Source organism: Sphaerotilus sulfidivorans (assembly GCF_013426975.1).
GTDB classification, from domain to species: domain Bacteria; phylum Pseudomonadota; class Gammaproteobacteria; order Burkholderiales; family Burkholderiaceae_C; genus Sphaerotilus; species Sphaerotilus sulfidivorans.
The window spans coordinates 1-57,671 of the sequence record NZ_JACCPY010000023.1; the positions used below are offsets into that span (position 1 = coordinate 1).

At 71.3% G+C, this 57,671-nt stretch carries 46 protein-coding genes (1 of these 46 running past the window's edge); 18 read left to right on the plus strand and 28 right to left on the minus strand.

Going from position 1 to position 57,671, the window contains the following annotated elements; translation table 11 throughout:
* Positions 1-124: 124 nt before the first annotated feature.
* The 6 genes from HZU84_RS13525 to HZU84_RS13550 all read right to left on the minus strand — a co-directional run bounded on the left by HZU84_RS13525 (position 125) and on the right by HZU84_RS13550 (position 7,733).
* Complete coding sequence (locus tag HZU84_RS13525) at positions 125-2,683, minus strand: SUMF1/EgtB/PvdO family nonheme iron enzyme (protein ID WP_149503341.1); 2,559 nt, start codon at positions 2,681-2,683, stop codon at positions 125-127.
* A 165-nt stretch (positions 2,684-2,848) separates the two neighbouring features.
* On the minus strand, positions 2,849-4,051 hold the full coding sequence (locus tag HZU84_RS13530) for an ABC transporter permease (RefSeq protein ID WP_149503340.1): 1,203 nt from the start codon (positions 4,049-4,051) through the stop codon (positions 2,849-2,851).
* 29 nt (positions 4,052-4,080) lie between these two features.
* Positions 4,081-5,289 carry an ABC transporter permease gene (locus HZU84_RS13535; protein WP_149503339.1) on the minus strand — a complete coding sequence of 403 codons (1,209 nt, stop codon included), beginning with the start codon at positions 5,287-5,289 and terminating at the stop codon, positions 4,081-4,083.
* 14 nt (positions 5,290-5,303) lie between these two features.
* Positions 5,304-5,999 (minus strand): ABC transporter ATP-binding protein, encoded by a 696-nt coding sequence (locus HZU84_RS13540; RefSeq protein WP_149503338.1) that lies wholly within the window; start codon positions 5,997-5,999, stop codon positions 5,304-5,306.
* A complete protein-coding gene (locus HZU84_RS13545; RefSeq protein WP_149503337.1) occupies positions 5,996-7,183 on the minus strand; it encodes an efflux RND transporter periplasmic adaptor subunit in 1,188 nt (395 codons plus the stop codon). Before HZU84_RS13545 ends, HZU84_RS13540 begins: the two co-directional genes overlap by 4 nt.
* Before the next feature lie 121 nt (positions 7,184-7,304).
* Positions 7,305-7,733, minus strand: coding sequence for a hypothetical protein (locus HZU84_RS13550; protein WP_149503336.1), 429 nt, complete (start codon positions 7,731-7,733; stop codon positions 7,305-7,307).
* Between the two features lie 157 nt (positions 7,734-7,890).
* On the opposite strand from HZU84_RS13550, the gene HZU84_RS13555 reads away from it, so the two are divergent.
* From HZU84_RS13555 to HZU84_RS13605, 11 genes are all read left to right on the plus strand, one after another.
* Complete coding sequence (locus HZU84_RS13555) at positions 7,891-8,961, plus strand: LacI family DNA-binding transcriptional regulator (RefSeq protein WP_244954465.1); 1,071 nt, start codon at positions 7,891-7,893, stop codon at positions 8,959-8,961.
* Between the two features lie 69 nt (positions 8,962-9,030).
* Positions 9,031-10,185 carry an ABC transporter ATP-binding protein gene (locus tag HZU84_RS13560; protein ID WP_149503335.1) on the plus strand — a complete coding sequence of 385 codons (1,155 nt, stop codon included), beginning with the start codon at positions 9,031-9,033 and terminating at the stop codon, positions 10,183-10,185.
* A gap of 42 nt (positions 10,186-10,227) precedes the next feature.
* Entirely contained in the window at positions 10,228-12,222 is a 1,995-nt protein-coding gene (locus tag HZU84_RS13565) for a beta-galactosidase (RefSeq protein ID WP_149503334.1), read from the plus strand.
* Between the two features lie 120 nt (positions 12,223-12,342).
* On the plus strand, positions 12,343-13,578 hold the full coding sequence (locus HZU84_RS13570) for an ABC transporter substrate-binding protein (RefSeq protein ID WP_149503333.1): 1,236 nt from the start codon (positions 12,343-12,345) through the stop codon (positions 13,576-13,578).
* A gap of 51 nt (positions 13,579-13,629) precedes the next feature.
* The gene (locus HZU84_RS13575) at positions 13,630-14,538 is read left to right on the plus strand and encodes a carbohydrate ABC transporter permease (RefSeq protein WP_149505204.1); all 909 of its coding nucleotides are present in this window, start codon (positions 13,630-13,632) and stop codon (positions 14,536-14,538) included.
* On the plus strand, positions 14,538-15,389 hold the full coding sequence (locus tag HZU84_RS13580; protein ID WP_149503332.1) for a carbohydrate ABC transporter permease: 852 nt from the start codon (positions 14,538-14,540) through the stop codon (positions 15,387-15,389). Before HZU84_RS13575 ends, HZU84_RS13580 begins: the two co-directional genes overlap by 1 nt.
* A 10-nt stretch (positions 15,390-15,399) precedes the next feature.
* Entirely contained in the window at positions 15,400-17,559 is a 2,160-nt protein-coding gene (locus HZU84_RS13585; RefSeq protein ID WP_149503331.1) for an alpha-galactosidase, read from the plus strand.
* Complete coding sequence (locus tag HZU84_RS13590) at positions 17,552-18,628, plus strand: UDP-glucose--hexose-1-phosphate uridylyltransferase (RefSeq protein WP_244954464.1); 1,077 nt, start codon at positions 17,552-17,554, stop codon at positions 18,626-18,628. Before HZU84_RS13585 ends, HZU84_RS13590 begins: the two co-directional genes overlap by 8 nt.
* The gene (galK, locus tag HZU84_RS13595) at positions 18,625-19,815 is read left to right on the plus strand and encodes a galactokinase (protein WP_244954463.1); all 1,191 of its coding nucleotides are present in this window, start codon (positions 18,625-18,627) and stop codon (positions 19,813-19,815) included. Before HZU84_RS13590 ends, galK begins: the two co-directional genes overlap by 4 nt.
* Positions 19,812-20,807, plus strand: coding sequence for a galactose-1-epimerase (locus tag HZU84_RS13600; protein ID WP_149503330.1), 996 nt, complete (start codon positions 19,812-19,814; stop codon positions 20,805-20,807). The genes galK and HZU84_RS13600 overlap by 4 nt, the downstream gene beginning before the upstream one ends.
* A 32-nt stretch (positions 20,808-20,839) precedes the next feature.
* Positions 20,840-21,703 carry a metallophosphoesterase gene (locus tag HZU84_RS13605; protein ID WP_149503329.1) on the plus strand — a complete coding sequence of 288 codons (864 nt, stop codon included), beginning with the start codon at positions 20,840-20,842 and terminating at the stop codon, positions 21,701-21,703.
* Here the strand turns inward: HZU84_RS13605 and HZU84_RS13610 are convergent.
* From HZU84_RS13610 to HZU84_RS13630, 5 genes are all read right to left on the minus strand, one after another.
* The gene (locus HZU84_RS13610) at positions 21,627-25,136 is read right to left on the minus strand and encodes an ATP-binding protein (RefSeq protein ID WP_149503328.1); all 3,510 of its coding nucleotides are present in this window, start codon (positions 25,134-25,136) and stop codon (positions 21,627-21,629) included. The genes HZU84_RS13605 and HZU84_RS13610 overlap by 77 nt on opposite strands.
* Positions 25,137-25,143: 7 nt before the next feature.
* On the minus strand, positions 25,144-26,442 hold the full coding sequence (locus HZU84_RS13615) for a DNA repair exonuclease (protein WP_149503327.1): 1,299 nt from the start codon (positions 26,440-26,442) through the stop codon (positions 25,144-25,146).
* Positions 26,443-26,492: 50 nt separating this feature from the next.
* Complete coding sequence (locus HZU84_RS13620; protein WP_149503326.1) at positions 26,493-26,855, minus strand: H-NS histone family protein; 363 nt, start codon at positions 26,853-26,855, stop codon at positions 26,493-26,495.
* Between the two features lie 171 nt (positions 26,856-27,026).
* Positions 27,027-28,052 carry a tRNA dihydrouridine(20/20a) synthase DusA gene (dusA, locus tag HZU84_RS13625; protein WP_149503325.1) on the minus strand — a complete coding sequence of 342 codons (1,026 nt, stop codon included), beginning with the start codon at positions 28,050-28,052 and terminating at the stop codon, positions 27,027-27,029.
* Positions 28,053-28,124: 72 nt separating this feature from the next.
* Positions 28,125-29,399: a hypothetical protein gene (locus tag HZU84_RS13630; RefSeq protein ID WP_180692959.1), complete on the minus strand. Its 1,275-nt coding sequence runs from the start codon at positions 29,397-29,399 to the stop codon at positions 28,125-28,127.
* Between the two features lie 64 nt (positions 29,400-29,463).
* Between HZU84_RS13630 and HZU84_RS13635 the strand changes: the two genes are divergently transcribed.
* A complete protein-coding gene (locus tag HZU84_RS13635) occupies positions 29,464-30,486 on the plus strand; it encodes a DUF1839 family protein (protein WP_149503323.1) in 1,023 nt (340 codons plus the stop codon).
* 33 nt (positions 30,487-30,519) lie between these two features.
* Here the strand turns inward: HZU84_RS13635 and HZU84_RS13640 are convergent, their stop codons facing one another.
* The 8 genes from HZU84_RS13640 to HZU84_RS13675 form a co-directional block, all read right to left on the minus strand.
* Positions 30,520-31,440, minus strand: coding sequence for a DMT family transporter (locus tag HZU84_RS13640; protein ID WP_149503322.1), 921 nt, complete (start codon positions 31,438-31,440; stop codon positions 30,520-30,522).
* 14 nt (positions 31,441-31,454) lie between these two features.
* The gene (typA, locus tag HZU84_RS13645) at positions 31,455-33,290 is read right to left on the minus strand and encodes a translational GTPase TypA (RefSeq protein ID WP_149503321.1); all 1,836 of its coding nucleotides are present in this window, start codon (positions 33,288-33,290) and stop codon (positions 31,455-31,457) included.
* 70 nt (positions 33,291-33,360) lie between these two features.
* Complete coding sequence (truB, locus tag HZU84_RS13650; protein WP_244954511.1) at positions 33,361-34,251, minus strand: tRNA pseudouridine(55) synthase TruB; 891 nt, start codon at positions 34,249-34,251, stop codon at positions 33,361-33,363.
* A 100-nt stretch (positions 34,252-34,351) separates the two neighbouring features.
* On the minus strand, positions 34,352-34,729 hold the full coding sequence (gene rbfA / locus HZU84_RS13655; RefSeq protein ID WP_149503319.1) for a 30S ribosome-binding factor RbfA: 378 nt from the start codon (positions 34,727-34,729) through the stop codon (positions 34,352-34,354).
* An 87-nt stretch (positions 34,730-34,816) separates the two neighbouring features.
* Entirely contained in the window at positions 34,817-38,137 is a 3,321-nt protein-coding gene (gene infB, locus HZU84_RS13660) for a translation initiation factor IF-2 (RefSeq protein WP_149503318.1), read from the minus strand.
* 89 nt (positions 38,138-38,226) lie between these two features.
* Positions 38,227-39,711 (minus strand): transcription termination factor NusA, encoded by a 1,485-nt coding sequence (nusA, locus tag HZU84_RS13665; RefSeq protein WP_149503317.1) that lies wholly within the window; start codon positions 39,709-39,711, stop codon positions 38,227-38,229.
* A complete protein-coding gene (gene rimP, locus HZU84_RS13670) occupies positions 39,708-40,277 on the minus strand; it encodes a ribosome maturation factor RimP (protein ID WP_149503316.1) in 570 nt (189 codons plus the stop codon). Before rimP ends, nusA begins: the two co-directional genes overlap by 4 nt.
* A 260-nt stretch (positions 40,278-40,537) precedes the next feature.
* On the minus strand, positions 40,538-41,371 hold the full coding sequence (locus HZU84_RS13675) for a hypothetical protein (RefSeq protein ID WP_149503315.1): 834 nt from the start codon (positions 41,369-41,371) through the stop codon (positions 40,538-40,540).
* A 383-nt stretch (positions 41,372-41,754) separates the two neighbouring features.
* Between HZU84_RS13675 and HZU84_RS13680 the strand changes: the two genes are divergently transcribed.
* Positions 41,755-41,970, plus strand: coding sequence for a hypothetical protein (locus HZU84_RS13680; protein ID WP_149503314.1), 216 nt, complete (start codon positions 41,755-41,757; stop codon positions 41,968-41,970).
* Here HZU84_RS13680 and HZU84_RS13685 read toward each other — a convergent pair.
* Genes HZU84_RS13685 through HZU84_RS13695 form a run of 3 tightly spaced genes read right to left on the minus strand, consistent with a single transcriptional unit; the run spans position 41,901 to position 44,767 of the window.
* Positions 41,901-43,424, minus strand: a complete 1,524-nt coding sequence (locus tag HZU84_RS13685) for a HAMP domain-containing sensor histidine kinase (protein WP_244954462.1) — start codon at positions 43,422-43,424, stop codon at positions 41,901-41,903. The genes HZU84_RS13680 and HZU84_RS13685 overlap by 70 nt on opposite strands.
* Positions 43,421-44,137 carry a response regulator transcription factor gene (locus tag HZU84_RS13690; protein ID WP_149503313.1) on the minus strand — a complete coding sequence of 239 codons (717 nt, stop codon included), beginning with the start codon at positions 44,135-44,137 and terminating at the stop codon, positions 43,421-43,423. Before HZU84_RS13690 ends, HZU84_RS13685 begins: the two co-directional genes overlap by 4 nt.
* Before the next feature lie 39 nt (positions 44,138-44,176).
* Positions 44,177-44,767, minus strand: a complete 591-nt coding sequence (locus HZU84_RS13695) for a Spy/CpxP family protein refolding chaperone (protein WP_149503312.1) — start codon at positions 44,765-44,767, stop codon at positions 44,177-44,179.
* Between the two features lie 469 nt (positions 44,768-45,236).
* On the opposite strand from HZU84_RS13695, the gene HZU84_RS13700 reads away from it, so the two are divergent.
* From HZU84_RS13700 to HZU84_RS13710, 3 genes are all read left to right on the plus strand, one after another.
* On the plus strand, positions 45,237-46,220 hold the full coding sequence (locus tag HZU84_RS13700) for a polysaccharide deacetylase family protein (protein ID WP_149503311.1): 984 nt from the start codon (positions 45,237-45,239) through the stop codon (positions 46,218-46,220).
* Between the two features lie 126 nt (positions 46,221-46,346).
* Positions 46,347-47,891 (plus strand): lipopolysaccharide biosynthesis protein, encoded by a 1,545-nt coding sequence (locus HZU84_RS13705; protein ID WP_149503310.1) that lies wholly within the window; start codon positions 46,347-46,349, stop codon positions 47,889-47,891.
* Between the two features lie 147 nt (positions 47,892-48,038).
* Positions 48,039-49,127, plus strand: coding sequence for a glycosyltransferase family 2 protein (locus tag HZU84_RS13710; protein WP_149503309.1), 1,089 nt, complete (start codon positions 48,039-48,041; stop codon positions 49,125-49,127).
* 25 nt (positions 49,128-49,152) lie between these two features.
* Here HZU84_RS13710 and HZU84_RS13715 read toward each other — a convergent pair whose 3' ends face one another.
* The 6 genes from HZU84_RS13715 to HZU84_RS13740 form a co-directional block, all read right to left on the minus strand.
* Positions 49,153-50,352, minus strand: coding sequence for a GNAT family N-acetyltransferase (locus tag HZU84_RS13715; RefSeq protein WP_149503308.1), 1,200 nt, complete (start codon positions 50,350-50,352; stop codon positions 49,153-49,155).
* A 53-nt stretch (positions 50,353-50,405) separates the two neighbouring features.
* Positions 50,406-51,323 carry an arginase gene (gene rocF / locus HZU84_RS13720; RefSeq protein WP_149505200.1) on the minus strand — a complete coding sequence of 306 codons (918 nt, stop codon included), beginning with the start codon at positions 51,321-51,323 and terminating at the stop codon, positions 50,406-50,408.
* Positions 51,324-51,331: 8 nt separating this feature from the next.
* The gene (locus tag HZU84_RS13725; protein ID WP_180692960.1) at positions 51,332-52,237 is read right to left on the minus strand and encodes an LOG family protein; all 906 of its coding nucleotides are present in this window, start codon (positions 52,235-52,237) and stop codon (positions 51,332-51,334) included.
* A 33-nt stretch (positions 52,238-52,270) separates the two neighbouring features.
* A complete protein-coding gene (locus HZU84_RS13730) occupies positions 52,271-53,023 on the minus strand; it encodes a HesA/MoeB/ThiF family protein (RefSeq protein WP_149503306.1) in 753 nt (250 codons plus the stop codon).
* Between the two features lie 13 nt (positions 53,024-53,036).
* Positions 53,037-54,482 (minus strand): S41 family peptidase, encoded by a 1,446-nt coding sequence (locus HZU84_RS13735; RefSeq protein WP_149503305.1) that lies wholly within the window; start codon positions 54,480-54,482, stop codon positions 53,037-53,039.
* 114 nt (positions 54,483-54,596) lie between these two features.
* Positions 54,597-55,682 (minus strand): ABC transporter ATP-binding protein, encoded by a 1,086-nt coding sequence (locus tag HZU84_RS13740; protein ID WP_149503304.1) that lies wholly within the window; start codon positions 55,680-55,682, stop codon positions 54,597-54,599.
* Between the two features lie 103 nt (positions 55,683-55,785).
* Here HZU84_RS13740 and HZU84_RS13745 point away from each other — a divergent pair, with 103 nt between their 5' ends.
* Entirely contained in the window at positions 55,786-57,450 is a 1,665-nt protein-coding gene (locus HZU84_RS13745; RefSeq protein ID WP_149503303.1) for an ABC transporter permease, read from the plus strand.
* 167 nt (positions 57,451-57,617) lie between these two features.
* Positions 57,618-57,671: the beginning of a glycosyltransferase gene (locus HZU84_RS13750; RefSeq protein ID WP_149503302.1), read on the plus strand. The gene runs 1,131 nt beyond the window's last position; the window shows 54 of its 1,185 coding nt (coding positions 1-54); the start codon lies at positions 57,618-57,620; its stop codon lies off the right edge, out of view.

Genomic DNA, 57,671 nt, shown 5'->3' on the forward strand with positions numbered 1-57,671 from the left:
AACCCGACTGCACTCGACGCTGGCCTACGTCAGCCCGATGCAGTTCGAAGAAAACTGGCTCGCCGGCCAAGCTCGGCAAGCCAGCGCGTAGTCTGGCTATGGGATACGGAATACAGGGGCAAGGTCAGTCCGATTCCGTGAGGTTGTTGTAGCTGGCAATGGTGCCCTCGCAGTCCTGCCGCAACCGAGTAAACAGACCGCGGTACAGCTCGATCTGCGCCTCGTTCCGAATGCCCTCCCGCAACCACTGGCGCGCCAGATCACCGTCCCACCAGCGCTCATCCTTGTAGCCCCCCGCGTCGATGAAACAGCGGTACTCCGCGTTCGTCACCGGAGCGAACGCCATCTCGAACGCGGCCAGCGTCACCGACGTTTCCGGCCCCTCGTCAGCCGGCCCGTTGTTGTGGCCGATGGTGTAGCGCCCGGCCGGCACGCGCACCCACTGCTTCGGCCACAGATACCGCCCATGCGGCCCGATGCACTCCTCAAAGCGCGGATCGCCCAGCTCACCCAGCACGAGCCCCGCCTCGATCCGCAGCCGCACATCCACCGCCGGATCCCGGCTGCGCGCCAGCAGCGCCTGGCGCAGCCCGTCGAACACCGCCGCACCGTGCAGCCGCTCCGCCTTCTCCCGACACGCCACCGCCGCCCGCCCCGCCAGCGGCAGGTTCACCGCCTCCAGCGCCCGCACCCACGCCAGCGGATCGCGCACCAGTTGCACCGCCAGCTTCACCGGCTCCTCCCAGTGCGACGGATCCGGCCCGGGCAACGGCTCCTGAACACCCAGCTTGCCCAGCACCTCGTCCAGCGGCGCCAGCGCGGGCGGGCGCAGGTCCGGCAGCCGATCCGCGCCCTGCCCCGGCAGAAAACGCAGCCCGCGGGCGGCAAAGAACTCCTGCCAGAGCTGGTGGGTGCAGCGCAGCAGCGGGTCGGTCGAATACTCGTCGCTGCCGCCTTCGCCGATCAGTTGCAGGCTGCGCACCGCGTACAGCCACTGCGCCGGCGTCGCCCACTCGGCGCGCGCGGCCAGCCCGCCCAGCAGTTCCTCGCGCGACACGCTGACCTGCCGACCCAGCCGGTGCAGCCGCTGCATCGCCTCGTCGAGCCACGGCACCAGACAGCCCTGCTGGTCCGGCAGCGCCCGCAGCTTCTCCTTCCACTTGCCGTTGGCGATCAGTTGCCGGTCTTCGTCTCCCAGCAGCCCCGCCACCTTCAGCGGCCCGTCATGCACCCGCCGCACCAGCATCTGCCAGAACAGCCCGCCCATCAGCTCCGCCCGGTCGCTGGCCGCCCGACCCAGCGCGCTGAACAACTCGCACTGCGCCCACAGGTTGAACGGCAGCTCCGAGAGTTCCAGCAGGTGGCGGTCTGCCTCGATCCGCGGCCACAGCGCATTGCCCTCGCCCAGCGTGTGGGCGCAGTAGTCGCGGATCTGGTCCCGGCTCCAGCGCGCCACGACGATCTGGCGCACCTCGAAATCGCCAGCACCGAGCGGACTCTGGTCGAGCGTGCGCACGCTGAAGATCGGCGCGAGCACGTGGTCCGCCTGGTGCGCCTGCTGCGCGGCCCAGGCGGTCCAGCGGTCGATCGCTTCGAGCTGGCGGCGGCGGTCGGGCGCCTTGATCTCGTTGAGGCCGTCGAGCAGAAAACGCACCCGCGCCACGCCGGGCAGCGCCGACAACGCCGGCAGGTCACGCGGCCAGCGCGCCGCCAGCCACTCAGCGGGCGGCGCGCTGTCGTGGCTGTACTCCGACAGCCGCTGCCAGACGCAGACCTCGGGCGGCGCGTCCACCTCGCTCGCCAGCGCCGCGGCTGCGGTCGTGAGTTCATGGTGCTGCAGGATGGTCGATTTCCCCGACCCCGGATCCCCCACCAGCACCCACGCGCCCACGTCCGGCCGCTCGGCCAGCAAGGCGCTCAGCCGGTCGTAGCGGCCCTGCGCTTCGTGGCGCGGCCCGTTGTGGGTCAGGCCGTGGTCGACCATCAAGGTCAGGTTGACGAAGCGGCGGTCGAGGCGGCCCGCGGCGCCAGTACACCAATATTCGCTGCGGCGGCCCAGGTAGGCGCGCAGATCGGACGGCGCCGGGTCGGCGTCGGCACCACCACCGCGGATGTACCGCGACGACAACCACTGGCGCAGACCGTGGCGTAACTTGCCGGCCAGGTCATCCAGATCGGAAAACGGATTGAAGCCCTCGCGCATCGGCGCGCCGGGTGGGTTGTGGCGCTCGATGTATTCGCTGACGGCCAGCGACTCGCGCTTGGCCTTGGCGCCCGTGGCGGTCAGGGGCCGCTGGTCGTGGAAGACCCAGACCGCACGCCGCGCGATCAGCCCTTGCTCGACTTCCCACTCGGAGCAGTGCCAAGGCTCTTCGCGCTCCGCAGGAACCGGGAACCGCTCCGTCGGCAGCGTCCCGCCCATCGTGTGCGCAAAGATCCCGATGACCAGATCGCACTCACCCGGAGATCCGACCTGCTGCACGATGTCCTGCTGCGGATTCCCCGCCCGGTCGCAGACCACCGGCCGCGCCGGATCGTCCCAGCGGCGCAGGTCCAGCCGCACATGCGGCGCGTACTGCGGATCGGCGCCAATCTCGCTGACCACCTGCGCCACACGGGCACGCGCCTCCAGCGTGTCCGCGCTCGGCGACGCCAGAAAGATCCGAACCACCCGCTCCGCCATGCCCCATCTCCCGCCTTGTTCTGACAAAACCCCGCAAGGATGCCAGAGGGCGCGGCGGGGGTGGATCCTCGCCTTCGCGAGGATGACGGGGACATGGGCGAGGAAACGCGCCGAAACGCGCCGTCAGGCCCGCGCAGGCGGGCACCCACGCCGGACACCCCGCGCCTACTCCGCCCGCAGCGCCTCCACCGGATCGAGCCGTGCCGCCGCGCGCGCGGGCATCACGCCGGCGAGCAGGCCCACCGCCGCCGACAGGCCCAGCGCCAGCAGCACGAAGGGCAGCGGCGTGCTGACCGGCAGCGCGGGCAGCAGCAGGTGCGCGCCCTGGGCGATGCCGATGCCGATCGCCAGGCCCAGCAGGCCGCCCAGCGCCGACAGCACCACCGCTTCGCCCAGGAACAGCGCCATCACCGTGCGCCGGCGCGCGCCCAGCGAGATCAGCAGGCCGATCTCCGCGGTGCGCTCGGTCACCGCGATCGTCATGATGGTGACGATGCCCACGCCGCCCACCAGCAGCGAGATGCCGCCCAGCGCGCCCACCGCCATCGTGACGATGTTCAGGATGTTGGAGAGCGTGCCCAGCATGTCGGCCTGGGTGACGAGGGTGAAGTCCTCGCGGCCGTGGCGGGCGATCAGCAGCGCGCGGGCCTGCGCGACCACCGCCGCGGGCGACATGCGCTCGTCGTAGGTCAGATGGATCTCCATCAGGCCGGGGCGGTTGAACAGCTCCAGCGCGCGCGCCGACGGGATGTAGGCGACATCGTCCAGATCGACGCCGAGGAACTGCCCGCGCGGCGCCAGCACGCCGATGACGCGGAACTGCTGGCTGCCGATGCGCACCCGCTGGCCCAGCGGCGAGCTGCTGCCGAAAAGCTCGCGGCGCAGCGTCGAGCCCAGCACGACGAAGTCGCGCGCCTGGCCGACCCCCTCCTCGGGCAGGAAGCGGCCGGTCGCCACCGTCAGGTGAAAGGCCGGCACCAGCGCGGCGCTGGTGCCGTAGACCAGCGCGCGGCGCAGCCGCCCGCCGGCCTGCATCTCGGCGTTGCCGGTCACGCCCGGCGTCACGCCGGTGAGCTGCGGCAGGTGGCGGCGCAGCGCCTGCGCATCCTCCAGCGTCAGCGGCCGCACCGAGGACGGGAAGCCCGGGTTGGTGCCGCCGGTGGTGGTGCGCCCCGGCGAGAGCGTGACCACGTTCGTGCCGATCTGGCTGAACTCGGCCAGCAGGAAGCGGTGCAGGCCCTCGCCGATCGAGGTCAGCAGGATCACCGCGGCGATGCCCACCGCGATGCCCAGCAGCGTCAGCACGCTGCGCCCGCGCTGCGAGACGATCGCGCGCCAGGCCATCGAGACGGTGTCGGTCCAGCGCATCGGGGCGGTCCTCGTGTGTGCGTGTCCGCTCAGCGCCGCGACAGCGCCGCGACCGGCTCGAGCCGGGCCGCGCGCCGCGCCGGCATCACCCCGAACAGCAGCCCGGTGCCGATGGCGGTGCCCAGCGCCGCCACCACCGCCCACAGCGGCGGCCAGGCCGGAAACTGCGGATAGAGCAGCCGGATCCCCCAGGCGCCCGCATGCCCGGCCGCATAGCCCAGCAGCGCGCCGGCCAGCGACAGCAGCGCCGCCTCGGTCAGGAAGACCGCACGGATGGTCGCCGCCGGCGCGCCCAGCGCCTTGAGCAGGCCGATCTCGCCGGTGCGCTGCGCCACCGCCACCAGCATCACGTTCATCACCAGGATGCCGGCCACCGCCAGGCTGATCGCTGCGATCGCCGCCACCACCGCGGTCAGCGCCAGCAGCACCCGGTCGAAGGTGGCCAGCACCGCGTCCTGGGTGATGACGGTCACGTCCTCCTCGCCGTCATGGCGGGCCTTGAGCAGCGCGGTGGCCTGGCGCCGGGCCGCGGCGATGGCATCGCGGCTGCGCGCCTCGATCAGCACCCGGAACAGCGTGTTCGAGTCGAACATCGCCTGCGCCAGCGCCACCGGCACGATCGCGACCTCGTCGGCATTCATGCCCAGGCCCTGGCCGGCCGGCGCCATCACGCCGATGACCCGCAGCCGCCGCCCGCCGATGCGCACCGTCTGGCCCAGCGCCGAGCCCTGGCCGAAGAGCTCGCGCGCCAGTGCCGCGCCCAGCACCGTGACCGCATGGGCGCGGCCCCAGTCGTCATCGGGCAGGAACTGTCCCTGCGCCAGCGCCAGCCGGCGCACCGCGAGGTAGCTGCGGGTGGTGCCCAGCACCATCGCCTCGCGCAGCCGCCCGGCCACCGCCACCTCCGACAGCCCCACCGCCAGCGGCGCGACCTGCGCGACCGCCGCCAGCCGGGTGAGCGCCTGCGCATCGTCGATCGTCAGGTCGCGCGGCGTGGTGCTGACCGCATTGGCCGGGCTGAAGCCGCCGGTCTGCGAGCGCCCGGGCAGCACGATGACCAGATTCGTGCCGATCGACGAGAACTGGTCGACCACATAGCGCCGCGCGCCGTCGCCCAGCGCGGTCAGCACCACCACCGCCGCCACGCCGATGGCCATCGCCAGCGTCATCAGCAGCGTGCGCAGCGGGCTGCCGGTGGCGGCGCGCCGCGCGAAGTCCAGGATGTCCCACCCGCGCATCGGTCCGGGTCCGCTCAGGCCGGCGTGCGCTCGTCGCGCCGCAGCTGGCCGTCTTCCATCATCAGGCGCCGGCGCGCGCGCGCCCCCAGGCCGGCGTCATGGGTGACGACGATCAGCGTGACGCCGCGTGCGTTGAGCTCCTCGAGCAGGCGCACCACCTCGTCGCCGGTGGCGCGGTCGAGGTTGCCGGTGGGCTCGTCGGCCAGCAGCAGCGGCGGCTGCATGATCGTCGCGCGCGCGATGGCCACGCGCTGGCGCTGCCCGCCCGAGAGCTCGCTGGGGCGGTGGTCGGCGCGCGAGGCCAGGCCGTAGTCCTTCAGCGCCTGCGCGACCCGCGCCTGGCGCTCCTTCGGCGCGATGCCGGCCAGCACCATCGGCAGCGCGATGTTCTCGGCCGCGCTCAGCCGCGGCACCAGATGGAAGCTCTGGAAGACGAAGCCGATGCGCCGGCTGCGCACCGCCGCCTGCTCGTCCGGGCTCAGCGTGGTGACATCGCGCCCCTCGAGCAGCAGCCGCCCGCGGCTGGGCTGGTCGAGCAGGCCGAGAATGTTCAGCAGCGTCGACTTGCCCGAGCCGCTCGGGCCCATGACCGCGACGTATTCGCCCGCGTCGATGCGCAGGTCCAGCCCCTGCAGCGCATGCACCTCGCTGTCGCCGAGACGGAAGACCCGCTCGACCTGCTCCAGCCCGATCAGCGCCGGCGCGCTCATGGCTTCGCGCCCGAGGCGGCCGGCTCGACCCGCACGAGCACACCCGGCCTGACGCCCTCGCGCTCGAGCGAGCTGACCACCTGCTCGCCGGCCTCCAGCCCGTCAAGCACCTCGGTATGCTCCCAGTTGGACAGCCCGGTGCGCACCCGCCGCTCGGCCAGCACGCCCTCGGCGCCGATCACCAGCACCCGGCCGCCCTCGCCCACCGCCGCCGCCGGCACCCGCAGCACGTCGCGGTGCACGTCAAGCACCACCTCGACATCGGCGCTGTAGCCCACCCGCAGCGGCCCGGCCGCGGCCAGATCGTCGAAGTCGACATCGATGTCGACGGTGCGCGCCTGCTTCTCCAACGCCGAGACGATCGGCGCGACCCGGCGCACCCGGCCGGGGAAGGTGCGGCCCGGCAGTGCGTCGATGGTGATGCGCACCGGCTGGCCCGGCTGCAGCCGCGGCGCGTCGACCTCGTCCATCGGCGCCTTGACATAGAGGCAGCGGTCGTCGATCAGGTCGATCGCCGGCGGCGTGGGCACGCCCGGCGGCGATGGCGTCGAGTATTCGCCCACCTCGCCGACGATCTTCGCCACCGTGCCGTCGAAGGGGGCGCGCAGCACCATGCGGCCCTGCTCGACCTGCGTCGCCTCCAGGCGCGCCTCGGCGGCGCGGGCATCGGCCTGTGCGGTCTGGCAGGCGGCGCGGCGGGTGCGGGCTTCGCTGAGCGCGCGGTCCTCGGCGGATTCGGAGATGAAGCCCTGCTCGCGCAGGCCGCGCTGGCGCTCGGCCTCGCGCTCGGCGGCCTCGGCGGCCGAGCAGGCCTCGACGATGCGCCGGCGGCTGGTGTCGAGCTGCGCGGCGGCCAGCGCCGCCTGCGCGCGCTGGTCGTCGTTCCACAGCTTCATCAGCAGCTGGCCCTTGCGCACCCGGTCGCCCTCGCGCACCTCGAGCCGCTCGATGCGTCCGCCCAGGATGGTCGACAGCCGGGTGCGCTGGCAGGCCTCGACCGTGCCGGCGCGGGTGTTGGCGATCGTGGCCTCGACCGTGCCGCGCGTCACCTCGACCGCGCTGACCGCCACCGGCTGGGGCCGGCGCAGCCAGGCCACCGTGCCCGCCCCGAGGCCGACGACCAGCAGCGCGACCAGGCCGCGGCGCAGCCAGACGGAAGAAGCTTTCGGGGCAGCGGCGCTCATCGCGATCCTTGTCGGTGCGGCACGCATCCGGCGTGCGTGAATGCACGCATTCTGCCGACCGGCACCGATCATGCGCATGACCGGCGTCAAGCTGACCGGTGGGTCAGCAGCACCGGCACGGTCAGCAGTCGCAGGATTCGCGGAAGACCGCCGCGGCGTCGGACGCCAGTCCCAGCGCCAGCGCGCCGGCCTCGATGCGCAGTGCGGTGCCGTGGATCAGCTGCAACTCCAGCACCAGCGCGCCGTCCAGGCGGCCGGGCAGCGGCAGCGCGTCGAGCACCCGGCCGGCATGCAGCACCCGCGCGGCGCGAATGCCGCCGAAGAACACGTCCGGCCCGCCGCCCTCGCAGCGCGCCTGCGCCAGCCGCAGCTCGACCGGGCGCAGATAGCCGGCCACGCCGTCGGCCGCACGCCGCACCGCCGCGGCCGACAGCCGCAGCACCAGCGCGCCGGGCTCGATGCAGGCCGCGGCGATCTCGCTGCCGGCCAGGCTCAGGCACCAGGGGGCGGACTCAGGAACGGACTCAGGGGGAAAAGCGACGGCGATCATGCCCGCCAGCATAGCCGAGGTCGGGTTATCACCAATTATTAGCAAATCATCACCCGGCATGATCCCGGTGGCGGGGCGAGCGGCCGCCTCGCTACCATCGCGGCCTGCCCGTCGATCTTTCCACCGAACTGCCGTGACCTCCCGCAAGCCTGCCCCGATGCCCGTGCGCCGCCCCACCATGACCGATGTGGCCAAGGCCGCCGGCGTGTCCCAGTCCACCGTGTCGATGGTGCTCAACAACATGACGGGCGCGCGGCTGTCGGCCGAGACGCGCAGCCGCGTGCTCGGCGTGGCGATGGAGCTGGGCTACCGGCTGCCGCGGCGCGAGCAGCCCGCCCCCCAGGCGATCGCCAGCGCCAGCCCGGCACCGGGGCTGCGGCGCAGCCTGATCGGCTATCTGGTCGACGAGATCTCGACCAGCCCGCATCCGGTGGTCAGCGTCGACGGCGCGCGTGACGCCGCCTGGGAGCACGACTGCCTGGTCAGCGTCATCGTCACCCGCAGCAATGCCGACCAGGAGGCCGCGGCGATCGCGGCACTGCGCGCCAACCCGATGCTGCTGGGCATCGTCTACTCGACCATCTTCACCCGGGAGGTGACGCTGCCGGCGGTGCTGACCGACGACGCCGAGCTGCCGGTGGTGCTGCTGAACTGCCATGACGAGCGCCACCGCCTGCCCACCATCGTGCCCGGCGAGATCGGCGGCGGCCATGCGGCCACCGAGCATCTGATCGCGATGGGCCACACCCGCATCGGCTTCATCAACGGCGAGCCGTGGATGGAGGCCGCCAAGGACCGGCTCAAGGGCTACCGCCGCGCGCTGGCCACCGCCGACCTGCCCTTCGACCCGGCGCTGGTGCGCGACGGCGACTGGATGTCGGGCACCGGCTTCGAGGCGACACTGTCGCTGATGCGCGAGGCGCGCCCGCCCACCGCCATCTTCTGCGCCAACGACCTGATGGCGCTGGGCGCGATGGAGGCGCTGGCCCAGCTCGGCCTCAAGGTGCCCGAGCATGTCTCGCTGATGGGCTACGACGACCAGGAGATCTCGCGCCACACCCATCCGCCGCTGACCACGATGGTGCTGCCCAACTACGAGATGGGCCGTGCCGCGGTCGAGGCGCTGCTGGCGGCGGCCGACCTGCCGCCGCCGCAGCGCGCCGCACGCCGCCACCTGATCAAGATCGACTGCCCGCTGGTGGCGCGACAGACGGTGCGCCCGCGCTGAGGCGGACGAGGGTGACTCCCGGGTTTCCACTGATTATTGCTAATAATATTGGCAGCAGAATGCCGCCTCATGGCGAGCATCGAACTTTCATCCGTCTTCAAGGCCTACGGCGACCACGCCCCCGTCATCCGGGACGTGAACCTGCACATCGCGCAGGGCGAGTTCTGCGTCTTCGTCGGGCCTTCGGGCTGCGGCAAGTCGACGCTGCTGCGCATGATCGCGGGGCTGGAGGACATCACCGGCGGCGAGCTGAAGATCGGCGGCCAGCGCATGAACGAGGTGGCGCCGGCGCAGCGCGGCGTGGCGATGGTGTTCCAGTCCTACGCGCTGTTCCCGCACATGACCGTGTACGAGAACATGGCCTTCGGGCTGGGACTGGCCAAGGTCGACAAGGCGGTGATCCGCGAGAAGGTGATGGCCGCGGCCAAGGTGCTGCAGCTCGACCAGCTGCTCGACCGCAAGCCCAAGGCGCTCTCCGGCGGCCAGCGCCAGCGGGTCGCGATCGGGCGGGCCATCGTGCGCGAGCCGGGCGTGTTCCTGTTCGACGAGCCGCTGTCCAACCTGGACGCCGCGCTGCGGGTGCAGACCCGCATCGAGATCGCCAAGCTGCACCGCGACTTCGGCAAGGCCAGCACCGTCTACGTCACCCACGACCAGGTCGAGGCGATGACGCTGGCCGACCGCATCCTGCTGCTCAACAGCGGCGAGGCCGTGGCCCGTGACGGCTCGGTGGCGCAGGTCGGCACCCCGCTGGAGCTGTACCACCGCCCGCGCAACCTGTTCGTGGCCGGCTTCATCGGCTCGCCGAAGATGAATTTCCTGCCCGCCACGCTGGTCAGCGCCGCCACCGACCACGCCGTCGTGCGGCTGAGCAGCGGCGAGACATTGCGCGCCGCGGTCGATGCGCAGCGCCTGTTGCCGGGCGCGAAGGTGACGCTGGGCGTGCGGCCCGAGCACACCGAACTCGGCACCGCGACGCAGCACATCATCCGCCCGCTGCAGTGGCAGGAGCGGCTGGGCGAATCGACCTACCTCTACATGACCGGCGCCAGCGGCAGCACCGAGTCGCTGGTCGCCAAGGCCCCCGGCCACGCCCACGCCAGCACCGGCCACCGCCTGGCGATCGGCCTGCCGGCGGACACACTGCACCTGTTCGACGACCAGGGGCTGGCGCTGGAACGCCGCATCCCCGACCAGAACCAGTCGCTGCCACAAGCCGCCTGAGCGCCTGGTCACCTGACCACCTGACTTCATAGGATCGACGACATGCAACTGGGTGTCTGCTACTACCCCGAACACTGGCCACGCGCGCAATGGGCCGAAGACGCGCGGCGCATGCACGCGATGGGCATCCGCGTCGTGCGGATCGCGGAATTCGCGTGGAGCGTGATCGAGGCCGAGCCGGGTGTCTTCACCTGGGACTGGCTGGATGAAGCGGTCGAGACGCTGCACGCCGCCGGCCTCGGCGTCGTGATGTGCACGCCGACCGCGACGCCGCCGAAGTGGCTGGTGGACCGGATGCCGGACATGGTAGCGATCGACCTGCAGGGCCGCCCGCGCGGCTTCGGCTCGCGGCGGCACTACTGCTTCTCGCACGCCGGCTACCGCGCCGAGTCGCGCCGCATCAGCCGCGCGGTCGCCGAGCGCTACGGCCAGCACCCCGCCGTGGTCGCCTGGCAGACCGACAACGAATACGGCTGCCACGACACCGTGCTGAGCCTGTCCGAGTCGGCGCGGCAGGGGTTCCGGCGCTGGCTGGCCGCGCGCTACACGACGATCGACGCGCTGAACACCGCCTGGGGCACGGTGTTCTGGAGCCAGGTCTACCGCAGCTTCGACGAGATCGACCTGCCCGCGCTGACCGTGACCGAGGCGCACCCGGCGCACCGGCTCGACTGGCGGCGGTTCTCGTCGGACGAGGTGGTGGCGTTCAACCGCGAGCAGGTGGCGATCCTGCGCGAGCTGTCGCCGGGGCGGCCGGTGTCGCACAACTTCATGGGCTTCTTCACCGAGTTCAACCACCACGACGTGGCGGCGGACCTCGACATCGCCACCTGGGACAGCTACCCGCTCGGCGTCACGCAGATGTTCTTCCTCAGCGCCGAGGAAAAGGCGCGCTGGGCACGGACCGGGCACCCGGACATCCCGTCGTTCCACCACGACCTGTACCGCGGCATGTGCCGGGACGGCCGCTGGTGGGTGATGGAGCAGCAGCCTGGCCCGGTGAACTGGGCCCACTGGAACCCGGCGCCGCACGACGGCACGGTGCGGCTGTGGACCTGGCAGGCGTTTGCGCACGGCGCCGAGGTGGTGAGCTATTTCCGCTGGCGCCAGGCGCCCTTCGCGCAGGAGCAGATGCACACCGGCCTGCTGCGCCCCGACGCCAGCGAGGATCAGGGCGCGATCGAGGCCGCGCAGGTCGGCGCCGAGCTGGCCGCGCTCACGCTCGACGAGGCCGGTCCGGTGCGGCTGGCGGTTCAGGCGCCGGTGGCGATGGTGTTCGACTACGCCGCGATCTGGATGCTGCAGATCCAGCCTCAAGGCGCCGACTTCAACCCCCTGGAGCTGCAGTTCCGCGCCTACGAGGGCCTGCGCCGCCTGGGGCTGGATGTGGACCTGGTGCCGGCCGACGCCGATCTCTCCGGCTACCGGCTGATCGTGCTGGCGGCGCAGCCGCAGATCGGCTCGGCGCTGCAGGCCTCGCTGGAGGCGGCCGCGGCGCGCGGTGCGCAGATCGTGCTGGGCCCGCGCGCGGGCTCGAAGTCGGCGCATCTGTCCTTCCCTGCAGGCGACTCGCCCACCGGCCACGGCCTGCCGCCGGGGCCGCTGAGCGCGCTGGCCGGCGTGCAGGTGCGGCGGGTGGCCTCGCTGCCGCCGGGCTGCGCCGAGCCGGTCGTCGTCGGCGGACAGAGCGTGCAGATCACCCGCTGGCGCGAGGACCTGGCCCTGGCCGAAGGCACCGAGGTGCTGGCCGCCTTCGCCGACGGTCATGCGGCCCTGACCCGCCGCGGCCCGGTGCGCTGCGTCGCCGGCTGGCTGGACGCGGACGGCTGGCAGGCGGTGCTCACCGGCGCGGCCGCCGACGCCGGACTCGCCGCGCAGGCGCTGCCCGAGGGCCTGCGCCTGAGCCGCGCGGGCGATCTGCTGCTGGCCTTCAACTTCTCCGACCGGTGCCTCGACGCGCCGGCGCTCCCGACCGCGGCGCCCCTGCTGGGGCAGCGGCCCCTGCCCCCCCGGGGGCTGGCGATCTGGCGCACCTGAGACGAGACGGCTTGTCCCGCCGCACGGCCCGCGCCCTTTTCTCTCACTGTTCTCTCACCTCACCGACCGACAACGACGTCCGACACCCGTTCGACACGACGACACGACAGGAGACAAGCGATGAAGACGATCCAGAAGACGACGATGAAGCTGGCCGTGCTGGCCTGGGCCGCGGCCGCCTGCGCCGCCCAGGCCGGCACGCTGGTCATCAACACCGACGCCTCCGACCCGGCGCCGAAGGCCGCCTGGGAGGCGATGGCCAAGGGCTTCATGGCCGCCAACCCGGATGTGACGGTCAAGATCAACACCTTCGACCACGAAGGCTTCAAGACCTCGATCCGCAACTTCCTGTCGGCCAACCCGCCCGACATCGTGACCTGGTACGCCGGCAACCGGATGGCGCCGTTCGTCAACGCCGGCCTGTTCGAGGATGTCTCCGATGTCTGGGCCAAGGAAGGCCTGAACGACAAGCTGAAGTCCGCCGCCTCGTCGATGACGATCAACGGCAAGCAGTGGGGCATTCCCTACACCTACTACCAGTGGGGCATCTACTACCGCAAGGACATCTTCGCGAAGAACAACATCGCGGTGCCGAAGGACTGGAAGGAGCTGCTGGCCGCCAGCGCCAGGCTCAAGGCCGCGGGCGTCACGCCCTTCGCGATCGGCACCAAGGCGCTGTGGCCCACCGGCGGCTGGTTCGACTACCTGAACATGCGCGTCAACGGCTACGAGTTCCACATGGATCTCACCGCCGGCAAGGTGCCCTACACCGACCGGCGCGTGCAGGCCGTCTTCGACCGCTGGGACGAGCTGACCAAGCCGGGCTATTTCCTGGCCAACCACGCCAGCTATGACTGGCAGGACGCGGTGCCGGCCTTCGTCAAGGGCGAGGCGGCGATGTACCTGATGGGCAACTTCGCGGTCGACCCGTTCAAGAAGGGCGGCCTGACCGAGGCGCAGCTCGGCTTCATGCAGTTCCCGAAGATCAGCAACGTGCCGATGGCCGAGGACGCGCCGACCGACACCATCCACATTCCCGCCAAGGCGAAGAACAAGGAGGACGCCCGGCGCTTCCTGGCCTATGTCGCCAGCGCCAAGGTGCAGACCGAGGTCAACGCGATTCTCGGCCAGCTGCCGGTCAACAAGGACGCCACCCGCCCGAGCGACACCTACCTGAAGGACGGCTTCACGATGCTGTCGAACGCGCACGCGCTGGGCCAGTTCTACGACCGCGACGCACCCGCCGAGATGGCCAAGGCCGGCATGGAAGGCTTCCAGCGCTACATGGTCAAGCCGGAGTCGCGCAAGGAGGTGCTGGAGCGCCTCGAGCAGGTGCGCCAGCGCGTCTACAAGTAAGCCCCGGCCCGCCCGCCCTTGCCTCCGATGTCCGCCCTTGCGTCCCGTCCGATGACCGCCTCGCCCCCTCGCCTGTCCTGGTGGCGCCGCCACCAGCGCCAGCTCGCCCCCTGGCTCTTCCTGATGCCGGCGCTGCTGATGTTCGGCCTCTACGTGATCGCGCCGATCTTCGAGTCGATCGCGATCAGCCTGTACGACTGGGACGGCCTGGGCGAGGCCAGATACATCGGTCTGGCCAACTACATCGAGCTGGCGGGCGATCCGGACTTCCGCGTCGCGCTGAAGAACAACCTGCTGTGGCTGGTGCTCTTCCTGCTGTCGGTGCCGATCGGGCTGGGCCTGGCGCTGTTCCTGAACCAGACGGTGAGCGGCATCCGGCTGGTCAAGTCGATGTTCTTCTTTCCCTTCGTGATCTCGCAGGTCGTCATCGGCCTGGTCTTCACCTGGTTCTACAACCCGACGATCGGACTGCTGCCGCAGCTGCTGGCGCTGGTCGGCCTGCCGGACGTGGCGGTGCTGTCCGACGAGCGGCTGGTGAACTACGGGATCATCGCCGCGGCGCTCTACCCGCAGATCGCCTACTGCATGATCCTCTACCTCACCGGGCTGAACAGCGTGCGCCCGGACCTGATCGAGGCCGCGCGCCTGGAGGGCGCCAAGGGCTGGTCGATGCTCTGGCATGTGGTGCTGCCGCAGCTGCGCCCGGCCACCTTCATCGCGATGGTGGTGACCATCATCGGCTCGCTGCGCAGCTTCGACATGGTCTCGATCATGACCTCCGGCGGTCCCTACGGCTCCTCGCGGGTGCTCGCCTTCTACATGTATGAACAGGCGCTGAGCGAATACGGCTACCGCATGGGCTACGGCACCGCGATCGCCACCGTGCTGTTCTCGATCATGCTCGTCTACATCACCTTCGTGCTGTGGCGCATCTACCAGCAAGAGAAGGACCTGGCCTGATGTTCCCGACCCCGATCGAACGCTGCTCGCCGCTGACGCGCGGGCTCTACAAGGCCGGCCTGCCGCTGGCGCTGATCGTCTGGCTGCTGCCCATCCTGGCGGTGGCGATGACCTCCATCCGCGGCGCCGGCGACATGGCCGCCGGCAACTACTGGGGCCTGCCGACCGAATGGCAGCTGCTGGAGAACTACACCGCGGTGTTCCGCGACACCCCGATCGCGCGCTACATCGGCAACAGCCTGATGGTGGCGATCCCGACGGTGATCGGCGCGATCGCGCTGAGCTGCCTGGCCGGCTTCGCGCTGGGCGTGTACCGCTTCAAGGCCAACCTGGCGGTGTTCTTCCTCTTCGTCGGCGGCAACTTCATTCCGTTCCAGATCCTGATGGTGCCGGTGCGCGACCTGAGTCTGCGCCTGGGCCTGTACGACTCGGTCGGCGCACTGGTGCTGTTCCACATCGCCTTCCAGACCGGCTTCTGCACCTTCTTCATGCGCAACTTCATCCGCGACCTGCCGCACGAGCTGATCGAGGCGGCGCGCATCGAGGGCGCCAGCGAGTGGCAGATCTTCTGGAAGGTCGTGCTGCCGCTGGTGCGCCCGGCGCTGGCGGCGCTGTCGGTGCTGGTCTTCACCTTCATCTGGAACGACTACTTCTGGGCCACCGTGCTGATCCAGGGCGATCACGCGATGCCGGTCACCGGCGGGCTGAAGTCGCTCAACGGCCAGTGGGTGGCGCAGTGGCATCTGGTGTCGGCCGGATCGATCATCGCCGCGCTGCCGCCGGTGGCGATCTTCTTCCTGATGCAGAAGCAGTTCATCGCCGGCCTGACGCTCGGCGCGACCAAGGGCTGAGGACCGAGCCGTGACGACGCCGTCTCCTGAATTCATCACCCTGCACGGCCAGCGCAGCAGCCTCGTGCTGGAACTGGTGCCCGGCGAGGCACCGCTGTGGCGCCACTGGGGCGCACGCCTGCCCGACGGGATCGACCCGGGCGCGGCGCTGCGCGACACCCGCGCGCTGCCGACCTTCGCGCTCGACCAGGACCTGCCGCTGACGGTGGCGCCGGTCTTCGGCACCGGCTGGTTCGGCCAGAGCGCGCTGCTGGCGCACCGCGAGGGCCGCGACTTCGCGCAGGGCTGGACCGGCTGCACGGTCGAGTGGACCGCGCCGGGGCGCGCGCTGACGCTGCACCTGAGCGACGCGGTGGCGCGGCTGCGCCTGGACCTGTCGATCGCGCTGGACGCCGACAGCGACGTGCTGGTGCTGTGCTCGACGCTGCACAACGACGGCGACACCGCGCTCGACCTGCAGTGGCTGGCCGCCGGCACGCTGCCGCTGCCCGGCCGCTGCGACGCGGTGCGCTCCTTCGCCGGCCAGCATGTGCACGAGTTCCTGCCGCAGACCGACCCGCTGACCCGCAGCCTGTGGCGCCGTGAGAGCCGGCGCGGGCGCACCAGCCACGACTGCTTTCCCGGCGCGGTGGTCACCACGCCGGGCGCGACCGCGCAGACCGGACGGGTCTTCGGCGCGCACCTGGCCTGGTCGGGCAACCACCAGCAGACGATCGAATGGCTGCATGACGGCCAGTACCAGTGGCAGTTCGGCGAATGGCTGGCGCCGGGCGAGGGCCGGCTGGCGCCGGGCGCCTCGCTGACGACGCCGGAGCTGGTGGCGAGCTGCTCCGATGAGGGCCTCGACGGCCTGGCGGCCAACTTCCATGCCGAGCTGCGCCGCCGCCTGGACTGGCCGGGCGGTGCGATGCGCCCGCGCCCGGTGCACCTCAACACCTGGGAGGGCGTCTACTTCGACGTGCATCCGGGTCCGGTGAAGGAGATGGCCACCGCGGCCGCCGCGCTGGGCATCGAGCGCTTCGTGCTCGACGACGGCTGGTTCCACGGCCGCCACCATGACCGCGCCGCGCTCGGCGACTGGTGGCCCGATGCGCACAAGTTCCCCGACGGCCTGAGCGGGCTGATCGCGCACGTGAACGCGCTGGGCATGGAGTTCGGCCTGTGGGTCGAGCCGGAAATGGTCAGCCCGGACAGCGAGCTGTTCCGCGCCCATCCCGACTGGGCGCTGCAGATCGCCGGACGGCCGCTGCTGACCGCGCGCAACCAGCTGGTGCTCGACATCGCGCGCCCCGAGGCGAGCGATTACCTGTTCGAGAAGATCGCCGCGCTCCTGGCCGCGCACCCGATCCGCTACCTGAAATGGGACCTGAACCGCGACCTGGCGCCGGCCGGCCTGGGTGACGGACGTGCCGGCTACCGCGCGCAGGTGCTGGCAGCCTATGCGCTGATGGCGCGGCTGCGCACGGCCTTCCCCGAGGTGGAGATCGAGAGCTGCTCGGGCGGCGGCGGACGCATCGACTTCGGCGTGCTGCGCCATGCACACCGTGTGTGGACCAGCGACTGCATCGATGCGCTCTCGCGGGTCGAGATGCAGCACGGCTTCCTGCAGTTCTTCCCGCCGGAGATCATGGGCGCGCATGTCGGTACGGCGCCGGCGCACACCACCGGACGCACGCAGGCGATGGCCTTCCGCGCGGCGGTGGCGCTCGCCGGCCACTTCGGGGTCGAGCTGGACCCGCGGCAGCTCTCGACCGAGGACGCCGACGAGCTGCGCGGCTGGATCGCGCTGCACAAGCGGCTGCGCGACCGGCTGCACCACGGCCGGGTCTGGCGCGGCGAGGCCGGCGACGGCCTGCACTGGCAGTTCCATGCCGACGCGGACACCGCCGACGGCGTGCTGATCGTGCTGCGCACCCGCCCGAGCGACCACCGCCAGCCGCCGGCGCTGCGCCTGCCGATGCTGGACGTGGCCGCCCGCTACCGGGTGCGCGAGCTGCGCCCTGCAGGCTCGCCCCGACGCGAGGGCCGCCACCACACCGCGCCCTTCTTCGATGCGCAGGACAGCGCCGAGGGCGTGACCCTGGCCGGCGCCTGGCTGGCCGAGGTCGGCCTGCCGATGCTGCGCGCCCCGGCCGAAACCGCCTTCATCGCGAGGATCGAGCGTGTCTGAACCGACGAACCTGTTCCCGACCCGCTTCGATCCGGCCGAGCACAGCCACCGCCGCCGCAATCCGCTGACCGGCCAGTGGGTGCTGGTCTCGCCGCACCGGGCGAAGCGCCCGTGGCAGGGCCGGCAGGAGGCGGCCGACGACACGGTGCTGCCTGCGCATGATCCGCACTGCTATCTGTGCGCCGGCAACACCCGGGTCAGCGGCGACATCAATCCGCCCTACACCGGCACCTTCGTCTTCACCAACGACCACGCGGCGCTGATGCCCGAGGTGCCGGCCGCAGCGCCGCAGACCCGCCTCGACCCGCTGTTCCAGGCCGAGGCCGCACGCGGCACCAGCCGTGTCATCTGTTTCTCGCCCGACCACGCGCGCACGCTGCCGGAGCTGCCGCTGCCGGCGATCCGCGGCGTGATCGACACCTGGGCGGCGCAGAGCGAGGAACTCAGCGCGCGCCATCCGTGGGTGCAGGTCTTCGAGAACAAGGGCGCGATCATGGGCTGCTCGCAGCCGCATCCGCACGGCCAGATCTGGGCCTGCGACCACCTGCCCAACGAGGCCGCCACCGAGGATCGCCACCAGAGAGAGTACCTCGCCGCCCACGGCCGGCCGCTGCTGCTGGACTGTGCCGAGCGCGAGGCCGCCGCCGGCGAGCGGGTGGTGGTGCAGACCGCGCACTGGCTGGCGGTGGTGCCGTGGTGGGCGACCTGGCCCTTCGAGACGCTGCTGCTGCCGCGCTTCGCGGTGCAGCGCCTGCCCCAGCTCACGCCCGCGCAGCGCGACGACCTGGCCGAGGCGCTGCGCCGGCTCACCAGCCGCTACGACAACCTGTTCCGGTGCAGCTTTCCCTACTCGATGGGCTGGCACGGCGCCCCCTTCGACGGCACGGCCGGCCTGCACTGGCAGCTGCACGCGCATTTCTATCCCCCGCTGCTGCGCTCGGCCACGGTGCGCAAGTTCATGGTCGGCTTCGAGATGCTGGCCGAGGCGCAGCGCGATCTCACCCCGGAGCAGGCCGCCGCGCAGCTGCGCGCGGTCAGCGACGTCCACTACCGATGCACACCCCCATGAGCGCTCTCCGCGATCCCCTGGCGCGCCGCTGCGACGACGCGATGCTCCAGGCCTTCGGCCAGCGGCCGGACTTCCATGTCCAGGCCCCCGGCCGCGTCAACCTGATCGGCGAGCACACCGACTACAACGACGGCTTCGTGCTGCCCTGCGCGATCGACTACCGCACCGTCATCGCGGTGCGGCGGCGCCCGGACCGGCGGCTGCGGGTCGTCGCCGCCGACCTGCACGGCGAGACCGACGAGATCGACCTCGACGGCGACATCGCGCACCACCCGACGCAGCAGTGGAGCGACTATGTGCGCGGCACGGTGCGCATGCTGCGCGAGCACCTCGCGGCCCACGGCCTGCGGCTGGCGGGCGCGGATCTGGCGATCGCCGGCAATGTGCCGCAGGGCGCCGGACTGTCGTCCTCGGCGGCGCTGGAGGTGGCGGTCGGCCAGGTCTGGCGCCAGCTCGGCGGCCTGGACGATGCGCTGCTGTCGGCGGTCGACCTGGCGGTGCTGGCGCAGCGCGCCGAGAACCGCTTCGTCGGCGTCAACTGCGGGATCATGGACCAGATGATCTCCGCCTGCGGCCAGGCCGGCCACGCGCTGCTGATCGACTGCCGCCATCTGGCGCAGCGCCGTGCGGTGCCGATGCCCGCGGGCGTGGCAGTGATGATCGTGCACTCGCGGGTGCGCCGCGGCCTGGTCGACAGCGAGTACAACACCCGGCGCCAGCAGTGCGAGGCCGCGGCCGCGCACTACCGCGTGCCGGCGCTGCGCGATGTCGACGAGACGCGGCTGACGCAGGACGCCGCCGGGCTGGATCCGCTCGTCTTCCGCCGCGCCCGCCACATCGTCACCGAGAACGCACGCACGCTGGCCGCGGCCCAGGCGCTGCAGGCCGGCGACCTGAAGCGCCTGGGCGAGCTGATGGCCGCCTCGCATGCCTCGATGCGCGACGACTTCGAGATCACCCATCCGGCCATCGACCGGTTGGTCGAGATCGCGCAGGCGGCGATCGGGCCGCGGGGCGGCGCGCGCATGACCGGCGGCGGCTTCGGCGGCTGCATCGTCGCGGTGCTGCCGGACGCGCAGGTGGCTGCGGTGCGCGCCGCGATCGAGGCCGGCTACCGCTCGCCCGAGGGCGAGCCGCCGGCGATCTGGATCAGCCATGCCGCCGACGGCAGCGGAGTGCTGCGATGAAGCCGCTCCTGCTGTGCCTGCACGGCCCCGACGGCCTGGAGATCGCGCTGAGCCCGCTGGGCGCGTCCTGGCTGTCCTGCCGGGTGCCGGTCGACGGCGAGGCGCAGCCGCGCGAGGTGCTCGCCGGCGGCACGGATCCCGAAAATCCGCAGCGCCTGGCCTGCTACGCCGGCGCCACCGTCGGGCGCTGGGCCAACCGCATCGCCGGCGCGGTGCTGCGCCGCGACGGCCGCGTCTGGCCGCTGCTGCCGCACCCCGCCGGCTCGGCCCACCAGCTCCACGGCGGGCCGGACGGCTGGAGCCACCGGCTCTGGCGCGTCGAGGAGCAGGCGCCCGACCTGGCGGTCTTCGCGCTGCATTCGCCCGACGGCGACCAGGGATTTCCCGGCGCGGTCGAGGTGCGGGTGCGCTACCGCCTGCACCCGGGGCGGCGGCTGCGCATCGACTTCGAGGCCTGCGCCGACGCGCCCACGCCGCTGGCGATGACGAACCACGCCTACTTCAACCTCGATGGCGTCGGCACCCCCGGCGACGCGCGTGCGCAGCGCCTGCGCCTGCATGCCGACGCCTGGATGCCGGTGGATGCCGCGCTGATCCCGACCGGCCCGCCGGTGGCGCTGGACGGCGAGATCCGCGCCGACGACCCGATGGATCTGCGCCGGCTCCGCGCTGCCGACGCCCGGCCGTTCGCGACCCATCCGGCCCTGGCGGCGGCCGGCGGCTACGACCACGGCTGGCGGCTGGCCGCCGGCCACGCGCAGGAGGCCGCGCGGCTGGTGTCGGCCGACGGCCGGCTGGCGATGAGCATCGCCACATCGATGCCGGCGCTGCAGTTCTACGACGGCCGCGCGCTGGCGCCGCCCTGCGCCGGCCTGGCGCTCGAGCCCGGCTGGCTGCCCGACAGCCTGGGCCGCGACGACACCGGCCAGCCCGATGCCTGGCTGCGTCCGGGCGTGCCGCGTCACGACTGGATCGAGTACCGCTTCGGCTGACAGGCTTGCAGGCCGGCCGCTAGACTGGCCGGATGCGCCTGCAGATCCTCTCCGACCTTCATCTCGAGACCCAGCCGGACTGGACGGCCGCGCCGGCACCGGACGCCGACCTGCTGGTGCTGGCCGGCGACATCGGCTCCTACCAGCGCGGCTCGCGCCTGCAGGGCGACGATTTCGGCCTGGGCCGCTTCGCGCCGCGCCCCGGCTGGTCGCGGGTGCTGTTCGTGCCGGGCAACCACGAGTACGACGGCCTGGACCATGACGCCACCGGCCCGCGGCTGCAGGCGCTGTGCGCGCGGCTGGGCATCGAGTGGCTGGACCGGCGCATCCGGGTGATCGACGGCGTGCGCTTCATCGGCACGACGCTGTGGAGCGACTTCGCCGCGCTCGGCCATCTGGACAAGGCGCTGCGCGCCGCCGACTGGTACCTCAGCCGCAACACCACGCTGCGCGAGGGCCGGCTGGTGATGGCCGCCGAGCTGCGCGGGATGGCGCTGGACTGCCAGCGCTGGCTGCGCGCGGCGCTGTGCGAGCCGCATGACGGACCGACGGTGGTGGTCAGCCATTTCGCGCCGACGCTCGACAGCGCCGACCCGCGCTACGGCATGGTTCCGGGCACCGCAGGCTTCTGCAACACGCTCGACGAGCTGCTGCCGCTGGCCGACCTGTGGATCCACGGCCACCTGCACTGCCCGGTCGACGTGACGCGCGCGGGCTGCCGCATCGTCTGCAACGCGCTGGGCTATGTGCACAAGAGCGAGCAGGACGGCCACCGGCCCGGCTGGTGCGTCGAGGTGCCCCGGCCTTCGGCCGAGGCGCTCACAGCGCGACGGCGTGCAGCCGCATCGCTCCGAGCGTCCGGCGTGCGGGTTCCAGCAGATGCAGGTGGTGGGTGAAGACGATGATCTGCCCGCCATCGCCCTCGCAGGCCTCGGCCAGCGCCTGAAGCACCCGCAGCGCCCGGCCGTCGTCCGAGGTCATCAGCACATCGTCGAGCACCATCGGCAGCAGCAGGCCGCGCGCGCGCTGCTGCGCCAGCGCCGCCAGCCGCAGCGCCAGGTGAAGCTGGTCGCGCGTGCCTTCGCTCATCGCCTCGACGCCGATGGCGCGGCCGCCGCGCCGGCGGGCCTGCAGCACCGCAGGCGCGTCGTCGTCGCCGGCCTCGGTCTCGAGCCGCTCGAACTCGCCGCCGGTCATCGCCGCGAACAGCGTGGAGGCGGCACCGAGCATCGGCCCCTGGCTGCGCTCGCGAAAGCGCTGCATCGACTGCGCCAGCAGCGCATGCGCCAGCCGCGCGCGCATCCAGTGCGGCAGCTCGGCGCGCACCGTGGCGGCGGCCTGCTCCAGCCCTTCGCGCGCCTGCACCGCGCGGTCGTCGCCGTCGATCGCGTCGAGCGCGCGCCGCGCCAGCTCGTCGGCCGCACGCGCCTGCTCGAGCGCCTCGTCGGCCTCGGCCAGGCGGCGCTCGAGCCGGAGCACCGCCTGGGCAGGATCGGCAGCCCCGGACTCGTCCGCCGGCGATGCGCAGGCCAGACGGGCGCGCAGGCCGGCCTCGTCGTCGCGCGAGGCCTCGGCCAGCATCGCGCCGGTGCGCGCCAGGCGCAGCACGGCCTCGCGCTGCTGCTGCCACTGGGCCTCACGCTGCGGCAGCAGCTCGGGCGAGGCCACGCCGGCGCGCTCGCACAGCCGCCCCAGCTGCGCCTGCACCGCAGCCAGCGCCGCGCTGTCGGCCGCCAGGCGCTCGTCGGCCTGCTGGCGCTGCTGCTGCAGCCGGGCGCGCTCACCCTCGACCGCACGCGCCTCGCCCAGCCGGGCCGCGAGCCGGTCGATCCAGCCGCGCAGCGCCTCGCCGGCCGGCGCCGGCTCGGCCAGCGCCGCAGCCAGCACGGCGGCGCGCTCCTGCAGATCGGTCTCGACCAGCCGCGCCTGCGCCAGGCGCTGGCGCTGCAGTTCACGCTGCTCGGCCAGCGTGCGCAGCCGCTCGCCCGCCTGGCGGCGCGCATTCGCCAGCGCCAGCGCCTGCAGGGCATTCTCGGGCAGCAAGACGCCGCGGCCGTCCTCGTCGAGCAGGGCCTGCAGCGCCGCATGCGCCTGGCGCTCGGCGGCACGGCGCTGGGCGGTCTGGCGCGCCAGCCGCTCCAGGCGCTGCTGCGCCGCCTGATGCGCGCTGCGCTGCGCCTCCAGCGCGGTCTGCCGCTCGCGCAGGGCCTGCAGCCGCGCACGCGCCTGGCCCAGCAGCGCGGCCGCATCGTCCGGTGCGACGCCGGCCGGCATCGGGCCCAGCGCCTCGCGCAGCTCGGCCGCGGCGGCCTGCACCCGGCGGTCGAGCGCCTGCAGCGCCTCGTCGACCGACTGCAGCGCCTGCACCGCCTCGAGGTGGCGCGCCTGGTGCTGCTGCCACTCGCGCAGCGCCTGCGGCGCCAGCTGCGGCAGGCCGGCTGCGGCCAGCGTCTCGTCCCAGATGCGGTTCTGGCGCTCGAGATCGCGCTGCAGCGCCTGCCGCTGCATGTCCAGCACCGCCCGGTCCTCGTCCAGCTCGGCCAGCGAGCGCTGCAGCGCCTGCAGCCGGGCCGCACGCTCGCCGTCGCGGCTGCGGCCGTCCGCCAGGCGGTCGGCATGGTCGAGCAGCTGCGCGAACAGCGCCCGGTCCTCGGTCGAAGGCGCCGCCGGGCCGTCGGCCAGCCTCCGCCACAGCGCGTCGCGCACCCGGCGCGCCTCGGCAATGTCGTCATCGGTCGGCACTGCGCCGGCGGCCAGCAGCTGGGCGCGCTCGGCCGCACGACCGCGCCGCGCCTCGTCGATCTGGTCGATGCGCTGTGCCAGCGCGGCCAGGCGGGTGGCCGCGGCCTCGCGCTCGCGCAGCGCCTGGTCGATGTCGGCCTCCAGGCGCGGACATGCGGTCAGCGCCCGGCTCGCCATCGCCGCGCCGCCGAGCTGCAGCGCGGTGCGCTGCAGCGTCTCGTGGCGCTCGGCACGCTGGCGCTCCAGCGCCTCGCGGCCAGCCAGAAGCGCCACCTCCGGCGCCAGCCGGTCGCAGCGCTGCTGCAGCGCCTGCACCTGCGTGGCCAGCGCGGCCGGCGGCTCGGTCAGATCGGACGGCGAGGTCTCGGCCCCCCGCTCGGCCGCCAGATCATCAAGATGCTGGGCCAGGGCACGCGCCTGCTCCTGCAGCTGCGCGGTGGCGGCTTCCATGCGCGCCTGCCAGGCCGCGTCGGGGCGCCGCGCCAGCAGCGCCTGCACGCCCGCGCCCGGCTCGAGCGCCTGCGCGGCCGCCTCGAGCTGCCGATCCAGCGCCTGCCCTTGCTGCTCGAGCTCGCGGCACTGCAGCCGCGCCGCCTCCAGGCCGTCGGCGGCGGCGACCAGGCGGTCGATGCCGGCGGCCTGCTCGAGCCAGCGCGGCGTGCCCGCCGGCAGCGCCTGCAGCTGCTCGTCGAGCCGGGCGCGCAGCGCCTGCTGCGCGGCGCGGGCGGTCTGCAGCTCATGCTCGCGGGTCTGCAGCGCGATGCGCTGGCGCGGCAGATCCTCGTCGGGCGGCGGCAGCAGCGACAGCGCGGCCAGCTCGGCGCGGGTGTCGTCGAGCGTGCGCAGCAGCGGCGCCACCGCGATGCGCTCGCGCAGGTCGCGCAGCGCCAGATCGGCCGCGGCGCGGTTCTCGCGGGCGCGCTCCAGCGCGGCCTGGGTCTCGTCGGCACGCTGGCGCAGCGCGGCCCATTCGGCCGGACGCAACTGCGCGGCACGCAGCGCCTCATGCTGCTCGCGGTGGCGGCGCAGCGCGATGTTGACGCTGCCGGTGCTGCCGCGCGGCACCAGGCGCGAGCGCGCCTGCTGGTCGAGGCGGTCCAGCACCGTGCGCAGGCTGTGCACGCCGGCACTGGCCTCGAACAGCGCCGCACCGATCTCGCCCTGGCCGGCCAGCAGCTGCTCGCCGCCGGCACGCAGGCGCTGGTGATCGAGCGCGAACATAAGATCGTGGTCGGCGCGCTTCAGGCCGCCGGTGAGCTGCAGCTCCAGGTCGGCCGAGGCCGGCAGGCTGCCGCCGTCGGGTGCCACGACGGACAGGGTCGGCTCGCGGCCCTTGCGCCGCAGCAGCTGCAGCTCGCGCCCCTCGCGGTCGAGCACCACCGCGCCGAGCGCCATGCGCGCATGCTCGTGCACGAAGTTGTCGGCGCTGCGATGCTCGATGCCGAAACGCAGCGCCGTCAGCGCCCGCAGCATCGAGGACTTGCCGGCCTCGTTCGGACCGGCCAGCAGCGTCAGGCCGGGGCCGAAGTCGATCCAGCGGTCGGTGAACGGCCCGAAGGCCTGCAGATGCAGTCGGCGCAGTCTCACCGCCGCCTCATGTCGTCAGATCGCGGCCCAGCTGCGCCAGCACCATCGCCTCGGCATCGAGCAGCAGCACGCGCCAGCTCGCCTCGTCAAGGCGCTCCGGGCGCAGATCGGCCAGTTCGGCGGGAAGATTCGCGCCGGCTCCGAGCGCCGCCTCGGCCCAGGTGCGCAGCGCCTGCGGATCGGCCAGCAGCCGGTCGACCTCGCGCAGCACCTCGCCGAGCGCATCGTCGCGCGCAGCCAGCGCGCCCCGGTCCAGCGGCGAGGCCAGCTCGACGCGGACCTGCTCGATCCACAGCCGCCCGGCCTGCTGCAGCGCCTGGGCGCGCACCGCGGCCTCCAGCAGGCCCGGCTGTGCGGCCTCGGCGCCGTGCAGCCGGCTTCTGCCGCGCAGCACCACACGCACGCAGTGCAGGCGCGAGGCCGCGCCCGCGTCGACACCGACCGCACGCCCCGGCCCGGCCTCGCCGGCCAGCAAGGCCTCGAAGGCCGGATCGATGCGCTGCGCCAGCGCTTCCAGATCGTCGATGCCGCCCAGGTCCAGCTCGAGCCGGTGCCAGCGCAGCACATCGAGCACCACCGGCTCATGGCGCACGATGCGCCCGTGCTCGATCTCGACCAGTTCGCAGCCTTTCGGGCCGGTCTCGCGGGCATGCCGGCCCTGGAGATTGCCGGGATACACGATGCAAGGCGAGGATTCCCGGACCACCTGACGCTGATGGATATGTCCCAAGGCCCAGTAGTCGTAACCGGTTGCAATCAGGCGGGCTTCGGTGGTCGGCGCATACGGATCATGATCCGGATTGCCGGTCAGGCTGGTGTGCAGCAGCCCGATATTGAATCGCCCGGGCACGGGCGGCGGATATCCGGGCAGCAGATCCTCGGTCACTGCAGGCTTCGAGAAGCTGCGACCATGGATCGCCACCCCCGAATCCGGCAGATCGACGGTGCCGCCGCGCCGGGATTCGAAGACATGCACATGCGCCATCGGCGGCAATTGCCGGGTGATGCGACTTTCCGCATCATGATTTCCCCGGACGATGAACACCCGGATATCCCGGCTGGCCAGCCGGTTCATCTGCTGGTGAAAAAACAGCCCGGTGCGGAAATCATCCCAGTCGCCGTCATAGAGATCGCCGGCAATCAGCAGCGCCTGGACCTCGCGCTCGATCGCCAGATCGACCAGGGCGATCAGCGCACGCCGGGTGGCCGAGCGCAGCGGTTCGACCGGCGCGCCTTCATGTCGGTCCAGCCCGCGCAGCGGACTGTCGAGATGCAGATCCGCCGCATGAAGAAAACGCCAGCGCATCGATGCAAGTGATCAGCAGGCCGTGGCAGGCGACGTCATGTCGCTCGCGCTCACTCGGCGGCGGGCGCCTCGACCAGGAATTCCTCGAGCGAGCGGCCGGCTTCCAGCGCACTGGTCAGCCAGCGCGGCTTCAGGCCACGGCCGGTCCAGGTCGAGCCGGTCTCGGCATCGCGGTACTTGATCGCGACCTTGGACGGCTCGCGGGTCTTGCCCTCGGCGGCGGCTCGGCTGCCCCGGCCGGCCGGGGTTTCCAGATCGGACACCGTCAGACCATGCTGGGCCATCATGGCCTTGATCTCGGCGATCACGCCGGCGCGCTGCGAGGAGCGGAATTCCTCGATGGAGCGGGCAATTTCTTCCTGCTGCTTGCGCAGTTCTTCCTGCTTGGCGCGCAGGTCCTGGAGGGTCGTCATGGCAGAGGCATTCCAAGGCGTTCGAGCACATGCTCGGCGCGGAGTATGCCCGAATTGCCCGCAGGTACGGAAATATTTCAGGCTTGAATTCCCGGGCACCCCACCCGGGATTCCCTGGAGTCGCGTGAAATGTCGCGGCTTTCCTTCCCTTGTTCCTGGCGATGCGCCGGGTCAATTCGATGCCGAACCCGCCTGACGAGCCAGATCATGGAATCGACGGGCCAGTTCGGAGGGGCGCGCCTCGCGGTGGCGGTGATCGGACCAGAACTGGCGCCAGATCCGGGCACCACGCTGGCCATTCCACAGCCCGAGCGCATGGCGCATCGCGGTCGGCCAGGGTCGGCCGCCCGCCTGAACGCCGTCCAGATATTCGATCCAGGCCGATTCGACCGCCTCGCGCGAGGCCGCCGGCCCCGGCTCGCCGAAGAATCGCGCATCCCAGCCGGCCATCTGCCAGGGCTCGTGATAGGCCTGCCGGCCGACCATCACCCCGTCGACATGGGCCAGATGCTGCGCGATCTCGTCGTCGTCGCGGATGCCGCCGTTGATGACGATGGTCAGTGCGGGAAAATCGCGCTTGAGCTGCCAGACCCATTCATGGCGCAGCGGCGGAATCTCGCGGTTCTCCTTCGGACTCAGGCCTTTCAGCCAGGCATTGCGCGCGTGCACGATGAAGACCTCGCAGCCGGCCTCGGCGATCTGCCCCACGAAGTCGCGCACGAAATCGTAGGACTCGATGCGGTCGATGCCGATGCGGTGCTTGACCGTGATCGGCAGGTCGACCGCATCGCGCATCGCGCGCACGCCGTCGGCCACCGTGGCCGGCTCGGCCATCAGGCAGGCGCCGAAGGCGCCGCGCTGCACCCGCTCGCTCGGGCAGCCGCAGTTCAGGTTGACCTCGTCATAGCCCCATGTCGCCGCCAGCCGCGCGCAGGCGGCCAGGTCGGCCGGCTCGCTGCCGCCGAGCTGCAGCGCCACCGGATGCTCGATCTCGCCGAAGTCGAGATGGCGCGACTGGTCGCCGTGCAGCAGCGCGCCGGTGGTGACCATCTCGGTGTAGAGCCGGGTGCGGCGGGTCAGCAGGCGGTGGAAATGGCGGCAGTGACGGTCGGTCCAGTCCAGCATCGGCGCGACGGACAGGCGCCAGGGGGACAGCGGAGCGGCGGCAGGCGCTGCGGCAAGAATCGGTTCGGACATCGGCAGGGGCCCGGTGGGCCGGGAAGACGGGGCCGGAAAGACGAGCCCGGCGGGAGCGCGATTCTGACCGATTCAGAGTACCCCGCTCCAGGCGCAGGACAGGCACAGGCTCTCGGGCAGCGCCTGCATCACCGGCGTGATCACCGACTCGGGTACCCGCACCCAGGCCAGCGATGCACGCGCCTGCCAGCGCGCCAGCTGCTGGGCCAGCTGGGCGGACGCGGCGGCGCTGTCCAGACTCAGGCCATGGCCGATCAGCAGGCCCTGGGCATCGCAGGCATCGAGCAGCGCCTCGTCGGCATCCGGCCCGCCTGCAGACGCGATGTCCAGCAGATCGATGCCTGCAGCGCGCGCCTGCGCGACCTGAGCGGCGGCCTCGGTGGCCGACATCTGCGCACCCGGCACCCAGCGGGTCCGGCGCAGCGGTGCAGGCATCGGCACGCCATTGATGATCAATCGCCCGCGCGGGCGGTCATGCGCGATCCGGCGCCAGCCGATGCGTCCCAGCGGCAGCACCCGGCGCCCGCCCTCGGGCAGCAGCGCGTGCAGCTCCAGCTCATGCAGGGCCGGCTCGCCGAGCGCATGCGGCCACCACAGCGCCGGCGCCTCGACATCCAGCAGCCCCTGCCACAGGCCGCCGCCCTGCCCTGCAGCCGCAGCCCCCAGCGCCCCCAATGCCATCGGCGCCTGCCAGCGCCGACCGGCATGGCGCAGCACCATCGACAGGCCCAGCAGCGGCTCATGCACCCGCAGGCGCAGCGCCAGCCGGGCGCGGTCCGCATCGAGCAGGCGCGCGCGCAGGGCCGGCGCATCGACCGCCAGCCGCTCACCCACCCGACGCACCGGCCGCCACAGCCCGACCGCCGACACCGGCTCGTCGCGCAGCACCAGCCAGAGCACGGTGTCGGCCGCGCCGGCCGGCAGCTCGACGCGATGGCGCAGCAGCGCGCTGTCGCTGCGCAGCAGCAGGCGCTGGTGTCCGGTCTCGACCTGATGCAGCCACAGCTCGGCCCGGCGCCCGGCCAGACCGTCCAGCTCCAGCCAGCGACGGCGCCGATCGGCGCAGGCCGGCAGCGGCCGGCACAGCCACCAGTCGCGCACGCCGGCATGAACCGCCGACAGCGCCGCCGAATCCAGCCGACGGACCAGCGTGTCGATCGGCGCGACCGGGCCGTCGCAGGCATGCCAGTGCGGCTCCTGCGACAGCCGCAGCACGGTCTGCGGCGAGTCCCACTGCCCGGGCGCGCTGCTGCCCCACCACCAGCCGTCGTCCAGCGGTTCGGCCAGGTCGGCGCCGCCCGCTGCCAGCCGGCCCCGGCTGCGCAAGGAATCCGAAAACGTGATCAATTCAACACTTCGGTTATTTTATTACTGGATGTTACATTAATCCCATTGAGGGAGAACATCGATCATGCTTCCGCCGCCTGCCACTGCCGCCCGCCTGTGCCTGATCAACGGGCTGGAACACGGCATCACGGTGCCGCTGGATACCCGGCAGCGGCTGTGGCCTCAGGGCTCCGGCGTGCTCGATCCCTGGCTGTCGCTGCTGGCGGCGCTGCGGCTCGATGTGCATGCGGTGCTGGGCCATGTGCTGGCGATCGACTGGCTCGATGACCAGTGGAGCGAGCCGCGCCCGCCGGCCGAGGATCTGCGCCGCCTGCACGGGCTGGAGCCGCATGCGCTGACGCTGTGGCGACCGCTGGCCGACCATCTGCACGAGCAGCTCGGCGCGGGCCGGCTGGTGATGCTGGAGGCCGACGCCTGGTGGCTGCCCGATACCGACGGCCAGGACTACCGGCGCCAGCACCGGCGCACCCCGCTGATCGTCAACGACTTCGATGCGACGCAGCGCCGCCTGGGCTATTTCCACCATGACGGCTACTTTCACCTGCAGGACGAGGATTTCGACGGCCTGATGCAGGCCGGACTGCAGGGCGATGGCAGTCTGGCGCCGAGCGCCACGGCGATCGAGCTGCGCGGGCTGGTGCGCCGCCCGCCCGAGACGCTGCGCCATCTGGCCCGGCAGCTGCTAGAGCGGCATCTGGAGCGGATTCCGACCCGCCATCCGCTGCGCCGCTGGCAGCGCCGCAGCCAGGCCGAGCTCGATGCGCTGGTGCGCCAGCGGGATGTGGAGGGCTGCCGGCGCTGGCTGGACTGCGGCATCGCGCGGCTCGGCGCCAGCGCGGAGCTGGCGGCCATCCATCTGCGCTGGCTCTCGGGCGAGGACAGCGGCTCCGCGCATCTGCTGCAGGCCGCCGATGCGCTGCGCCAGCTGGCGGTGCTGGCCCGGGCGGCCCAGCTCAAGGCCCAGCGGGCGGTGCAGCAGGGCCAGCCGGTCGATCTGGCGGCCCTGAGCGAGCGCATGGCGCGCCACTGGAGCCGGGCGATGGCGCTGCTGGGCGCCGGCGCGATCGTGATCGAGGATCTGGCCTGAGCCCCATGCCGGCCCAGGACGGCCGCGGCGGCCTCAGCGCGCCGGGCCGGTGCGGTGGCGACCGGCCAGCGCCAGCAGCTCGTTGCCGACCAGCGCGCCCAGCACCAGCAGGCCGCCGCTGAGCGTGGCCGGCCCCGGCACCTCGCCGGCGCCGACCCAGGCCCACAGCACGCCGAACAGCACCTCGAGCAGGCCAAGCAGCGCGATCTCCGGCGCCGGCAGCACGGCCGTCAGGCCGACCACCAGCAGGCAGGGCAGCGCGAGCTGGAACACGCCCAGCCCGGCCAGCAGCATCAGGTCATGCGAGGAGGCCTGCAGCGGCCAGGCCAGAGGCAGCGTCACCAGCGCCGACAGCAGCCCGCCGATCAGCACCGCCGGCAGCATGTCGGGCGTGGCCGCGGCCTCGCCGCCGAGCGCCTCGTCCGGGTCGCCGCTGCCGTGCGAGACATGCTGCAGCACGGTGAAGTTGACGGCTGCGGCCAGCGGCACCGCCAGCGCGACGCCCATGCCGGCGGCCGCGCCGGTCTGCAGCTCGGCACCGAACATCCAGGCGATGCCGGCACCGGCCACCGCGATCGCGCCCCAGGTGCGCGCCGGCAGCTGGTGCTGCAGGAAGATGCGCGCGAACAGCGCGGTGATCAGCGGGCCGATGGCCATCGTGACCAGCACGTTGGCCACCGAGGTCAGCGTCAGCGCGAACATGAAGGCGGTGAACATCACCGCCCAGCACAGGCCGGAGAGCCACAGGGCGCGCCCGCCCTCGCGCAGCGAGCGCCACAGGCCCGCGCCGCGCAGCAGCGGCAGCGCCACCAGCAGCGCCAGCGCATTGAAGGCGCTGCGCCAGAAGGTCACCTCGAAGCCGCGCGCGGCCTCGAGATGGCGGCTGACGACGCCCGCGCTGCTCCACAGCAGCGTCACCAGCACCATCAGCGCGACCGCGCGGGCATGGCTCATGCCCGGCATGCGCGTCAGGAACCCACGCCTTCGCGCGAGGCGCGCTTGCGCTCATGCTCCTTCAGGTAGCGCTTGCGCAGGCGCACCGACTTCGGCGTGATCTCGACCAGCTCGTCGTCGTCGATGAAGTCGACGCCGTATTCGAGCGTCAGATCGATCGGCGGAGTGATCTTGATCGCGTCTTCCTTGCCGCTGACACGGAAGTTGGTCAGCTGCTTGGTGCGGGTGGCGTTGACCACCAGATCGTTGTCGCGGCTGTGGATGCCGACGATCATGCCCTCGTAGACCGGGTCGTTGGCCTTGACGAACATGCGGCCGCGGTCGTCGAGCTTGCCCAGCGCGTAGGTGAAGATCTCGCCATCGTCCATCGAGATCAGCACGCCGTTCTTGCGGCCGCCGATGTCGCCCTTGTGCGGCTCGTAGCCGTCGAAGATCGACGAGATCAGGCCCGAGCCGCGGGTCAGGTTCATGAACTCGTTGGAGAAGCCGATCAGGCCGCGGGCCGGGATGCGGTATTCGAGGCGGACACGGCCGTGGCCGTCCGGCTCCATGTTCAGCATTTCGCCCTTGCGCAGGCCCAGCGCCTGCATCACGCCGCCCTGGTGGATTTCTTCCACATCGGCGGTGACCAGCTCCATCGGCTCGCACTTCACGCCGTCGATGTCCTGGAACATCACGCGCGGCTTGGAGACGGCCAGCTCGTAGCCCTCGCGGCGCATGTTCTCCAGCAGGATGGTCAGGTGCAGTTCACCACGGCCGCAGACCTCGAAGATGCCGTCCTCGTCGGTCTCCTTCACGCGCAGCGCGACGTTGTGCTGCAGCTCCTTCTGCAGGCGGTCCCAGATCTGGCGGCTGGTGACGTACTTGCCTTCGCGACCGGCCAGCGGGCTGGTGTTGACGCAGAAGTTCATCGTCAGCGTCGGCTCGTCGACCTTGAGCATCGGCAGCGGCTGCGGGTTGGCCGGATCGGTCACGGTGACACCAATGCCGATCTCCTCGATGCCGTTGATCAGCACGATGTTGCCCGGGCCGGCTTCCGTCACCTGCACGCGGTCCAGGCCCTGGAAGGTCAGCACCTGGTTGATGCGGCCGTTGACGCTCTTGCCGTCCGGACCTTCCATCACGACCACGTTCATGCCCGGCTTGATGGTGCCCTGGCTGATGCGGCCCACGCCGATGCGGCCGACGAAGCTGGAGAAGTCCAGCGCCGAGATCTGCAGCTGCAGCGGCGCGGAGGCATCGCCCTGCTGCGGCGGCACATGCTTGAGCACCGTGTTGAACAGCGCCGACATGTCGGGGCCCCACTGCTCGCCCGGCGCGCCTTCTTCCAGGCTGGTCCAGCCGTTGATGCCCGAGGCGTAGACCACGGGGAAGTCGAGCTGCTCGTCGGTGGCGCCGAGCTTGTCGAACAGGTCGAAGGCGGCGTTGATGACCGCATCCGGCTTGGCGCCCGGCTTGTCGACCTTGTTGACCACGACGATCGGCTTCAGGCCCAGGGCCAGCGCCTTCTTCGTCACGAAGCGGGTCTGCGGCATCGGGCCTTCCTGGGCGTCGATCAGCAGCACCACGCCGTCGACCATCGACAGCGCGCGCTCGACCTCGCCGCCGAAGTCCGCGTGTCCGGGCGTGTCGACGATGTTGATGTGCGTGCCTTCCCAGCTGACCGCGCAGTTCTTGGCCAGGATGGTGATGCCACGCTCGCGTTCGATGGCGTTGTTGTCCATCACGGTGTCGACGACCTTCTCGTGTTCGGCGAAGGTGCCGCTCTGGCGCAGCAGCTGGTCGACCATCGTGGTCTTGCCATGGTCGACGTGGGCGATGATGGCGATGTTGCGGATCTGTGTGCTCATGAGGTTGGTCCGTCAGCGCGGCCGCAGCGGCGCGGGGTCAGCGGAAGAGTTCGGAAGGAATCGGATCAGGTCAGTCGCGCCGCAGCGCGCGGACTTCGAGAGGACTCAGCAGACGGTCGGCGATCAGCTCGCCGGCCTTCACATGGGCGCCCCCCAGCAGCGAGCGCCCGTCGGGGCCGTAGACGCGCACATGCTCGGCATCCGCATGCACGATCCGGCGGCGCATGCCGCTGAGGAAACGTGCCGCGTCGGCCTCGCCGAGCTGCACCGCCGGCCAGTCGGCCAGCAGCACGTCGACCGGGCGCAGACAGGCGTCGCGCGCCGCCTCGTCCATCGCCTCCAGCGCCGCCAGCGTGACCGAGGCGCGCAGGTCGACCGGTCCGCTGACGATGCGCCGCAGGCCGGCCAGATGGGCGCCACAGCCCAGCGCCTCGCCGATGTCCTCGGCCAGCGTGCGGATGTAGGTGCCCTTGGTGCACAGCACGTCGACCACCAGCGTGTCCGGCCGGTCAGCCTGCCACTCGATGATGTCGATGCGATGAATCGTGACCTGCCGCGGCTGGCGCTCGACGGTCACGCCGGCGCGCGCGTATTCATACAGCGCCTTGCCGTTGTGCTTGAGCGCCGACTGCATCGGCGGCAGCTGCGAGATCAGGCCGGTGAAACGCGCGCAGGCCGCCTCGACGGCCGCGCGGTCGCAGGCGACCGGGCGCTCGGCGATCACCTCGCCCTCGCGGTCGCCGCCGACGCGGGTCTGGCCGAGCTGCAGCGTGGCGCGGTAGCCCTTGTCAGCCTCCAGGCTGACCTGGGAGAACTTGGTCGCCGCACCGAAGCAGATCGGCAGCAGGCCGGTGGCCAGCGGGTCCAGCGTGCCGGTGTGGCCGGCCTTCTCGGCGCGGAACAGGCGCTTGACCTTCTGCAGCGCGTCGTTGCTCGACAGGCCCAGCGGCTTGTCGAGCATCAGCACGCCATGCACCGGACGGCGCGGCACCCGCACCCGGGGCGCCGGTGCCGCGGCACCCTGCGGTTCGGCGACCGCCGCATCGGCGATCAGGGGGATGTCACTGCTCATCGTCGGTGTCGGCGGCGCGCTGCGCATTGGCCTCGCGGATCAGCGCATTCATGGCGACCGCACGCTCGGTGGTGCGGTCGAAATGGAAATGCAGCGTCGGCACGGTGTGGATCTGCAGCCGCTTGAACAGGCCGTTGCGCAGGAAGCCGGCCGCCTCGTTCAGCGCCTGGCCGGTGGCCTCGGCATCACCGACCAGCACCGAGAAGTGCACCTTGGCATGGGCATAGTCGGGGGTGACCTCGACCGCGCTGATCGTGACCATGCCGACGCGCGGATCTTTCAGGCCGCGGATCAGCTCGGCCAGATCGCGCTGGATCTGGTCGGCGACACGGAAGCCGCGGTTGGGAATCGAACGCTTGTGTCTCATGGTGAGAAAGCTCTCGCGCACTCTCGCGCAAAACGACGAGGCCCCGGCGCTGGCGCCGGGGCCCGGAAGCAGGGCAGACGCCGTGGATTACAGCGTGCGCGCCACTTCCTTGATCTCGAAGAACTCCAGCTGATCGCCTTCAGCGATGTCGGTGACGTTCTTGAGCTTGATGCCGCACTCGAAGCCTTCCTTGACTTCCTTGACATCGTCCTTCATGCGGCGGACCGATTCGACCTCGCCGGTGTAGATGACGATGTTGTCGCGCAGCAGGCGGAACTTGCAGTTGCGACGCACCAGACCCGAGGTGACCATCGAGCCGGCGACCGTGCCGATCTTCGACGCGACGAACACCGTGCGGATTTCCGCGGTACCGATGGCTTCCTCGCGCTGCTCCGGCGCCAGCATGCCCGACATCGCGGCGCGGATCTCGTCGACCGCGTCGTAGATGATGTTGTAGTAGCGCAGATCGACGCCGTTGCCTTCGGCCAGCTTGCGCGCACCGGCATCGGCACGGGTGTTGAAGCCGATGATGACCGCCTTCGAGGCCAGCGCCAGGTTGACGTCCGACTCGCTGATGCCGCCCACCGCCGCGTGCACGATCTGCACCTTGACCTCGTCGGTCGACAGCTTGAGCAGCGAGGCAGCCAGCGCTTCCTGCGAGCCCTGCACGTCGGCCTTGATGATCAGCGGCAGCATCTGCGCAGCCGTCTGACCCATGCTCTCGAACATGTTCTCGAGGTTCGCGGCCTGGCGCTTGTTCAGCGTCACTTCGCGGTACTTGCCCTGACGGAAGGTGGCGATCTCGCGGGCCCGGCGCTCGTCGGCCAGGACCATGAACTCGTCGCCGGCCGCCGGCACTTCGGACAGACCCTGGATCTCCACCGGGATGGAGGGACCGGCCTCGGTGATGGGCTTGCCGTCCTCGTCGAGCATGGCGCGGACGCGGCCATAGCTCTGGCCGGCCAGCACCGCGTCGCCACGCTTGAGCGTGCCCGACTGCACCAGCACCGTCGCGACCGGACCGCGGCCCTTGTCCAGACGCGCTTCGATCACCAGGCCCTTGGCGAGGGCCTCGACCGGCGCCTTCAGCTCCAGCACTTCGGCCTGCAGCAGCACCTGCTCGAGCAGCTCGTCGATGCCCTGGCCGGTCTTGGCCGACACCTGGCAGAACGGCGAGTCGCCGCCGTACGCTTCCGGCACCACATGCTCGGCGACCAGTTCCTGGGTGACGCGCTCGACGTTGTGGCCCGGCTTGTCGATCTTGTTGATCGCCACGACGATCGGCACGCCAGCCGCCTTGGCGTGGCTGATGGCTTCCTTCGTCTGCGGCATCACGCCGTCGTCGGCCGCCACCACCAGGATGACGAGGTCGGTGGCCTTGGCGCCACGGGCACGCATCGCGGTGAACGCTTCGTGACCCGGGGTGTCGAGGAAGGTGATGACGCCACGCGGCGTCTCGACGTGGTAGGCGCCGATGTGCTGCGTGATGCCGCCCGCTTCGCCCGCGGCAACGCGGCTGCGGCGGATGTAGTCCAGCAGCGAGGTCTTGCCGTGGTCGACGTGACCCATGACGGTGACCACCGGCGGACGCGCCAGCGCCTCGCCCGACGCGGCCGCGTTCTCTTCCTCGAGGAAGGCGTCCGGATCGTCCAGCTTCGCGGCAAACGCCTTGTGGCCCATTTCCTCGACGAGGATCATGGCCGTTTCCTGGTCGAGCTGCTGGTTGATGGTGACCATCTGGCCCAGCTTCATCAGCTGCTTGATCACCTCGGAGGCCTTGACCGACATCTTGTGGGCCAGGTCGGCCACCGAGATGGTCTCGGGCACATGGACCTCGTGGATCTGGGCCTCGACCTGCGGCGCCATGCGCTGGTCGCCACTGTCGCCACGACCGCCGCGGCGACCGCCACGGCCGCCGGCCGGCGCACCGCGCCAGTTGCTGCCACGGTTGGCGGAGGCGCCCGGTGCCGCGTCACGGCCCTTCGGCGCGGTGCCGCGCTTCTTGTCGTCGGACCAGGTCGAGGAGAGTTCGCCGGACTTGACGTTCTTCTCCGCACCCTTCTTGCCCGGCGCAGCCTTGTCGCCAGGACGGGCCGTACCCGGAGCGGCGGCGGCGCCCGGGGCGCCAGCCGGCTTGCGAATGGTGCCGGTGATCGCACCCGGGGCAGGAGCCGCAGCGGGCTTGGGCTCTTCGGGCTTCTTCGCGACCAGGACCTTGTTCTTGCGGGCCATCATGTCGCGGATGGCCTGGGCTTCGGCCTCGGCCGCCTTGCGACGGCGCTCGGCTTCGGCCTGGCGTGCCGCATCCACAGCGGGCGCGGCAACCGCAGCCGCTGCCGGGGCAGCGGCCGGCGTCGGGGCCGGTGCACGAGTGAAGATGCCGCGGCTGGTCGGCTGCTGCGGCGCCGGGCGGACCGGCGGCGCCGGAACGCGTGCGGGAGCCGGAGCGGCACCACGCGGAGGCACAGGCAGCGGAGCCGCAGCAGCGACGACCGGAGCGGGGGCCGCCACAGGTGCAGCCACCGGGGCCGGGGCCGGAGCCGGTGCGGGTGCAGGTGCAGGTGCAGCCACCGGAGCGGCAGCGGCCACAGGCGCGGCGGTGCGGACAGCGCTGCCTGCACGACCTTGGGCGCCACCGCCGTTGCGACGGCGCGCAGCCGCCTCGTTCAGAGCAGCCACTTCGGCGGCAGCACGGGCCTGGGCCTCGGCACGGCGGGCAGCAGCGTCGCGGGCAGCCTGCGCTGCCGCGTCGACCACCGGCGCGGCGGCCGGCGCCGGAGCAGCAGCAGCCGCTTCGGCACGGGCCGCAGCCGCAGCGGCGGCTTCAGCCTGGGCACGGGCTTCCTGCTCGGCAGCAGCACGGGCAGCGGCCTCGCGGGCCGCGGCTTCGGCCGCAGCACGCTCTGCGGCCTCGCGGCGGGCACGTTCCTCGGCCTCGCGGCGGGCGCGCTCCTCGGCCTCGGCCTGCTCGCGGCGGCGGGCTTCTTCCGCGGCCGCAGCTGCGGCGGCAGCTTCCGCCTGCAGGCGCAGCTCTTCCTCGACCTGACGCGAGTCGTCCTCGACCGTCTCCAGCGCCTCGGAGGCGCCACCGGCTCCACCCACCACATCGTCGCGCTTGACGAAGGTGCGCTTCTTGCGCACTTCGACCTGGATCGTGCGGGCCTTGCCGGACGCGTCAGCCTGCTTGATCTCGCTGGTGGATTTCTTGGTCAGCGTGATCTTCTTGCGGTCGGCACCAGTCGTGCCATGCGTGCGGCGGAGGTAGTCCAGCAGTCGTTCCTTGTCGGCCTCGGTGAGGGGGTCGCGGTCGCTTCCCTTGCTCACGCCGGCGTGTTGAAGTTGCTCGAGCAGCGTCGTCACCGAACTCTTGAGCTCGGCAGCGAACTGGGCAACGGTGGTCACAGCCATGTGTTTGTTTCCTTGGGACGGGCGTCTTGTTCGTTCGTTCGTCGGTGTCGGTCAGGATCTGGAAGGGTCTCGGGGCGCGGAGCTCGGACTCAGGCGTCCGTGCCGAACCAGTGCTCGCGCGCCTTCATGATCAGCGCCTTCGCACGGGCCTCGTCGACGCCGGTCATCTCGACCAGCTCGTCGACCGCAAGATCGGCGAGATCGTCGCGGGTGTGGATGCCACCCTCGGACAGGCTCGCGATCAGTTCGGCGTTGAGTCCTTCCATGTCGCGCAGGTCCTGCGACACCTCCTCGACGCGCTCCTCCTTGGCGATCTCGAGCGTCAGCAGGACATTCTTCGCGCGGGAGCGCAGCTCCTGCACCGTGTCCTCGTCGAAGGCATCGATCTCCAGCATCTCCTGAAGCGGCACATAGGCCACTTCCTCGAGACTGGTGAAGCCCTCGGCGATCAGGATGTCGGCGACTTCCTCGTCGACATCCAGACGCTCGACGAACAGGCGACGGATGCCGTCGCTTTCCTCGGCCTGCTTGGCCGCCGATTCCTCGGCGGTCATGATGTTGATGCGCCAGCCGGTCAGCTCGGAGGCCAGACGCACGTTCTGGCCGCCGCGACCGATCGCGATGGCCAGGTTCTCCTCGTCGACCACCACGTCCATCGCGTGCTTTTCCTCGTCGACGACGATGGACTGCACATTGGCCGGGGCCAGCGCGCCGATGACGAACTGCGCCGGATCCTCCGACCACAGCACGATGTCGACGCGCTCGCCGGCGAGCTCGTTGGTGACCGCGTTGACGCGCGAACCGCGCACGCCCACGCAGGTGCCGATCGGATCGACACGCTTGTCATAGGACACGACGGCGATCTTGGCGCGGCTGCCCGCATCACGGGCGCAGCTCTTGATCTCGAGCAGGCCCTGCTCGATCTCGGGCACTTCCTGGCGGAAGAGCTCGACCATGAACGACGGCGCCGAGCGCGACAGCAGGATCTGCGGACCGCGCAGCGTCGGATCGATCTCGACCATCATCGCCCGCACCCGGTCGCCCGAGCGCAGGTTTTCCTTCGGGATCAGCTCGCTGCGCTTCAGGCGGCCCTCGACGCGGCCGCTCTCGACGATCAGGTCGCCCTTGTCGAGGCGCTTGACGGTGCCGGTGAAGATCTTGTCGCCGCGCGACAGGAAGTCGTTGAGCAGCTGCTCGCGCTCGGCGTCGCGGATCTTCTGCAGGATCACCTGCTTGGCGGCCTGCGCGCCGATGCGGCCGATCGGCACCGACTCGACCGACTCCTCGAGGAAGTCGCCGACCTCGATGTCGTCGATCTGCTCCTTGGCCTCGAAGTGCAGGATCTCGGCCTCGGGCTGCTGCAGACCGGCCTCGTCGGGCACGACATGCCAGCGCCGGAAGGTCTCGTAGGCGCCGTTCTCGCGGTCGATGGCGACACGGATGTCGACCTCGCCCTCATAGAGTTTCTTGGTGGCCGAGGCCAGCGCCGACTCGACGGCGCCGAACACGACTTCGCGATCGACGTTCTTCTCGTGCGAGATCGCATCGACCAGCATCAACAGTTCGCGGTTCATTCTTCGTGACCTCCGGGTTCCTGTTCCGCCGCTTCACCCGCTGCCGCGCCGGCATCCTTGTCCTTGCGGCCCCGCCCCTTGAAGTCCACGACCGGCACCAGCCGGGCCTCGCGGACCTCGTCGAGGGTGAAGCCCAGCACCTGCTCGTCCTTGTCCTTGCCGTCGCGGAAGATCAGCTCCAGCGAGGCGTCCGGACCCTTCCCGGCCAGACGGAGGATGCCGCGGTATTTCTTGCGCCCCTGGAAGACCTGGCGCAGCGTGACGTCGATCTCGGCGCCCTCGAAGCGCACATAGTCGGCCATCCTGCGCAGCGGCCGATCCAGCCCGGGCGAGGACACCTCCAGACGAGCGTAGTCGCAGCCCTCGACCTCCAGCACGCGCTGGAGCTGGCGGGTGACCTGCTCGCAATCCTCGACCAGGACAAAGTCGGCCGGACCGGTCGGATAGACGGTGCCCGGCACCCGGTCGATGGACACACTCAGCAACCCGCGCAGGCCACGCTCGCATTCCACGAGTTCGTAGCCCATGCCGGTAACGGTTCGTTCGACAGCCTGCTGCCAGTTCATCTATGCAGTACAAACGGCAGCCTGAGAGCCGCGTCATGCCGCATCGAGGCCGCGACCGACACGAACTGCCCCTCGGGGCAGCCCATGCAACGGGCCTCTTCGCAGACATCACGCCAGCCGGCTGCCGCACTCCTTCCGGTGCCTTGCGGCGGTTCAAGCAAAAAAAATGGGCTGGATCTGATCCGCCCATTCAGCGTTCTAGCGAAAACCTGATCATACCCGAGCCGGGACGCCCGGGCAACCCACCATGAGCCGGCCGATCAGGCGGCCCGGGGCGGTCGTGGCCGGCTCTGGCTACCGGCGCCTCCCGCCGCATCGGGCAGATCGCGCAGGCGCTGGCGCAGCTGGCGCTGCTCGAGACGCAGGTCCGCCTTCAGGTCGGAGAGGTTCAGCACCAGATCGCGCAGCCGACGCAGGTCATCGGCCGAACCGGCACCGGCCAGCAGCGGCACCGGGCCGGTGGCCAGATCGCCGAAATCGGACTGGTTGGTCGAGCCGCCCGCCGCCATGCGCTCGCGCAGATCGCCGAGCTGATGCCCGATCTGCTCGCCATTGCGCTGCAGCAGACCCTCCAGTCCCGACAGGCGCTGCTCGAGTCGCGCAAAGCGATCGCGCTGGGTGTCGTCGGTGGCTGCACCCATCGCCTGCACCCGGGCGTATTCGCCGGCCAGCGATTCGCGGCAGGCCTCCACCTGGCGCGACAGCAGATCCATCTGCTGCGCCAGCGCGGGCGGCGGCACCACCGAGCCTGCAGCAGGTGCGACCGGCGCGGCCGGCCCCTCGGCCGATGCCGGCTGACCCGCCCGGCCGGCCGCCCGCCCCCGCCAGGCACCGATGCAGGCCGACAGGATCGCCAGGCCGAGCCAGACCGCCGCCACCAGCATCCACTGCCGCGCGGCGGCGATGTTGGCAGCCTCGTTGATGTCGGGCATCGGCAGCAGCGCCGAGCTCGGGGTGAAATGCAGCCGCGCCAGGTCGTCGTTCAGATAGTCGAGCAGGCGCTGCCAGGCCAGCAGCGCCGGCACCAGCCAGCCACCCCACAGCAGCATCTGGCCGACCAGGCGGATCGAGGAGGCGAAGGAAGGCAGATTCATCATGTCGACTCGCCCGCGGCGATCGGTCCCAAAGGTTACCGATTATCACAGCACAGAGGCCCAGGCCTGAAACAGCCGGCCCCGCAACCCGGCACCCGGACCAGGGGCGCCGGACACGCCATACCCTGAGCAGGATTGGAGCCCCGCTTCAGGACAGGCCAAGCATTCTTGCGGAACCTGTCACGCTCAAGCGCACTCCAAACCCGGAACCCGACCGCACCGCGCCAGCCTTCTCACCGGCGGTCAGGGTCGTTCGAAGCTGCAACCCGGGATGGGACAAGGACACGTCTTGATGCGCCTGTTGCCCGACTGGGTAGCCAGCCCCTGGACCTGAGCCTGAAATCCGGATCACAAGATCCACGACGACAAGGAAGGAGCCCGACATGTCCGACAAGCACACCCCTGCCGCCGACAGCTCGCTGCCGCTGTGGCGCCGGCTTCACACCATGCTGCGCAGCGAGGGCTCACGCGATCAGGACGGTCCGCGCGAGACCGACAGCGCCCGCATGGACCTGGGCTACGAGGCAGCCTACGCGCTGCCAGCCGGGTCGGAGCGGAGCGACGACGGCGGATCAGCCGGACCCGACCGCGCCGGCTGATCCGGCCAGGGCACCCGGACCCGCACATCGAGGCCGGGCTGCGCCGGGCGCAGCTCCAGCCGACCGCCATGCGCCCGGGCGACCAGCCGGCACAGATGCAGGCCCAGGCCGACGCCGCCCTGCCCCCGGCCGCGTGCGGCGTCCGGCCGATAGAAAGCCTCGCCCAGATGGGCCAGCACCTCGGGCGGGACGCCCGGCCCATGGTCGCGCACGCCGAACTCGAGCAGATCGCCCGCCACCGCATCGGCCTGGCCTGCATCCGGGCGGACCCGGGCCAGCCGAACCTCCACCGGCGCGCTGCCGTGCCGCAGCGCATTGCCGACCAGATTGCGCACCAGCAGCCGCCAGCGCGCCGCATCGAGCGCCAGCTCGCCGGACACCGCATCGAGGTCGAAGCGCAGCGCCTGCTCGGGCGCACCCGCAGCCTCGGCCGCCTCGACCGCGGCCAGCTCGACCAGCAGCGCCAGATCGGTCGGCGCCGGCTGGAGCGCGGCATGGCCGCCGGCCAGGCGCTCGCCCTCGAGCAGATCGGCGATCAGCTCGCGCATCTCGCCCAGATCGCGCAGCAGCGCCTCGCGCGAGGGTCCGTCCTCGACCAGCTCGGCATGCAGGCGCGCGCGGGTCAGCGGCGAGCGCAGCTCATGGCTGATCGCCAGCAGCAGCGCGCGCTTGGCCTCGAGCATGCCGTGCAGCGCGGCGGCCATGGTGTTGATCTGGACCGCCAGCCGCCCCAGCTCGCCGCGGTCGCGCACCGGGATCGGCGAGGCGAAGTCGCCCTCGCCGTAGCGCACCGCGCCGGCGCGAATGTCGTCGAGCGGCCGCAGCCAGTGGCGCATCACCAGATAGGCCAGCAGCGTCAGGCCGAGCAGCGTGGCCAGCGTGACCCAGCCGATCGAGCGCGGCCGTTCCCGCCAGGGCACATCGCCCAGGCCGAAGCGGATGCGGTGGCCGTCCGGCGTGACCCGGCTGATCAGCAGCCAGCCGCGCTCACTGCCCTCGTCCGCGTCGGCGCGATCCTCCAGCGCCGGATCGGCCACCCAGCGCAGGTCGCGCCCGCCCGAGGCCGGCGCATCGCCGTGATGGTGGCGATGCAGATCGACATCGGAGGCATGCCGGGGCGGCCCCATGCGCCAGGGCCGCTCCGGCTGACCGCGCAGATGCGGGTGCGAGTCCCACTGCACCACCGGCCCGTCGATGCGCACCGACAGCGGCAGGCGCGCCACCAGCGCCTGCGCACGTGCGATGTCCGGCGGCGAACCCAGGTCCGCCGCCAGCCGGTCGGCATAGTCGGCGACCAGCGGGCGCACCAGGCCGCGCCAGCCTCCGCCGATCGCGCGCTGCAGGCCCGACATGAACACCGCCGTCATCGCCAGCGCCAGCACCACGAACAGCAGCAGCAGGCGCGGCCCGAGCCGGCCGCCCAGCCGGCGCAGCACGCCCGGCAGCCGCCTCACTCGGGCGCTCCGGCCGCGAAGGTGTAACCGGCATTGCGCAGGGTGCGAATGCAGTCGAGCGGCTCGAGCTTGCGGCGGATGCGGCTGACCAGGATGTCGATCGCGCGGGTGTGGATCTCGGTCTCGTGCCCGCGCAGGCGCGAAAGCATCTCGTCGCGACTGAAGACGCGCTGCGGCTCGGCCGCCAGCAGCGCCAGCAGCGTGAACTCGGTGCCGGTCAGCTCGACCGGCTGGCCGTCGCGCCAGACCTGGCGTCGCTCCAGGTCGATCTCGATGCGATCGAAGCGCAGGCGCCCGGCCATCGGCATCGCCGTGGTCGCGGTCGCCCCGACCGGCGCGGCACGTCGGCGCAGGATGGTCTGCAGCCGCGCCGCCAGCTCCCGCGGCTCGAAGGGCTTGGGCAGGTAGTCGTCGGCCCCCAGCTCCAGGCCGATGATGCGGTCGGTGACCTCGCCGCGCGCGGTCAGCATCAGCACCGGCAGGCCGGCGAGACGGGCATCGGGGTCGCGGCGCAGGCGCCGGCACAGCTCGAAGCCGTCCATGCCGGGCATCATCACATCGAGGATCAGCGCATCGAAGGGCTCGGTGCGCAGCCGCTCCAGCCCCGCCTCCGGCCGGACCGAGGCCTCCAGCTGCAGGTCGAAGCGGCGCAGGTAGGCGGCCAGCGGCGCGGCCAGATGTTCATCGTCATCGATCAGGAGCAGGCGAGGCATGGCCCGATCCTAGCCGCGGACACCCGCCGCGCGCACGGCTCAGCCGTGGTGACGGCCACCGCCCATGAAGCCGCGGCCCGGACCGCGCTCCAGGAAGGTGCGCACCTTGGCCTGCTGCTCGGGCCTCAGGCTGTCGTAGAAGTCGCCCATCGCGGCGATGACCTGCGGCGCGGCGGCACGCGCGGCCTGCGTCTTCTCGTCGACCAGGGTCTGGGCGCGGGCCCGGTCGAAGCGCTCGCCCTTGACCAGCTCCTGCATCTGCTGCCTGGGCAGCATGCCGGGACCACCCGGGCCGCCATGTCCCCCGCGGCCGGCCTGCCCCGCGCTGCCGGCCATTGCCGTGCGCTGAGCCTGCAGGGTCTCCATCAGCCGGACCAGATGGCCCTTCTGCACCGCGTCGAGCTCGAGCTGCGCGGTGATGCGCTCGACCATGCGCTCGCGCATCTTCTGGTGGTCGGCCTCGCTGCGCGGGCCGTGCGCATGGCGGTCCTTCATGCCCATGCCGATGGACGAGCCCTCGCCCTCGGGGCCGCCGCGCCCGCCGAAGGGCGCGCTGCCGCAGGCGCTCAGACCGACCACCAGCGCCAGGGCGGCCACACCGGCCAGCGAACGCTTGAACACGCGATTCATGACGATTTCCTTCCTTGATGAGACTGCATCGAACACGGTCTCATCGTGCCGGGCGAGCGCTTCGGCGTCCTTTCGCCCAGGTATCGTCGTGTTTCGTTTTATGTCGTGCCCTGCCGGAGGGCCTCGACTGCGGCCGCGAAACCACAGCGTTTCGTCAGGAAACAGACTTTCGGATGTGACATGCTACACACTCGTTAACATGCAGGCCGGCATCAAGGATGGGACACCGTCCTTCTGTGGCGGGCACGATCAGGCGATGAGCTTTTCGCCGATTTGCATTCCGCAGGTAACAGATCTGTCGATACCAGAGCCCGGCGTGGAAAATTCGTTTCCATCATTGCCGGAAAAGAGGTTTCCCCATGAAAAGGGAGACGGATCACCCGGCTCTGGTTGTCGCGCAGTCGATGCACGGCAGGACAATATGAAGTCTTCCCTGACAGCATGGGGAGACGCTGGGAGTCTTCTGAACATGGTCGCCATCGCCCGCCCGATCGCACGCTGGTTCGTGCAGGCCCGTTATCCGACGGGCACGAACCTGCTGCCGATCCTGATGTATCACAGGGTGCTGAAGGAGCCTGATCCTCTTCAGCCCGACGTGCCGGACATCCGCCAGATGGCCGAGCAGTTCCGCGCGCTCGCGGGCGCCTTCAAGGTCTTGCGGCTGCACGAGGCCGCCGAGATGCTGCGCGAAGGCCGGCTGCCCGCCGGGGCGGCCTGCATCACCTTCGACGACGGCTACCGCGACAACCACGATCTGGCGCTGCCGCTGCTGCGCGAGTTCCGCCTGCCGGCCACCGTCTTCGTCACCACCGGCTTCCTCAACGGCGGCTGCATGTTCAACGACACGGTGGTCGAGACGGTGCGCCGGCTGCCGCCCGGCGCGATCGACCTGTCCGAGGTCGGCCTGGGCACCCGCATGATCACCGACATCGCCTCGCGCCGCACGCTGGTGACCGATCTGACCCGGGCGGTGAAATACCTGGATCCGCAGCATCGGCAGGACTTCTGCGCCGAGCTGTGCCGCAAGGCCGGCGCGAAGCTGCCCAACGACCTGATGATGGACGACCACCAGGTGCGGGCGCTGTCCGACAGCGGTCTGGTCGACATCGGCGGCCACACCGTGACCCATCCGATCCTGGCCAAGGTCGACCCCGAGCAGGCCCGGCGCGAGATCGCCGACAACCGCGACCGCATCACCGAGCTGACCGGGCGCCAGCCGCCGTGCTTCGCCTACCCCAACGGCAAGCCCGATCTCGACTATGCGGCCATCCACGCCAGGATGGTGCAGGAGGCCGGCTACAGCAGTGCGGTGTCGACCGCCGTCGGCGTGGCCACCGACCAGGCCGATCCCTACCAGCTGCCACGCTTCATGCCACGCGAGCGCAGCGCGGCCCAGTTCGTCGCGCGGATGATGCGCATGGCCACCCATCGCCATCCACAGTTCGCGCGCTGAGCACGGCACCTCAGGCCGAAAGGCCCGTTTGCTACCATCCACAAGAGGTTCGTCGCGGACGGACCGGGCCCCGCCGGACCCAGCCGACGGCGCGCCGCGGGCCGAACGATTCGACAAGGACCCTGAATGAGCAACCAGTTCGGTGCCAAGGCAGTGCTGCGCTCAGTGCTGCTGACGACCGGCTCGACCTATGTGACCTACGCGGCCGGTCTGGTGACCAGCATGCTGATCGCGCGCGGCCTCGGGCCGGCCGACTACGGCCGCTACGCCTATCTGGTGTGGCTCTCGGGCCTGCTGGTGCTGGTGATGAACCATGGCCTGACCACCTCGGCGATCCGATTCGTCTCCGAGTCGCTCGGGCGCAAGAGCCTGGGTGACGCCCAGGACGTGCACCGCCGGCTGCAGCGCTGGCAGGGCTGGTCGCTGCTGGCGGTGGGCGCCATCTTCCTGGCCGCGCTGCCGGCACTGCGTCCGGCCGGCTGGGAAGGCCATCTGGCGCTGTTCGCCGCGGTCGCCCTGCTGGCCTCCTTCGCCAAGGCCTGGTACCTGTTCAGCATCTCGGTGGCCAAGGGCTACGGCCGCTTCGGCATCGAGGCCAGCTCGATCAGCCTGCTGAGCCTGATCAACCTGGCCGGCGCCGGCATCATGGCGCTGCTGGGCGCACCGCTGGACGGCTACATGCTGCTGTTCCTGGCGATCTCGATCGCGCATCCGCTGATGGCCGCCCACCAGCTGCGCCGCGCCGAGATCCGCAAGGGCTCGCGCGAGATCGACGACGAGCTGCTGGCCCGCGTCAAGCCGCATCTCGCCTGGACCATGGTCTCGACGCTGGTGGCCGCCTTCAGCAACAAGGCGATCGAGACCTATCTGCTCAACCGACTGGTCGGCGCCGAGGCGGTCGGCTTCTTCACCATCGCCGCCACGCTGGCACGCGGCGGGGTGGATCTGCTGTCCTCCGGCCTGATGACGGTGCTGATGCCGGTGCTGGCCAACGCCTATGGCGCCGGCGGCCAGCAGCGCATCCACCGGCTCGGCGGCGATGCGGTGCGCTACTTCCACTTTCTCGGCCTGCTGCTGACCGGCGTGGGCTACTTCTGGGCCCGGCCGGTCGTCGAGCTCACCTATGGCAGCAGCTATGCGCCCGCCATCTTCGCGCTGCAGATGATGGTGCTGGTGCGCGGCGTCACGCTGTCCTACGCCGCGTTCGGCGCGCTGCTGACGATCACCGACAACCAGCGCCTGCGCGCAGCCGAGGCCGTCTTCGCGGTGGTCACCAGCGCGGGCATGGCGCTGTGGCTGGTGCCGACGCACGGGCTGGAAGGGGCCATCTACGCGCACATGGCCTCGACGCTGGCGGTCTTCCTGTTTACCTTCGGCTGCGTCTGGTGGGTGCTGCGCATGCCGCTGCCGCTGGGCGAGCTGATGCGCATGAGCGCCGCAGCCCTGAGCGCGGCCGCGCTGTGCTTCGGCGCGCTGTCGCTGAGCGAGGCACCGACGCTGCTGCACCAGCTGCTGGCCGGACTGCTCTATGTGGTGCTCTATCTGCTGTCGACGCTGATCTTCAGGGTCTGGAACCAGAATGACATCGTGCTGCTCGACCAGATCGGCCAGCGCGTGCCCGCCCTGCGCCGCCTGGCGCTGCTGCTGGTGCCCTGGGCTCGGCCGACCTGAGGCCCGGACCGCAGCAGCAACGGCAGCCACGTCACGGTCACGGAACACATTCGTTACCGTTGCTTTCAGCAAACCCGAAATGGGAAACCTTCCCTTTTCACGGCTGCTCTGAAATCATGTGAACCATTGACCCGACCGGACACAACAATGCCTGGACCGCAGGCCGGACCTGATCTGAATTCGAAGCTGAACTCAGACCTGAATCCGGCGGAACTCATCAGCGTCGTCATTCCCGCCTACAACGCACGCCACACCCTGCCGGCCACGCTCGAGAGCCTGTTCGCGCAGACCTGGCCGCACCTGGAGATCATCGTCGTCGATGACGGTTCGACCGACGGCACCGCGCAGATGCTGGCGCAGTACGGCGCGAGGGTGCGGCTGCTGTCGCAGCCCAATGGCGGGCTGGCGCGGGCGCGGGCCACCGGGGTGGCGGCCGCACGCGGGCAGTGGATCGCGCTGCTCGATGCCGACGACCTGTGCCGGCCGGAGCGCCTGGCGCTGCAGGCGCGGGTGCTGGAGGCGCTGCCCGAGGTGGTGATGTGCGCCGGCGACTTCGATGCCTTCGACGACCGCGACGGCAGGGTGAGCGCCGGCCATGCGGCACGCTACTACGCACGCATCGGCCGGGCCCGCCAGGGCATCCGCTCGCTGCTGCGCCGCCGCGACCCGCTCGAGACCGCCTGGGGCGAGCAGTTCCATGTCTGCCACGGCCCGGCCTACGAGGAACTGGCACATGGCAACTTCATGCACCCGCCGACGCTGATGTTCCGCCGCGAGCTGCTGCGCGCCGACCAGGCCGGCAGCTTCGAGGACGAGGCGCGCTCGATGTGCGACTGGGACTGGATCGTGCGCGCGGCGCGCTGCGGCGAGGTCGCCTTCATCGAGCGCGCGCTGATCGACTACCGCCTGTCGGCCAGCCAGATGTCCTCGCCGCGGCACCGGGTGCGCGCCACCGTCGACACGCTGCGGGTGGCCGAGCGCATCTGCCAGCGCGATCCCGAGCTCTACCTGCGCCAGCTGCCGCTGTTCCTGCGCGAACTCGGCGGTTTCTGCCTGGACGCCGCCGATGCGCTGATCGAGACCGACCGGCTCGAGGCTGCACGCATGCTGCTGCGCAGCAGCACCCGCTTCGGCTGCCTGGACATGCGCACGCTGCGGCTGCTGGCCAAGCTGCTGACGCCGCGCCGGATGCTGCTGGCGGCACGCCAGCGGCGCGGCATCGCACCCGCCGGCTGAAGGGCCGCGGCGTGCGGCGCCGACCTCAATCGGCCAGAGCCTCCTGCGACTCGACCGCGCCGGCACGGCGCTGACGGCGCCGGCGCAGCGCCGCCTCCAGCTCGAAGCGCAGCGCCGAGGTGCGCAGCGTCGTCCAGGTCATCTGCTCGTCGAGCGTGGCCAGCGTGGTCTTGTAGCGCGACTCGCCGGCCATGAAGTCGTAGACCTCGTGGCCGAGCGCGGCATTGTGCTGCGCGGCCAGCACATGCGCGACCAGCCCGGGCCGCGCATGCTTCTCGATCAGGCCGTACTCCAGCCCCGACTGGTAGAAGTACACCCGGCCGCGGTGGATGAAGCTGTAGAGGAAGCCCAGGTCGTGCTCGCCCACCGCCACCCGCAGCATCTGGACCGCGCCGCTGTCGTGGTGGTGCTCGACCAGCGTGCGGTGAAAGCGGAAGAAGAAGTCGTTGGCGAAGGCGCCGGGCTGGCCGCGGCCGGTCCAGTGCGCCTGGTGCAGAACGGCCAGGCGCTCGAGCCAGTCCAGCGCCTGCGCGGTCGAGGCCGCCGGCATCAGCGTGAGGGCCCCCAGCTGGCCGTATTCCTTCATGCTGCGGCGGATCTGCGAACGCGAGTTCGCGCTGATCAGCTTCAGGAAGTCGCCACCGGCGGCGCGCACCGCCTTCAGGTCGACCGCGTAGGAGCGGCGCACCCAGTCCTCGCGCTCGAGCCGGCGCGAGGCCAGTCGCGCCTCGCAGCCGGCCGGCCAGCCCGGCCCGGCCAGGCCGGGCAGCACGATCTCGGTCACACCGCGCAGGCGCCCGGCCCAGTGCGCCAGCATCGCCGCGCGGACCGCGTCGGCACCCTCGGTGTCATCGGCCGCGATCAGGAAGTCGTTGTGCTCGATCGTCAGGATGTCGAACTCGGGCCGGCCGGTCGCATGCAGCCAGGCGGTGCGGCAGAACGGCAGGCCGAAGCGCTGCCGGCCGGGCCCGTCGACGACCAGCGCCAGGCCGACATCGCACTCGCCGCGGCGCGCCTGCAGCAGCCGCGGGCGCACCGCGTCAGGCAGCAGCGCCAGCCAGGTGCCGATCCAGGCCCAGCGGGTGAAGAAGCTGCCCTCGGCACGGGCCTCGAGCGCACGCCAGCGGGTGGCCAGCGCGACACGGTCGGCCGGATCATCCAGCGCGACCAGGGAAAGCTGCAGGGAAGACGATGCGGCGGAAGCGGAAGGACTGCGAAGGCTCATGGGCCGATTGTCGCAGTCCGCGATGTCAGTCCGCCCTGCGCGGTGCACGCGGCTCAGCGTCGCATCAGCGTGCTCTTGCCGAACAGGCTCTCGACCAGGTCGACCGCCAGCACCGCGGTGCGGTTGCGCACATCGCAGGCCGGATTGAGCTCGACGATGTCGAGCGAGCCCAGCCGGCCGGTGTCGGCGATCATCTCCATGCACAGCTGCGCCTCGCGGTAGGTCGGGCCGCCCGGCACGGTGGTGCCCACGCCCGGCGCGATGTCCGGGTCGAGGAAGTCGACATCGAAGCTGACATGCAGATGCGTGCGCTCGTCGAGCGTGGCCAGCGCCAGCTCCATCGCATGGCGCATGCCCATCTCGTCGATGTAGCGCATGTCGAAGACCTCGAGCTCGTTCTGGTGCACGAAGCGCTTCTCGCCGGCATCGACGCTGCGGATGCCGATCTGGCGGATCCACTTCGGCGAGATCGCCGGCACCTGGCCGCCGATGCCGGTCAGCTCCGGCGGGCCGAAGCCGCACAGGCAGGCCACCGGCATGCCATGGATGTTGCCGGTCGGGGTGATCGCCGAGGTGTTGAAGTCGGCATGCGCATCGAGCCACAGCACCCGCAGCTTGCGGCCGGTCTCGCGGCAGTGGCGCGCCACCGCGCTGATCGAGCCGATGCCCAGGCAGTGGTCGCCGCCCAGCATGATCGGCAGCCGCCCGGCGGTCAGCTCGGCATGCACCGCCTCGTGCGCCTTGCGGTTCCACTCGGCGACCTCGGCCAGATGGCGGTAGCCGTCGACCGGCGGCAGCCACGGATTGGCCGGGCCGGACAGGTTGCCGCGGTCATGCACCACCAGGCCGTGCGCCTGCAGCCGCTCGCGCAGACCCGCCACCCGCAGCGCCTCCGGCCCCATCGACGCGCCCCGGTCGGAGGCACCGACATCGGTCGGCACGCCGATCAGCGCGACCTCGCGCCCGCTCATGTCGATGCTCACATGTCCTCCGCGAAGGCGCCGGTGGTGGTGTCGGGCAGATCGAAGCCGTAGTGGGCCGACAGCTGCTCCCAGGCCTCCTCGGCGGTCTCGACGAAGCGGAACAGGTTCACGTCGCCCGGGCTGATCATGCCGGTCTCGATCAGCCAGTCGAAGTCGATCAGGCGGGTCCAGAACTCGCGCCCGAACAGCAGGATCGGGCGGCGGCGGCTCTTGCCGGTCTGGATCAGCGTCATCGTCTCGAACAGCTCGTCGAGCGTGCCGAAGCCGCCGGGAAAGCACACCAGCGCGATGCTGCGCATCACGAAGTGCATCTTGCGCAGCGCGAAGTAGTGGAACTGGAAGCACAGCTCCGGCGTGATGTACGGATTGGGCGCCTGCTCGTGCGGCAGCACGATGTTCAGGCCGATGCTCTTGCCGCCGACCTCATGCGCGCCGCGGTTGCCCGCCTCCATGATGCCGGGGCCGCCGCCGGTGACGACGTAGATCGGCGTCTCCAGCGTGCGCGAGCGCTGGGTGACGATCGCACCGAAGCGACGCGCCTCGTCGTAGTAGCGGCTCATGTCGACCTGGCGGCGCGCACGCGCGACCGCGGCCTCGTCGCCGCCCTCCTCGGCCTCGGCCAGGCGCTCGGCGGCGGTCTCGGGCGGAAGGATGCGCGCGCTGCCGAAGATCACGATCGTCGACTCGATGCCGAGCTCGGTCTGGACCAGCTCGGGCTTGAGCAGCTCGAGCTGCATGCGCACCGGCCGGAGCTCCTCGCGCAGCAGGAAGGCGCTGTCGGCGAAGGCCAGCCGGTAGGCGCTCTCCGGGCCGCCGTACAGCGAGGGCGGCTGTGCGGCCTGGAGTTCCTCCTGGGCCGACGGGAAGTTGCGTGCTGTCAGTTCGGGATGGGCTTTTTCCATGTCCGACAGCATAGCGGCCGGATCAGGTCCGTGTCAGGCCCTTGCCGAACAGACCGGACAGGCGGCATCGCGCCCGACCTGGATCTCGGTCCATTCCATGCGGCGACCGTCGAGCATCTGCAGCCGGCCGGCCAGCGGCTGACCGAAGCCGGCCAGCAGCTTGAGCGCCTCGGCCGCCTGCATCGTGCCGATGATGCCCACCAGCGGCGCGAACACGCCCATCGTCGCGCAGCGCACCTCCGGCACCTCGGCGGTCGGCGGGAACAGGCAGGCGTAGCATGGCAGTTCCCCGGTGCGCGCATCCCAGACCGCGATCTGGCCGTCCAGCCCGATCGCCGCGCCCGACACCAGCGGACGACGCTGCGCCACGCAGGCGGCGTTGACCGCCTGGCGGGTGGGGAAGTTGTCGCTGCAGTCGAGCACCACGTCGGCCGCCGCCACCAGCTCGGCCAGCAGCGTGGCGTCGGCACGCTGCGCGACGGTGCGCACCACCACGCCCGGGTTGATCTGCGCGATCGCGGCCGCCGCCGACTCGACCTTCGGCAGGCCGACGCGCGCTTCGGTGTGCGCGATCTGGCGCTGCAGATTGGTGCGATCGACCGTGTCGTGGTCGACCACCGTGATCGTGCCCACGCCGGCGCTGGCCAGATAAAGCAGTGCCGGCGAGCCCAGGCCGCCGGCGCCGATCACCAGCGCATGGCCGTCGAGCAGGCGCTGCTGGCCCTCGACGCCGATCTCGTCGAGCAGGATATGGCGGCTGTAGCGCAGCAGCTGGTCGTCGTCCATCGCGCGCTCCGTCTCAGTTCGCCTTCGGCTCGACCGGCTTGCGCTCGGTCTGGGTCTTCGACGCCACCACCGGGCGCCCCTTCAGGCGGTTGAGCGCCTGCTGCAGCTGGAAATCCTCGGGCGTGCCGTATTCCGGCAGCTTCGGGGCCTTGTCCTTGCTGTCGCGCGCTTCCTCGAGCTTCTTCAGCGCCTCCTCGCGGGCCTTCTCGCGGGCGGCATCCTTCTTCTCGGCCGCACCGCTGCCGTCGCCCAGATGTTTGTCGAGATCGGCCTCGCGCATGCGCAGCGCCGCGAACGGACTGCCCTCGGCGGTCTCGTCGACCAGCACGTCGGGCACGATGCCCTTGGCCTGGATCGACTGGCCCGACGGGGTGTAGTAGCGCGCGGTGGTGATCTTCAGCGAGGTGTTGGGCATCGGCAGGCGTGCGATCTCGCTCTGCACCGAGCCCTTGCCGAAGGTCTGCGATCCCATGATGACCGCCCGCTTGTGGTCACGCAGCGCGCCGGCGACGATCTCGCTGGCCGAGGCCGAGCCCTCGTTGACCAGCACCACCACCGGCACCGTCTTCAGCGCGGCGGGCAGTCCGGCGAGCAGGTCGCTGCCATCGCGCGAGTAGAACATCGGCGAGGCCTTCAGCACGCTGCGCGCCTCCGGGATCTGGCCGTTGGTCGACACCACCACCACGTCGCGGGGCAGGAAGACCGCCGAGACGCCGACCGCGGTGTCGAGCAGGCCGCCGGGATCGTTGCGCAGGTCGAGCACCAGGCCCTTGAGCTGCGGATCCTTCTGGTAGATCTCGCGCAGCTGCTCGGTGAAGTCGCGCAGCGTCGGCTCCTGGAACTGGTTGATGCGGATCCAGGCGTAGCCGGGCTCGACCACCTTCGAGCGCACGCTCTTGGTCTTGATCTCCTCGCGGATGATGGTGACCGGGAAGGTGCGGTTGTCGGCCTTGCGGAACACCGTCAGCACGACCTTGGTGCCGCTGGGGCCGCGCATGCGCTTGATGGCCTGGTCCATGTTCAGGCCCTTGACCATCGTGTCGTCGATGCGGGTGATCAGGTCGCCGGTCTGCAGGCCGGCGCGGAAGGCCGGCGAGCCCTCGATCGGCGAGACCACCTTGACCAGACCGTCATCCATTTCGATCTGGATGCCCACGCCGGTGAACTTGCCGCTGATGCCCTCGCGGAATTCCTTGAAGGCCTGGCCCTCGAAATACGCCGAATGCGGGTCCAGCCCGGACACCATGCCGCCGATCGCGTCGCGGATCAGCTTCTTCTCGTCGACCGGCTCGACATAGGAGCGCTTGACCAGATCGAAGACCGCAGCGAGCTGCTGCATGTCCTCCAGCGGCAGCGGCGACATCGCGCTGCGCGCGGTCGCCTGCAGCTGCATCGTCGTCAGGGCGCCTGCGACCGCACCGATCGCCAGCCAGCCCGCCACCTTCAACTTGCTTCCCATCTCGCACACCTTTCGCGTCGCGCAGCGGGCTCGCGGAAAAACCCGTCCCGGTGCGCATCCAATATCGTGCGGCCAGTATAGGTCGGGCCCGGCGCCCTCTGCATGCCGACGAGATCAGGCCGCGACCACGCCTTTCAAGTCGCGCGGGAAAGTCACGACATGATCCAGCTCGGCACGAATGCCGATCCACTCGCCGACCGCATGATCGTGGTGCGAGGGCACATGCGCCATCACCAGCTCGCCGCTGGCCAGCTCGAGCGTGTAGAGGAACTCCGAGCCCCGGAAGGCCTTGGCGCGGATGCGCGCCTTCACCGCGCTGTCGTCGTCGTGCACGATGTCGTCGGCACGCAGCAGCACGTCGCACTCGCCGCCGATGCCCGGCAGCGGGCACTCGAAGCGGTCCGACCACTCGCCCAGCGCGCTGCGCACCCGCGCGCCCTCGGGCCCGGAGACCACCCGCGCCGGCGCGAAGACTCCGTGGCCGACGAAGGTGGCGACAAAGCGGGTGGCGGGGCGGTGATAGAGCGCATAGGGCTCGTCCCACTGCTGCAGCTCGCCGTCGTTCATCACCCCGACCAGATCGGCCACCGCAAAGGCCTCCATCTGGTCATGGGTGACGAACAGCGCGGTGGTCTCGGCCTGCTTCAGGATCGCGCGCACCTCCTGCGCCAGACGCTCGCGCAGGTCGACGTCGAGGCTGGAGAAGGGCTCGTCCATCAGCAGCAGGCGCGGCTTCGGGGCCAGCGCGCGCGCCAGCGCGATGCGCTGCTGCTGGCCGCCGGAGAGCTGGTGCGGATGGCGCGAGGCCGCGCCGGCCAGCCCGACCAGATCGAGCATCTGCGCCACCCGCGCCTGCTGCTCGGCACGCGGCAGGCCCTTGAGGCCGAACAGCACGTTCTCGGCCACCGTCATGTGCGGAAAGAGCGCGTAGTCCTGGAAGACCATGCCGATGCGGCGCTGCTCGGGCGGCAGGTGCCGGCCGGCGGCGGCATCGCTGACCGCATCGCCCTCGAGCACCACCCGGCCACGCGCCGGCCGCTCCAGGCCGGCCACCGCGCGCAGCAGCGAAGTCTTGCCGCAGCCCGAAGGCCCGAGCAGCGCGCCGATCTGCCCGCGCTCGAGCGCGAGCGAGACATGCCGGACGCTGGCGCGCGCGGCGCCCGGATACTGGACACTGAGCTGATCGACGTGCAGGAACATGGGCGCAGGGACTCGCAAGGACTCGTCTTGAGGTTCTGCCTCTATCATAGCCGGGCTCGCCAATGCAAATCATTCACGATAACGACTTTCCCGAAGCTCTCCCATGTCCGCGACCCCTCTCGCCCGCCTGCGCGCCGAGCCGCCCCACCCGCTGCAATGGCTGCTCGCGCTGCTGTGCCTGGTGCTGGCGCTGCCGGTGCTGTCGATCGCCTCGTCCTGGCTGAGCTTCGACGCCACCGCCCGCGAGACGCTGGCCCATCAGCTCGACACCGTGCTGCCGGGCTATGCGCTGGCCTCGCTGCAGCTGACGCTGCCGGTGGCGCTGGGCGTGGCGGTGGTGGGCGGCGGCGCGGCGGCGCTGGTGACGCTGCTGCGCTTTCCCGGCCGCGGGGTGATGGAGTGGGCGCTGCTGCTGCCGCTGGCGATGCCCGCCTATGTGCTGGCCTATGTCTACACCGACACGCTGCAGTCCAGCGGCCCGCTGCAGGTCTGGCTGCGCGCGCGCACCGGCGCCACCGGCGCGCTCTGGCCCGACATCCGCAGCACCGGCGGCGCGGTCGTGCTGTTCATCCTGACGCTCTACCCGTATGTCTACCTGCTGACGCGCACCGCGCTGACCGAGCGCGGCGCGGTGCTGATGGAAGCCGCGCGGCTGCTCGGCGCCGGCCCGTGGCGGCGGCTGACCGAGGTGGCGCTGCCGATGGCACGGCCCGCGCTGGCCGCCGGCGTGGCGCTGGCGCTGATGGAGACGCTGGCCGACTATGGCGTCGGCGCCTATTTCGGGCTGAACACCTTCACCACCGGCATCTACAAGGCCTGGCTGTCCTTCGGCGACCGCCATGCCGCAGCGCAGCTCGCCACCGTGCTGCTGCTGGTGGTGGGCGTGCTGGTGTGGCTGGAGCGGCGCGCGCAGTCGCGGCTGCGCTTCTCGACCTCCCGGGGGCCGGGCAGCAGCCCGGAGGCCCGCCCGGTGCAACTGCAGGGCGCCGCGGCCTGGGCGGCGCTGGCGGCCTGCCTGCTGCCGGTGCTGCTGGGCTTCCTGCTGCCGGTGGCGCTGCTGCTGCGCCTGGTGACGCTGGAGGCGCTGCACGGCGAGTTCGGCCTGCCGTGGGAGCGCTTCGGCCAGTGGGCCTGGGCGAGCCTGCGCCTGTCCGGCCTGGCCGCGCTGGCCGCCGCCGGCATGGCGCTGCTGCTGGCCTTCGCGAGCCGGCTGCGCCCGCATCCGCTGCTGGGCGCAGGCGTGCGGGTGGTCTCGCTGGGCTATGCGGTGCCGGGCGCGGTGATCGCCATCGGCCTGCTGCTGCCCTCGGGCTGGGCGCAGCAGCGCTGGCCCGACAGCCAGATCGGCACGCTGCTGACCAGCACCTCGCTGGGTCTGGTCTATGCCTATCTGGTGCGCTTCTCGGCGGTGGCGCTGCAGTCGGTCGAGGCCGGCTATGCGCGCCTGCCCGGCAGCCTGGACGAGACCGCGCGCATGCTCGGCGCCGGCAACGCACGCATTCTGGGCCGCATCCATCTGCCGCTGCTGCACCGCACGGTGCTGGCCGCGGCGCTGCTGGTCTTCGTCGACGTGATGAAGGAGCTGCCCGCCACGCTGGCGCTGCGCCCCTTCAACAGCGACACGCTGGCGATCATCGCCTCGCAGCTGGCCCGCGACGAACGTCTGGCCGAGGCCGCCCTGCCCTCGCTGGCGCTGGTGGTGGTCGGGCTGGCGCCGGTCATCCTGCTGTCGCGGGCCATGCGGCGCGGCGACAGTCTGGCGACCTGATCGCGGCCAGACCTCCAGGCAGGCATCAACACGGAGGGGCACAAGGGCGGCCCCGGCCGTGCAGCAGATCACGGCAACACAGCCGGCACCTCCGGAAACACCTTTTTGCGGGGAGTGCACAAAGCGGCACAGGTCGAAAAATCGGCAACGACCTGCGAGACCCTGGCATGCACCCCTCCAACCGCCCCCCCCTTCGCGCAACCCTGCTCGGCCCGGACATC

Bases quoted from the DNA above. Each gene is read 5' to 3' on its own strand.
- HZU84_RS13570 (WP_149503333.1), top strand. From the start codon at position 12,343: ATGAAGACGATCCAGAAGACGACGATGAAGCTGGCCGTGCTGGCCTGG.
- HZU84_RS13605 (WP_149503329.1), top strand. From the start codon at position 20,840: ATGCGCCTGCAGATCCTCTCCGACCTTCATCTCGAGACCCAGCCGGAC.
- HZU84_RS13560 (WP_149503335.1), top strand. From the start codon at position 9,031: ATGGCGAGCATCGAACTTTCATCCGTCTTCAAGGCCTACGGCGACCAC.
- HZU84_RS13580 (WP_149503332.1), top strand. From the start codon at position 14,538: ATGTTCCCGACCCCGATCGAACGCTGCTCGCCGCTGACGCGCGGGCTC.
- HZU84_RS13675 (WP_149503315.1), bottom strand. From the start codon at position 41,371: ATGAATCTGCCTTCCTTCGCCTCCTCGATCCGCCTGGTCGGCCAGATG.
- HZU84_RS13635 (WP_149503323.1), top strand. From the start codon at position 29,464: ATGCTTCCGCCGCCTGCCACTGCCGCCCGCCTGTGCCTGATCAACGGG.
- rbfA (WP_149503319.1), bottom strand. From the start codon at position 34,729: ATGAGACACAAGCGTTCGATTCCCAACCGCGGCTTCCGTGTCGCCGAC.
- HZU84_RS13565 (WP_149503334.1), top strand. From the start codon at position 10,228: ATGCAACTGGGTGTCTGCTACTACCCCGAACACTGGCCACGCGCGCAA.
- HZU84_RS13530 (WP_149503340.1), bottom strand. From the start codon at position 4,051: ATGCGCTGGACCGACACCGTCTCGATGGCCTGGCGCGCGATCGTCTCG.
- HZU84_RS13575 (WP_149505204.1), top strand. From the start codon at position 13,630: ATGACCGCCTCGCCCCCTCGCCTGTCCTGGTGGCGCCGCCACCAGCGC.
- HZU84_RS13730 (WP_149503306.1), bottom strand. From the start codon at position 53,023: ATGGACGACGACCAGCTGCTGCGCTACAGCCGCCATATCCTGCTCGAC.
- HZU84_RS13745 (WP_149503303.1), top strand. From the start codon at position 55,786: ATGTCCGCGACCCCTCTCGCCCGCCTGCGCGCCGAGCCGCCCCACCCG.
- HZU84_RS13680 (WP_149503314.1), top strand. From the start codon at position 41,755: ATGTCCGACAAGCACACCCCTGCCGCCGACAGCTCGCTGCCGCTGTGG.
- HZU84_RS13715 (WP_149503308.1), bottom strand. From the start codon at position 50,352: ATGAGCCTTCGCAGTCCTTCCGCTTCCGCCGCATCGTCTTCCCTGCAG.
- HZU84_RS13600 (WP_149503330.1), top strand. From the start codon at position 19,812: ATGAAGCCGCTCCTGCTGTGCCTGCACGGCCCCGACGGCCTGGAGATC.
- HZU84_RS13615 (WP_149503327.1), bottom strand. From the start codon at position 26,442: ATGCGCTGGCGTTTTCTTCATGCGGCGGATCTGCATCTCGACAGTCCG.
- HZU84_RS13695 (WP_149503312.1), bottom strand. From the start codon at position 44,767: ATGAATCGCGTGTTCAAGCGTTCGCTGGCCGGTGTGGCCGCCCTGGCG.
- HZU84_RS13725 (WP_180692960.1), bottom strand. From the start codon at position 52,237: ATGGAAAAAGCCCATCCCGAACTGACAGCACGCAACTTCCCGTCGGCC.
- typA (WP_149503321.1), bottom strand. From the start codon at position 33,290: ATGAGCACACAGATCCGCAACATCGCCATCATCGCCCACGTCGACCAT.
- HZU84_RS13640 (WP_149503322.1), bottom strand. From the start codon at position 31,440: ATGAGCCATGCCCGCGCGGTCGCGCTGATGGTGCTGGTGACGCTGCTG.
- galK (WP_244954463.1), top strand. From the start codon at position 18,625: ATGAGCGCTCTCCGCGATCCCCTGGCGCGCCGCTGCGACGACGCGATG.
- HZU84_RS13550 (WP_149503336.1), bottom strand. From the start codon at position 7,733: ATGATCGCCGTCGCTTTTCCCCCTGAGTCCGTTCCTGAGTCCGCCCCC.
- nusA (WP_149503317.1), bottom strand. From the start codon at position 39,711: ATGAACCGCGAACTGTTGATGCTGGTCGATGCGATCTCGCACGAGAAG.
- HZU84_RS13555 (WP_244954465.1), top strand. From the start codon at position 7,891: ATGCCCGTGCGCCGCCCCACCATGACCGATGTGGCCAAGGCCGCCGGC.
- HZU84_RS13740 (WP_149503304.1), bottom strand. From the start codon at position 55,682: ATGTTCCTGCACGTCGATCAGCTCAGTGTCCAGTATCCGGGCGCCGCG.
- HZU84_RS13545 (WP_149503337.1), bottom strand. From the start codon at position 7,183: ATGAGCGCCGCTGCCCCGAAAGCTTCTTCCGTCTGGCTGCGCCGCGGC.
- HZU84_RS13525 (WP_149503341.1), bottom strand. From the start codon at position 2,683: ATGGCGGAGCGGGTGGTTCGGATCTTTCTGGCGTCGCCGAGCGCGGAC.
- truB (WP_244954511.1), bottom strand. From the start codon at position 34,251: ATGCTCGACAAGCCGCTGGGCCTGTCGAGCAACGACGCGCTGCAGAAG.
- HZU84_RS13535 (WP_149503339.1), bottom strand. From the start codon at position 5,289: ATGCGCGGGTGGGACATCCTGGACTTCGCGCGGCGCGCCGCCACCGGC.
- HZU84_RS13735 (WP_149503305.1), bottom strand. From the start codon at position 54,482: ATGGGAAGCAAGTTGAAGGTGGCGGGCTGGCTGGCGATCGGTGCGGTC.
- dusA (WP_149503325.1), bottom strand. From the start codon at position 28,052: ATGTCCGAACCGATTCTTGCCGCAGCGCCTGCCGCCGCTCCGCTGTCC.
- HZU84_RS13700 (WP_149503311.1), top strand. From the start codon at position 45,237: ATGGTCGCCATCGCCCGCCCGATCGCACGCTGGTTCGTGCAGGCCCGT.
- HZU84_RS13540 (WP_149503338.1), bottom strand. From the start codon at position 5,999: ATGAGCGCGCCGGCGCTGATCGGGCTGGAGCAGGTCGAGCGGGTCTTC.
- infB (WP_149503318.1), bottom strand. From the start codon at position 38,137: ATGGCTGTGACCACCGTTGCCCAGTTCGCTGCCGAGCTCAAGAGTTCG.
- rimP (WP_149503316.1), bottom strand. From the start codon at position 40,277: ATGAACTGGCAGCAGGCTGTCGAACGAACCGTTACCGGCATGGGCTAC.
- HZU84_RS13705 (WP_149503310.1), top strand. From the start codon at position 46,347: ATGAGCAACCAGTTCGGTGCCAAGGCAGTGCTGCGCTCAGTGCTGCTG.
- HZU84_RS13620 (WP_149503326.1), bottom strand. From the start codon at position 26,855: ATGACGACCCTCCAGGACCTGCGCGCCAAGCAGGAAGAACTGCGCAAG.
- HZU84_RS13710 (WP_149503309.1), top strand. From the start codon at position 48,039: ATGCCTGGACCGCAGGCCGGACCTGATCTGAATTCGAAGCTGAACTCA.
- rocF (WP_149505200.1), bottom strand. From the start codon at position 51,323: ATGAGCGGGCGCGAGGTCGCGCTGATCGGCGTGCCGACCGATGTCGGT.
- HZU84_RS13690 (WP_149503313.1), bottom strand. From the start codon at position 44,137: ATGCCTCGCCTGCTCCTGATCGATGACGATGAACATCTGGCCGCGCCG.